At 63.1% G+C, this 57,671-nt stretch carries 49 protein-coding genes and 2 pseudogenes (2 of these 51 only partly in view); 30 read left to right on the top strand and 21 right to left on the bottom strand.

Annotated elements, in window-relative coordinates; all coding sequences use genetic code 11:
• The 6 genes from FM101_RS04695 to FM101_RS15830 all read left to right on the top strand — a co-directional run.
• On the top strand, positions 1-447 hold the 3' portion of the coding sequence (locus FM101_RS04695) for a hypothetical protein (protein WP_086996183.1). It extends 1,629 nt beyond the left edge of the window; the window shows 447 of its 2,076 coding nt (coding positions 1,630-2,076); its start codon lies beyond the left edge, outside the window; it ends in the stop codon at positions 445-447.
• The gene (locus FM101_RS04690; protein ID WP_086996180.1) at positions 447-2,060 is read left to right on the top strand and encodes a type I restriction-modification system subunit M; all 1,614 of its coding nucleotides are present in this window, start codon (positions 447-449) and stop codon (positions 2,058-2,060) included. Before FM101_RS04695 ends, FM101_RS04690 begins: the two co-directional genes overlap by 1 nt.
• Positions 2,057-3,217, top strand: a complete 1,161-nt coding sequence (locus FM101_RS04685) for a restriction endonuclease subunit S (RefSeq protein WP_086996176.1) — start codon at positions 2,057-2,059, stop codon at positions 3,215-3,217. Before FM101_RS04690 ends, FM101_RS04685 begins: the two co-directional genes overlap by 4 nt.
• Positions 3,218-3,433: 216 nt before the next feature.
• Entirely contained in the window at positions 3,434-6,652 is a 3,219-nt protein-coding gene (locus tag FM101_RS04680; RefSeq protein ID WP_086996172.1) for a type I restriction endonuclease subunit R, read from the top strand.
• The gene (locus FM101_RS04675; RefSeq protein ID WP_158225938.1) at positions 6,649-8,967 is read left to right on the top strand and encodes an AAA family ATPase; all 2,319 of its coding nucleotides are present in this window, start codon (positions 6,649-6,651) and stop codon (positions 8,965-8,967) included. The genes FM101_RS04680 and FM101_RS04675 overlap by 4 nt, the downstream gene beginning before the upstream one ends.
• A gap of 1,042 nt (positions 8,968-10,009) precedes the next feature.
• Positions 10,010-10,360 carry a hypothetical protein gene (locus FM101_RS15830; protein ID WP_198962425.1) on the top strand — a complete coding sequence of 117 codons (351 nt, stop codon included), beginning with the start codon at positions 10,010-10,012 and terminating at the stop codon, positions 10,358-10,360.
• 70 nt (positions 10,361-10,430) lie between these two features.
• Here the strand turns inward: FM101_RS15830 and FM101_RS15535 are convergent, their stop codons facing one another.
• Complete coding sequence (locus tag FM101_RS15535; protein ID WP_143269208.1) at positions 10,431-11,339, bottom strand: HIRAN domain-containing protein; 909 nt, start codon at positions 11,337-11,339, stop codon at positions 10,431-10,433.
• Between the two features lie 217 nt (positions 11,340-11,556).
• Here FM101_RS15535 and FM101_RS04660 point away from each other — a divergent pair, with 217 nt between their 5' ends.
• Entirely contained in the window at positions 11,557-12,933 is a 1,377-nt protein-coding gene (locus FM101_RS04660) for a D-arabinono-1,4-lactone oxidase (protein WP_342744362.1), read from the top strand.
• Between the two features lie 133 nt (positions 12,934-13,066).
• Here the strand turns inward: FM101_RS04660 and FM101_RS04655 are convergent, their stop codons facing one another.
• Genes FM101_RS04655 through FM101_RS04645 form a run of 3 tightly spaced genes read right to left on the bottom strand, consistent with a single transcriptional unit; the run spans position 13,067 to position 16,125 of the window.
• Positions 13,067-14,581 carry a tripartite tricarboxylate transporter permease gene (locus tag FM101_RS04655; RefSeq protein WP_086996160.1) on the bottom strand — a complete coding sequence of 505 codons (1,515 nt, stop codon included), beginning with the start codon at positions 14,579-14,581 and terminating at the stop codon, positions 13,067-13,069.
• 6 nt (positions 14,582-14,587) lie between these two features.
• Positions 14,588-15,100: a tripartite tricarboxylate transporter TctB family protein gene (locus FM101_RS04650; protein ID WP_086996157.1), complete on the bottom strand. Its 513-nt coding sequence runs from the start codon at positions 15,098-15,100 to the stop codon at positions 14,588-14,590.
• Entirely contained in the window at positions 15,097-16,125 is a 1,029-nt protein-coding gene (locus FM101_RS04645; protein ID WP_086996154.1) for a Bug family tripartite tricarboxylate transporter substrate binding protein, read from the bottom strand. Before FM101_RS04645 ends, FM101_RS04650 begins: the two co-directional genes overlap by 4 nt.
• Positions 16,126-16,310: 185 nt before the next feature.
• Here FM101_RS04645 and FM101_RS04640 point away from each other — a divergent pair, with 185 nt between their 5' ends.
• The 9 genes from FM101_RS04640 (at position 16,311) to FM101_RS04600 (ending at position 26,210) form a co-directional block, all read left to right on the top strand.
• Entirely contained in the window at positions 16,311-18,137 is a 1,827-nt protein-coding gene (locus FM101_RS04640; RefSeq protein ID WP_086996151.1) for a sensor histidine kinase, read from the top strand.
• A complete protein-coding gene (locus FM101_RS04635; RefSeq protein ID WP_086996147.1) occupies positions 18,103-18,771 on the top strand; it encodes a response regulator in 669 nt (222 codons plus the stop codon). The genes FM101_RS04640 and FM101_RS04635 overlap by 35 nt, the downstream gene beginning before the upstream one ends.
• Positions 18,772-19,038: 267 nt before the next feature.
• Positions 19,039-20,019 (top strand): nuclease-related domain-containing protein, encoded by a 981-nt coding sequence (locus tag FM101_RS04630; protein ID WP_158225937.1) that lies wholly within the window; start codon positions 19,039-19,041, stop codon positions 20,017-20,019.
• A 313-nt stretch (positions 20,020-20,332) separates the two neighbouring features.
• Positions 20,333-20,569 (top strand): heavy-metal-associated domain-containing protein, encoded by a 237-nt coding sequence (locus FM101_RS04625; protein WP_086996142.1) that lies wholly within the window; start codon positions 20,333-20,335, stop codon positions 20,567-20,569.
• Positions 20,570-20,604: 35 nt separating this feature from the next.
• Positions 20,605-22,611 (top strand): heavy metal translocating P-type ATPase, encoded by a 2,007-nt coding sequence (locus FM101_RS04620; RefSeq protein ID WP_086996139.1) that lies wholly within the window; start codon positions 20,605-20,607, stop codon positions 22,609-22,611.
• A gap of 98 nt (positions 22,612-22,709) precedes the next feature.
• Positions 22,710-22,922 carry a hypothetical protein gene (locus tag FM101_RS04615; protein WP_096224026.1) on the top strand — a complete coding sequence of 71 codons (213 nt, stop codon included), beginning with the start codon at positions 22,710-22,712 and terminating at the stop codon, positions 22,920-22,922.
• Between the two features lie 10 nt (positions 22,923-22,932).
• Complete coding sequence (locus FM101_RS04610) at positions 22,933-25,011, top strand: heavy metal translocating P-type ATPase (RefSeq protein ID WP_086996133.1); 2,079 nt, start codon at positions 22,933-22,935, stop codon at positions 25,009-25,011.
• A 127-nt stretch (positions 25,012-25,138) separates the two neighbouring features.
• Positions 25,139-25,360, top strand: a complete 222-nt coding sequence (locus FM101_RS04605; protein ID WP_179204230.1) for a heavy-metal-associated domain-containing protein — start codon at positions 25,139-25,141, stop codon at positions 25,358-25,360.
• 166 nt (positions 25,361-25,526) lie between these two features.
• Complete coding sequence (locus FM101_RS04600) at positions 25,527-26,210, top strand: Crp/Fnr family transcriptional regulator (protein WP_179204229.1); 684 nt, start codon at positions 25,527-25,529, stop codon at positions 26,208-26,210.
• A 27-nt stretch (positions 26,211-26,237) separates the two neighbouring features.
• Here FM101_RS04600 and FM101_RS04595 read toward each other — a convergent pair whose 3' ends face one another.
• Genes FM101_RS04595 through FM101_RS04580 form a run of 4 tightly spaced genes read right to left on the bottom strand, consistent with a single transcriptional unit; the run spans position 26,238 to position 31,631 of the window.
• Entirely contained in the window at positions 26,238-27,269 is a 1,032-nt protein-coding gene (locus FM101_RS04595; RefSeq protein WP_086996124.1) for an LLM class flavin-dependent oxidoreductase, read from the bottom strand.
• The gene (locus FM101_RS04590) at positions 27,266-29,302 is read right to left on the bottom strand and encodes an ABC transporter ATP-binding protein (protein WP_086996121.1); all 2,037 of its coding nucleotides are present in this window, start codon (positions 29,300-29,302) and stop codon (positions 27,266-27,268) included. The genes FM101_RS04595 and FM101_RS04590 overlap by 4 nt, the downstream gene beginning before the upstream one ends.
• A complete protein-coding gene (locus tag FM101_RS04585; protein WP_086996118.1) occupies positions 29,299-31,032 on the bottom strand; it encodes an ABC transporter ATP-binding protein in 1,734 nt (577 codons plus the stop codon). The genes FM101_RS04590 and FM101_RS04585 overlap by 4 nt, the downstream gene beginning before the upstream one ends.
• A 2-nt stretch (positions 31,033-31,034) precedes the next feature.
• Positions 31,035-31,631, bottom strand: coding sequence for a TetR/AcrR family transcriptional regulator (locus FM101_RS04580; protein ID WP_086996114.1), 597 nt, complete (start codon positions 31,629-31,631; stop codon positions 31,035-31,037).
• A gap of 104 nt (positions 31,632-31,735) precedes the next feature.
• On the opposite strand from FM101_RS04580, the gene FM101_RS04575 reads away from it, so the two are divergent.
• The gene (locus FM101_RS04575) at positions 31,736-32,758 is read left to right on the top strand and encodes an LLM class flavin-dependent oxidoreductase (RefSeq protein WP_086996111.1); all 1,023 of its coding nucleotides are present in this window, start codon (positions 31,736-31,738) and stop codon (positions 32,756-32,758) included.
• Between the two features lie 49 nt (positions 32,759-32,807).
• Here FM101_RS04575 and FM101_RS04570 read toward each other — a convergent pair whose 3' ends face one another.
• Positions 32,808-34,367: an LTA synthase family protein gene (locus FM101_RS04570; RefSeq protein WP_086996108.1), complete on the bottom strand. Its 1,560-nt coding sequence runs from the start codon at positions 34,365-34,367 to the stop codon at positions 32,808-32,810.
• A 337-nt stretch (positions 34,368-34,704) separates the two neighbouring features.
• Between FM101_RS04570 and FM101_RS04565 the strand changes: the two genes are divergently transcribed.
• Together FM101_RS04565 and FM101_RS04560 are read left to right on the top strand one after the other, a co-directional pair.
• Positions 34,705-36,600 carry an FAD-binding monooxygenase gene (locus FM101_RS04565; RefSeq protein ID WP_086996105.1) on the top strand — a complete coding sequence of 632 codons (1,896 nt, stop codon included), beginning with the start codon at positions 34,705-34,707 and terminating at the stop codon, positions 36,598-36,600.
• 183 nt (positions 36,601-36,783) lie between these two features.
• Positions 36,784-36,984, top strand: a complete 201-nt coding sequence (locus tag FM101_RS04560) for a hypothetical protein (RefSeq protein WP_086996102.1) — start codon at positions 36,784-36,786, stop codon at positions 36,982-36,984.
• A 61-nt stretch (positions 36,985-37,045) separates the two neighbouring features.
• On the opposite strand, the gene FM101_RS04555 is transcribed toward FM101_RS04560, so the two are convergent.
• Together FM101_RS04555 and FM101_RS04550 are read right to left on the bottom strand one after the other, a co-directional pair.
• A complete protein-coding gene (locus FM101_RS04555; protein WP_086996099.1) occupies positions 37,046-37,438 on the bottom strand; it encodes a VOC family protein in 393 nt (130 codons plus the stop codon).
• 71 nt (positions 37,439-37,509) lie between these two features.
• A complete protein-coding gene (locus tag FM101_RS04550; RefSeq protein WP_086996096.1) occupies positions 37,510-38,685 on the bottom strand; it encodes a CaiB/BaiF CoA transferase family protein in 1,176 nt (391 codons plus the stop codon).
• 254 nt (positions 38,686-38,939) lie between these two features.
• On the opposite strand from FM101_RS04550, the gene FM101_RS04545 reads away from it, so the two are divergent.
• From FM101_RS04545 to FM101_RS04530, 4 genes are all read left to right on the top strand, one after another.
• On the top strand, positions 38,940-40,064 hold the full coding sequence (locus FM101_RS04545; protein ID WP_086996094.1) for a YkvI family membrane protein: 1,125 nt from the start codon (positions 38,940-38,942) through the stop codon (positions 40,062-40,064).
• A gap of 122 nt (positions 40,065-40,186) precedes the next feature.
• Complete coding sequence (locus tag FM101_RS04540; protein WP_086996091.1) at positions 40,187-40,573, top strand: hypothetical protein; 387 nt, start codon at positions 40,187-40,189, stop codon at positions 40,571-40,573.
• Positions 40,570-42,531: a hypothetical protein gene (locus FM101_RS04535; protein ID WP_086996088.1), complete on the top strand. Its 1,962-nt coding sequence runs from the start codon at positions 40,570-40,572 to the stop codon at positions 42,529-42,531. The genes FM101_RS04540 and FM101_RS04535 overlap by 4 nt, the downstream gene beginning before the upstream one ends.
• A gap of 83 nt (positions 42,532-42,614) precedes the next feature.
• Positions 42,615-43,124 carry a hypothetical protein gene (locus tag FM101_RS04530; protein WP_086996085.1) on the top strand — a complete coding sequence of 170 codons (510 nt, stop codon included), beginning with the start codon at positions 42,615-42,617 and terminating at the stop codon, positions 43,122-43,124.
• A gap of 131 nt (positions 43,125-43,255) precedes the next feature.
• Here the strand turns inward: FM101_RS04530 and FM101_RS04525 are convergent, their stop codons facing one another.
• Together FM101_RS04525 and FM101_RS15530 are read right to left on the bottom strand one after the other, a co-directional pair.
• Complete coding sequence (locus FM101_RS04525; RefSeq protein ID WP_245806619.1) at positions 43,256-43,897, bottom strand: DNA alkylation repair protein; 642 nt, start codon at positions 43,895-43,897, stop codon at positions 43,256-43,258.
• Between the two features lie 173 nt (positions 43,898-44,070).
• Positions 44,071-44,355, bottom strand: a pseudogene (locus tag FM101_RS15530) (SDR family NAD(P)-dependent oxidoreductase); the annotation flags it as partial.
• A gap of 15 nt (positions 44,356-44,370) precedes the next feature.
• Here FM101_RS15530 and FM101_RS04515 point away from each other — a divergent pair.
• Positions 44,371-44,853 (top strand): amidohydrolase family protein, encoded by a 483-nt coding sequence (locus FM101_RS04515; RefSeq protein ID WP_158225936.1) that lies wholly within the window; start codon positions 44,371-44,373, stop codon positions 44,851-44,853.
• On the opposite strand, the pseudogene FM101_RS04510 reads toward FM101_RS04515, so the two are convergent.
• Positions 44,766-45,420, bottom strand: a pseudogene (locus tag FM101_RS04510) (FadR/GntR family transcriptional regulator). The gene FM101_RS04515 and the pseudogene FM101_RS04510 sit on opposite strands and share 88 nt — an antisense overlap.
• A 167-nt stretch (positions 45,421-45,587) precedes the next feature.
• Here FM101_RS04510 and FM101_RS04505 point away from each other — a divergent pair.
• The 3 genes from FM101_RS04505 (at position 45,588) to FM101_RS04495 (ending at position 47,369) form a co-directional block, all read left to right on the top strand.
• The gene (locus FM101_RS04505; protein WP_086996080.1) at positions 45,588-46,067 is read left to right on the top strand and encodes a carboxymuconolactone decarboxylase family protein; all 480 of its coding nucleotides are present in this window, start codon (positions 45,588-45,590) and stop codon (positions 46,065-46,067) included.
• Complete coding sequence (locus FM101_RS04500; protein WP_086996077.1) at positions 46,064-46,537, top strand: hemerythrin domain-containing protein; 474 nt, start codon at positions 46,064-46,066, stop codon at positions 46,535-46,537. Before FM101_RS04505 ends, FM101_RS04500 begins: the two co-directional genes overlap by 4 nt.
• A gap of 127 nt (positions 46,538-46,664) precedes the next feature.
• Positions 46,665-47,369 carry a hypothetical protein gene (locus FM101_RS04495; protein WP_086996075.1) on the top strand — a complete coding sequence of 235 codons (705 nt, stop codon included), beginning with the start codon at positions 46,665-46,667 and terminating at the stop codon, positions 47,367-47,369.
• Between the two features lie 133 nt (positions 47,370-47,502).
• On the opposite strand, the gene FM101_RS04490 is transcribed toward FM101_RS04495, so the two are convergent.
• Both FM101_RS04490 and FM101_RS04485 read right to left on the bottom strand, forming a co-directional pair.
• Positions 47,503-48,531, bottom strand: coding sequence for an MIP/aquaporin family protein (locus tag FM101_RS04490; protein ID WP_218778258.1), 1,029 nt, complete (start codon positions 48,529-48,531; stop codon positions 47,503-47,505).
• Between the two features lie 226 nt (positions 48,532-48,757).
• The gene (locus FM101_RS04485; RefSeq protein ID WP_086996071.1) at positions 48,758-49,051 is read right to left on the bottom strand and encodes an antibiotic biosynthesis monooxygenase family protein; all 294 of its coding nucleotides are present in this window, start codon (positions 49,049-49,051) and stop codon (positions 48,758-48,760) included.
• A 166-nt stretch (positions 49,052-49,217) separates the two neighbouring features.
• On the opposite strand from FM101_RS04485, the gene argE reads away from it, so the two are divergent.
• Positions 49,218-50,396, top strand: coding sequence for an acetylornithine deacetylase (gene argE, locus FM101_RS04480; protein WP_086996068.1), 1,179 nt, complete (start codon positions 49,218-49,220; stop codon positions 50,394-50,396).
• Complete coding sequence (locus FM101_RS04475) at positions 50,393-51,715, top strand: MFS transporter (protein WP_086996066.1); 1,323 nt, start codon at positions 50,393-50,395, stop codon at positions 51,713-51,715. The genes argE and FM101_RS04475 overlap by 4 nt, the downstream gene beginning before the upstream one ends.
• Positions 51,716-51,771: 56 nt before the next feature.
• Here the strand turns inward: FM101_RS04475 and FM101_RS04470 are convergent, their stop codons facing one another.
• The 5 genes from FM101_RS04470 to FM101_RS04450 all read right to left on the bottom strand — a co-directional run bounded on the left by FM101_RS04470 (position 51,772) and on the right by FM101_RS04450 (position 56,441).
• Complete coding sequence (locus FM101_RS04470) at positions 51,772-52,581, bottom strand: SDR family NAD(P)-dependent oxidoreductase (protein ID WP_086996064.1); 810 nt, start codon at positions 52,579-52,581, stop codon at positions 51,772-51,774.
• Positions 52,582-52,671: 90 nt separating this feature from the next.
• Complete coding sequence (locus FM101_RS04465) at positions 52,672-53,703, bottom strand: glycine betaine ABC transporter substrate-binding protein (RefSeq protein ID WP_342744360.1); 1,032 nt, start codon at positions 53,701-53,703, stop codon at positions 52,672-52,674.
• A gap of 2 nt (positions 53,704-53,705) precedes the next feature.
• The gene (locus FM101_RS04460; RefSeq protein ID WP_086996059.1) at positions 53,706-54,497 is read right to left on the bottom strand and encodes an ABC transporter permease; all 792 of its coding nucleotides are present in this window, start codon (positions 54,495-54,497) and stop codon (positions 53,706-53,708) included.
• Positions 54,494-55,798 (bottom strand): ABC transporter ATP-binding protein, encoded by a 1,305-nt coding sequence (locus tag FM101_RS04455; RefSeq protein WP_179204233.1) that lies wholly within the window; start codon positions 55,796-55,798, stop codon positions 54,494-54,496. Before FM101_RS04455 ends, FM101_RS04460 begins: the two co-directional genes overlap by 4 nt.
• A gap of 1 nt (position 55,799) precedes the next feature.
• Complete coding sequence (locus FM101_RS04450) at positions 55,800-56,441, bottom strand: ABC transporter permease (protein ID WP_086996053.1); 642 nt, start codon at positions 56,439-56,441, stop codon at positions 55,800-55,802.
• A 421-nt stretch (positions 56,442-56,862) separates the two neighbouring features.
• Here FM101_RS04450 and FM101_RS04445 point away from each other — a divergent pair, with 421 nt between their 5' ends.
• On the top strand, positions 56,863-57,671 hold the 5' end (the start) of the coding sequence (locus FM101_RS04445) for a glycerol-3-phosphate dehydrogenase/oxidase (RefSeq protein WP_086996050.1). 1,009 nt of this gene lie beyond the right edge of the window; the window shows 809 of its 1,818 coding nt (coding positions 1-809); it begins with the start codon at positions 56,863-56,865; its stop codon lies off the right edge, out of view.

Raw genomic sequence — 57,671 nt, 5'->3', positions numbered from 1 at the left:
AGCCGACCCGACGGCCGCCACATCAACGCAATGGTCCTCGCCGCGGAATATCCGCGAGCCACCCTGACCGAACCCGGCGACATCATCTTCCGCACCGGCCCAAGACCGCGGGCGGTGGTCGACCGCGTCGGCTCCGCCGTCGTACGGTATCCGGCGCGGATCCTGCGGGTAAGCGACGGTCAGCAGACACTCGTCCCCGACGTCCTTGCGGCGGACATCAACGCCGCACCGGGAGGCCCCTGGCGTCAGTGGCCTGTGCGAAGCTTGACCCCGGAGGCGGCTTCCGGGCTGGGTGCCGTGCTGGCCCGGGTCGAGGCCACACGGGACGAACTACTGGACCGGCTGCAACGGGTCGATGACCTGACCGCTCTCCTGCTCGACGGCGCCGCCGCCGGCGTGATAGCTACTCTTGATGAAGAACCACCCACCAGGGAAGGAAGGCCGTAGTGCCCCCGAAGAAGAAACAGGCCACCACGGCACCGTCCACCATGAAGGAACTCAAGGACACTCTCTGGAAGGCCGCCGACAAACTGCGTGGTTCCATGGATGCCTCGCAGTACAAGGACGTGATCCTGGGGCTGGTGTTCCTGAAGTACGTATCCGATGCCTTCTCCGAACGGCGCGCCCAGCTCGCCGAGGAGCTGGCCGCCGACGGGATGAGTGAGGGCCAGATCGCCCAGCTGATCGACGACACCGACGAATACACCGGCAACGGCGTTTTCTGGGTTCCGGCCAATGCACGCTGGGAATACCTGGCCGAGAACGCCAAGGGCCTGCCGGCCGTCGACGGGGCTCCGCCACGGAACATCGGCGAACTCATCGACGCGGCGATGGATGCGGTCATGGCCGCGAACCCCTCATTGGCGGCAACCCTGCCGAAGATCTTCAACCGGGACAGCGTCGACCAGCGTCGGCTGGGCGAACTGATCGACCTGTTCAATTCCGCCCGCTTCACCGGCCAAGGGGCCGGCCGGGCCCGCGATCTGCTCGGGGAAGTGTATGAGTACTTCCTGGAGAAGTTCGCCCGGGCCGAGGGTAAGCGCGGTGGTGAGTTCTATACCCCTGCCGGCGTGGTCCGTGTGCTAGTCGAACTCCTGCAACCGACCCACGGGCGGGTCTACGATCCCTGCTGTGGCTCCGGTGGCATGTTCGTCCAAACCGAGAAGTTCCTCGACGCGCACAACGAGGACCGCACCGCGATCTCGGTCTACGGGCAAGAGCTGAACGAGCGCACCTGGCGGATGGCGAAGATGAACCTGGCCATCCACGGGCTCAACGCCAACCTGGCCCCACGCTGGGGCGACACGTTCGCAAGAGACCAGCATCCGGAGATGCAGGCCGACTTCGTGATGGCGAACCCGCCGTTCAACATCAAGGACTGGGCCCGCAACGAATCTGACCCGCGCTGGCGCTACGGCGTCCCCCCGGTGAACAACGCCAACTATGCGTGGATCCAGCACATCATCTCCAAATTGGCCCCGGGCGGCTCAGCCGGAGTGGTCATGGCGAACGGTTCCATGTCCTCAAACTCGGGCGGGGAGGGACAGATCCGCGCCCAGCTGGTCGAGTCCGATCTCGTCTCCTGCATGGTCGCCTTGCCCACCCAGCTGTTCCGTTCCACCGGGATCCCGGTGTGTACGTGGTTCTTTTCCAAGGACAAGGCTGCCGGCGAGCACGGTTCGGTGGACCGCAGTGGGCAGGTGCTCTTCATCGATGCCCGGCAGCTCGGGCACATGGTCGACCGCGCTGAGCGCGCACTCTCCGACGAAGACATCGCCAAGATCGCCGGCACCTTCCACGCCTGGCGCGGCTCGACTTCCGCCGCTGGCACCGAGTTCAACGACGAAGCTGGCTTCTGCTATTCGGCCACCCTGGAAGAGATCAAGACCGCGGACTATGCGCTCACGCCGGGTCGTTACGTGGGCGCCGCGGAGATTGAGGACGACGGCGAACCAAGTGAAGAGAAGATCGCCCGGCTGAAGAAAGAGCTGTTCGAACAGTTCGATGAGTCCGAGCGGTTGGCCCAGGTCGTGCGCGAGCAGTTGGGGAGGGTTTCGTGAATGATTGGAAGGAGGTCTCCCTCCAAGATCTGGCCACAGAAGTTACCGTCGGTCACGTCGGGCCAATGGCGCAACACTACAGAGAGGAGGGTATCCCGTTTCTTCGATCGCTTAACGTTGATGCCCATACCCTTGACCTTGAGAACGTCAAGTACATATCTGCCGAGTTCCATGCCAAGCTAAAGAAATCCATGCTGATGCCCGGTGACGTGGTGACGGTCAGAACTGGAAAGCCAGGGACAACGAGCGTGATTCCAGAAGACCTACCGATAGCCAATTGTTCGGACCTCGTGATCACGCGGCCAGGTCCCAAGCTCGACGCTCGATGGTTCAGTTATTACATGAACAGTGCAGGTTCCAACTTCGTCGACGCGCAGCTAGTCGGAGCAGTCCAGCAGCACTTCAACGTTGGTTCAGCGAAGAACATGCGGATTCGCTTGCCTCCTTTACCACAGCAAATGGCGATGGCCGAAGTCCTCGGTTCCCTCGACGACAAGATCGCCACCAACACGAAACTGCTAGCCACGATTGACGCTTTGGTGCAAGCACAGTTCCGTGCCACGCTTGCGGATGCACATTTGCAGCCACTCTCCGATTGTGCCGAGTTCGTAAACGGCAAAGCATTCACTAAGGGCGCAAGTGGTACTGGCCGAGTGGTTGTCAGGATTGCTGAGCTAAATTCGGGTCTTGGCGGTTCAACGGTCTTTAGCGATGCTGAAGTCGAGAATAAACATGTGGCCAGCCCGGGAGACATCTTATTCGCCTGGTCCGGTTCGCTGACACTTCATCGCTGGTTCCGCGACGATGCCATCGTGAATCAGCACATTTTCAAAGTGATTCCTCGCGATGGGTACCCTCACTGGCTGGTCTACGAGCTTCTGCGCAACAAAATTGAGGATTTCAAATTAATCGCGGCAGATAAGGCCACGACAATGGGTCACATTCAGCGCAAGCACCTTGATGAGCCGGTGCTGGTGCCCGGTAACCTCTTACGCCAAGAAATTTCTCCCCTAATGGAGACACTCTGGCAAGCATCCCTCAACGTCGAACGAGAGAGACTGACGCTCGCCACCATCCGCGACACGTTGCTTCCTCAATTGATGTCGGGCAGTCTCAAAGTCACGGACTCTGAGACTATGGTCGCATCAGTGGTATGACCTGTACTTGGCGCGTACCCGGCGCCGGATAGATACAGTAAATGACTGGAAGGCACAGGACTGACCCACAGCTCTGGCGGTCAGACGAAAAGTAACTTTCTGGCTGGCGACATCGGTACCCTGCTAGCGGTCAAGCAAGACGGCGTCCAGCCATACGCCGACGAAGACGGCATCGAGTCCAACAACACCAACATCTAGTCTCCGGGGGCAAACGGGATGACACTGCAAATCAGCTTCACCGAGGCGGATTGGGAAGACCTCGTCCTCGAGCAACTCGGCGACCAGAACTGGCGGCCCACCCACGGGGACCAGATCGCCCCCGGCTCGGGCGAAAGGGAAACCTGGGACGACCTGCTGATACGGCCTCGTCTGCTTGCCGCTTTGCGCCGGCTGAACCCCGGCGTCCCGGAGCAGTACCTGCAGCAGGCTCTCGCCGCGATCGCCGCCCCGACCTCGCAGGACGCGATCACCGAAAACCACCGGATGCACAGGATGTTCGTCGAGGGCCACCGGATCTCCTACCTGGATCCGGACGGCACCGAGCAGAACCCGACCCTGCGGATCCTGGGCACCGAAGAGACCGACAACGACTGGCTCGCCGTCAACCAGGTCACCCTGGTCCAAGGCGACTACCGGCGACGCTTCGACGTCGTACTGTATTGCAATGGGATGCCTGTAAGCATTCTGGAACTGAAGAAAGCCGGCTCCCGAGCCGCAGACGTCGCCGCCGCGCATGCCCAGCTGCAAACCTACCTACGTGAGTTCCCGCTCGCGTTCAGATTCTGCGTCTTCACGTTCGCCTCCGACGGGATCGACGCCAAATACGGGACCCCGTTCACCCCGCTGAACCACTTCTCCCCCTGGAACGTGGACGACGACGGCGAGCCAATCCCGCCCGGACACACCGTGGACGGGGATGCGGTGCTTCCCATCGAAACCGCGCTGGCCGGACTCTACAACCCCACCCGTTTCCTGCAGCTGCTGCACTCCTTCACCGCCTTCGACGGCGGCGCCGAGGGGCTGCTCAAGCGCATCGCCAAACCGCACCAGTACTTCGCCGTCACCAAAGCGGTGGGCTCCACCATCGACGCGGTCCGCACCAATGGCAAGGCTGGCGTCGTCTGGCACACCCAGGGCTCGGGAAAGTCCATGGAGATGGAGCTCTACACCAACCGGGTGATGCGCCACCCGACATTGAAGAACCCCACCGTCGTGGTGATCACCGACCGCAACGAACTCGACGGGCAGCTCTTCTCCGGGTTCGCCCGCTCCCAGCTGCTACCCGATACGCCGAAGCAGATCCGCCGTCGTACCGAATTACGCACCGAGCTCTCCGGCCGGGTCACCGGCGGCATCTACTTCACCACCTTGCAGAAGTTCAGCCGCACCACCGAGGAAAAGGAATCCGGGACGGTGCACCCACTGCTCTCGGACCGGAAGAACATCATCGTCATCGTCGACGAGGCCCACCGTAGCCACTACGACGACCTCGATGGCTACGCCCGGCACCTGCGCGATGCCTTGCCCAACGCCACGCTGATCGCCTTCACCGGCACCCCGATCTCCTTCGAGGACCGCAACACCCGGGACGTGTTCGGCGAATACATCGACGTCTACGATCTCTCGAGGGCAGTGGAGGACGGCGCCACCGTCCCGGTCTACTTCGAACCGCGGTTGATCAAGGTGCAGCTGGCCGCCGATCTGACCCAGGATGACCTGGACTCGGCCGCCGACGAGGCGACCACCGGGCTGGACGACACCGAACGGGCGCGGATTGAACAGTCCGTGGCCGTGGTCAATGCCGTCTACGGGGCTCCCGAACGGCTCGAGGAGCTTGCCCGGGATCTGGTCACGCACTGGGGGACCCGCCGGGACACCATGGCCCCGTTCATCGCCGACACCGGCGGCTCGCCGACGCATGGCAAGGCCATGATCGTGGGCGGGACTCGCGAAATCTGCGCGAATCTGTACGACCAGATCATCAAGCTGCGCCCCGACTGGCACTCCGACGAACTCGAAAAGGGCCGGATCAAGGTCGTGTACTCCGGCAACGCCTCCGATGTCCCCCCGGTCTCCAACCACGTGCGGCGAGACTCGTTGAACAACACCATCAAGGAACGGCTCAAGGATCCGGACGACGAGCTGGAACTGGTGATCGTCAAGGACATGATGCTCACCGGCTTCGATGCCCCGCCGCTGCACACCCTCTATCTGGACCGTCCACTCAAGGGGGCCCTGCTGATGCAGACCCTCGCCCGGGTCAACCGGACCTTCCGCGGCAAGGAGGACGGCCTGCTCGTCGCCTACGCCCCGCTGGCCGAGAACCTGGCCAAGTCCCTGGCCGAATACTCCAGCACCGACCAGGAGGCGAAGCCGGTCGGGAAGAACGTGGACGAGGCCGCCGGCCTTGCCGTCGAGCTGGTGGAGCAGATCAAGACGCTTCTTGCTGGCTATGACTGGCGGGCGGTGCTGGCCAAGCCGGGGCCGAAGTCCTTCCTGAACGCCATCACCGGGGCCGTGAACTACCTCCGCGACCCGACGACCGAGGGCAACTCCCCCGCGGACGACGCCCCGACGCTGGCGGTGTTGTACCGGCAAACGGCCGGCCAACTCGCCCGCGCATGGGCCCTGTGCACGGGCTCAGGCAGGTTGGAGGACCTTCGCGCTGACATTCAGGTGTATGAGGAGATTCGCGTCTGGATGGGCAAGTATGACGCCCAGGACCGCCAGTCCCGCGGCGAACCGGTACCCGAGGAGATCCAGCGGATGCTCGGGCAACTCATCGCCTCCGCGACGGACGCCACCGGGGAGGTGCTGGACATCTATGAAGCGGCCGGCATGTCCAAGCCATCGCTGAGTGATCTCACCCCGGAGTTCATCGCCAAGACACAGAAGGCCCGCAACCCGCAGCTGGCCATCGAGGCATTGCGCAAACTCGTGGCCGACGAGTCGGCGAAATCGACCAAGCACAACACCATCCGGCAGCGGGCGTTCTCGGAGCGGATCACCGAACTGATGAATAAGTACACCAACCAGCAATTGACGTCGGCCGAAGTCATCGCCGAGCTGGTCGAACTGGCGAAGGAAGTTGCCCAGGAATCCCAGCGCGGTCAGCGTTTCACTCCCCCTCTGAACGAAGACGAACTGGCGTTCTACGACGCCGTGGCACTCAATGAATCAGCCGTCGAAATCCAGGGCGAAGGAGTCCTGGCGGAGATCGCCCGCCAGCTGGTGGCGATCATGCGCCGCGATGTGCGCACGGACTGGACCGTCCGCGAGGATGTGCGGGCCAAGCTCCGCTCCTCGATCAAGCGGCTCCTCGTGATCAACGGTTACCCACCGGATAAGCAACCCGAAGCGATAAAGCTCGTCATTGAACAAATGGAGACTCAGAGCCTGCACTGCACGGAATTCATCGAAGGGGAAAATCAGTGATCCAACACATAGCCCATGTCGAGAATTTTCGGACTCTCGCCCAATCTCCGCATGTAGGAGGCGACCAATCGTATTTCGGCGCCTATACGCTCATATTCGGTGCGAATGGATCTGGAAAGTCCACTATTTCCGAATTGCTTCGACAGCTTGGAACTGTTGGAGCCCCTTCAAAAACAACATTGGTAACGGATACCGACACGCAAAGGTTGACTCAAGGAGCGCCTTTTGAGAGTCACCGTGTTTGGGTTTTCAATTCTGATTTTGTTCACGAGAATCTTCGAGAGTTCGTCTCGGGCAGCGGCCCGACAGCCCCGATCATCAAACTCGGCAAAGTTGCGGTCGACGATGAAGCAGAGAGCCGGCTCCTTGCCAAATTGGTGGCACGAAACGACATCTGGAAAGCGGGGCTAGAAAGCGATCAACTCGCCGGTATCGCCAATCGCAAAAAGGCCATAAGCGCTACCAAAGAGCTCGTTATCGAATTTCTAGGCACCTACGACGGCGCAAGATTCAATTCGAACAGTTTTACAACGACTAAGGCACGCGCCCTTTTGGACAACCCACGGGCGGTCCGTCTCTCGAGAGAGACAGCCCGTCAACATATGAGAACGCTCTCACAGGCCGCGCTGGAGGCCATCTCGCCTCCAAGCATGCCGCTCGTGGATGTCCGTGACTTCACAAATCGAGCCCGCCTGATCATTGCCCGTAGGCAGAGCGAAAGCGAGTTCCCTGAACTCGACGGCGATCTAGCGTTGGCTGCATGGGTCCAAAGTGGAATTGCACACCACGAAAACAACGACGATTGCAAATTCTGCGGTTCCGACATGCCTGAATCATTGCTGGTTCGATTAACTACCTACTTCAAGAATGGCAACGCACAGATCCGGGCTGATGCCGAAGCGCTGGCCAGCAGTTGCGCTGACGCCAGCCATGCGCTCGATCAATGGATAAGAGAGCTTTCAGCCCCCTCCGGCATCATTGCTGCTGAAAGTGAGAAATGGGCATCGGCTGTCGACTCGGCGAAAGCCTTCGTTGTGGAAACAACGGCGTCTCTCAGGGAAATCCAAAGTGCTTGCGAAACCAAGGCCACGAACCTGTCTTATGACGAATCACTCGCGAGCCCAAATATGCGAAGCCAAGACTTTCTAGCGGAACTCGCTGCATGTGTCGAACGACACGAAACTGAACGAACGGACTATTCGGCCGTGCAAAATAAGGCTGTAGATGAATTGGCCCTCCACGCCGCAGCCTTTCATCAAAGCGACTTGACGGCCGCTGAGAATCGACTGGCTAGGGTCGCTAGCGCTTTGGAACTGGTGAACGCGCAGTCCGAATCTTGCGCTAGCAAGCTGAAGGCAATCGAGGCGCGCCGCCTAAATACCTCGGAGATGGCAGCGCAGCTGACCGACGATCTCCATACGATCTTTGGAAAAACGACCCTCACGATTCAACCGACAAGTGACGGCTCGGGATATCAAGCCGTCAGGGAAGATGGACCAGCAAAGTTCCTTTCCGAAGGCGAGCAGCGCATTTTGGCGCTTGTTTACTTTATTCGGACTCTTGACGATGACAACTTCGACCGGAAAAATGCCACTGTCGTAATTGACGACCCCTCCACTAGCCTCGATAGAGAGAATGTTTTCGCGACTTCAGCGTGGTTGGATCAACAACTTGATGGAGTGCGTCAGCGAATTCTCCTCACCCACAGTTTCGACTTCTTCCAGCTTCAACTACGAGCGCAAAATTCGAATGAAAACGACGAACCTGATGCACCTGATGGCGCTGGAACGGTGCCAGCCCATCGAGTCCTAGAGATCCGAAGTTCTCAAATCGTCGGAGCGGATTCCAACGAAATTACTATAAGAGCGTTCCCAGAAAAGATACTAAGCGCGCCTTCAGAATACGTTTACCTATTCCGCAGGGTTGCGGAAGCCTGTGCAGGGCTCGACGACGAGAACCTACCCGTGGTTGGCAATGCCGCGCGGCGGCTCATAGAGGGGTTCCTCGCATTCAAAGCACCGCAGGCATCGAACTTCGGCAGTCGATTTGCACTATGTATTCCGACCGGGATTAGCAGCGGCGTAGCCAATCAAGTAAAGACCTTCCTCCACAATCAGTCTCACCGCTCAGCACCAGACCCGTCATCAACCGGTGTGGAGATGGCCTTACTCCCTTCGGTTAAGGGCGTTATGGCATTTATGCGGGCTTGCGACGAAACCCACTTCACTGGCCTGGCCAAAGCTGTCGGCATCGATCCGAAAGATATCCTCACAGGTCGTGATCTAGCAGCCGCTCGTGGGCAAATCAAAACGTAGCACTGGGGCCCAATACCTTCGCGAATACGGATCACGGAGCTAGTTGGCACATATGCCGGAAGACAAACAGGACAACCTCGACCCGGATCAAGCAGACAAGACCGTACCCATGAAGGCAAGAACGTCATAAATCATGTTATCCAAAACGGCGTCGCAGGCGCGCCCCGTTTTCAGCTGTACCTACGCGCCCTCACTGAGGCTGGGCTCGGTACCCGCACCGTAGCGCTGCTGGACTTGGACGATTTCCATGCCGACGCCGCGGCAATGTCTGTCCGTGCCGCCGGGACGACGATCCGTATAGCATCCAAGTCGCTTCGTATTCCCGGTGCCCTCGAGGCGGCCTTGACCAAGCCGTGGTATTCCGGTGTTCTGGCATTCTCGCTCCCGGAAACCCTATGGCTGGCCGCGCGAACGGGATTCAATACATCGTCGTTGCTTATCCGACAGCTGATCGCGGAGCGCTGAGGCAACTTCTGCGATCGGAGGTCAGTGAACATGTCACGGTCATGCTCGACTCCACCGAGCAACTGGAGATCCTCCGCAACGTCGCTCGGTCCTGCAACATCCCAACTAGAGCGCGGCCCCGAGTCTGCCTCGAGATCGACGTCTCCTATGCCCCGGTGCGTCATCGCACCGGGACGCTATCCACCAAGCTCAAGGTCGGGCCGGCCCACTCCTCCCATCACCACGGTCGAACAAACCGTCGCCATGGTTCGCGCTTGCGAACGTGCAGGCGTGAGCCTGGTGGGAGTCACTATGTATGAATGGCTAGTTGCCGGGGTCGCCAACGGCGCCTGCACACCCCGAGGGCTCGCTGTCCGTGCGCTGCAGGCCCTATCGAAACGGGACATCGCCCAGTGGCGGGGCGAAGTCGTCTCGGCGCTGCGCGAACTGGGCGGACTTGGAATTCGTCAACGGTGGCGGCACCGGCTCCATCGAATCCACCAGCGCCGAGGCCACGGTCACCGAGGTTGCTGCGGGCAGCGGATTCTACGGGCCCGAACTCTTCCAGCACTAGCGCAGTTTCCGCCCGGCCCCGGCGTTGCACCTGCTCCTCGATGTCGTCCGCCGTTCCACCACCGACACTGTCACCGTTCTCGGCGGTGGCTGGGTCGCTTCCGGACCTCCCGGTAAAGACCGCCTGCCGGTCCCCATCTGGCCCGAAGGCCTGCGCTACGCCCCACCCGAGGGACCGAGCGAAGTCCGGCCACCACTCACCGGTCCCGCAGCCGCCGGACTGAGCGTCGGCGATCCCGTCTCCTTCTGCCATGCCAAGGCAGGCGAACCCTGCGAGCGCCTTAACTCCGTCCTCGTCTACAGCAACGGCGAGATCATCGATGAATGGCCCACCTACCGCTGCGAGGGAATGGCCTTCCTTCAGAGTTCTTCGTAGAGACTCTTTGGAATACGGCCCAAGGCTCGAGTCCATCAGCGAAGTTGTGCAACCCCTAATCTGCCGAACGCTATCCAGAAGTGACAAACCGCTCTGGGCGCTGCAGTTCATCGAAACTCTTCACTAAATGCGGCTCCTGTGGGTATTGGCTTGATCGAGAGGCATATTTGACGGGCTCTGCATCCGAGAAAGCCAGCCCATTGAACGATACATAGACACCTGCTCCGGTGACGCTGCCGTCGAACTGTGCCTGGATTGCAACCCGGCTTCCTTCACCAAGATACGGCTCAAGCTCGCTAGTGGCCTGTATTGTCAGGATTCCTATATCCTCATCGCCAATAGTGGCTCTAAGGCACCTATCCCGCTTTAGCGGCCCTCCTAGTCCGGGGAACAACTCGGTGAATAGAGTGCATCTTCTTCCAAACTTAGTTGTAAATTTCCGAAGTTGCACTTCGTCACGTCCGAACTTCGCCAACGATTGGCCGCGCCCACCAGGAATGAGTAAACATGGCCCTGGAAGATCATTGGCCGGCACAGTTTCTTCTCCGTATCCAGGAACCCCTATTCGAACGTTCGATACGGTTCTTGAGGGCGACAGTGCCTTTCCGCGAGCGTCACCAGTGTCAGTGCGAAGCGCACCCCATAAACCAACGGAGATAGTCGGGGCCCAGCCGAGTCTCCTAAGCTCGCGGACGGTTTCAGCATGATCACGCGCCACGATACGCGGCAAATAACCGACAATAAGACCTTCGCAAAATATGGCGACCGCGTGTTTGTCGTGAGGATTAAAGGGCTCATCAACCAAGATTCCTTCAACGTCGGCCGCAATTCCTTCTTTTGTGAAGGGACGATTCAATATCATCCGGACGTGATCTGGGTAGGCCCAGCCGCCAGCAGCATCGTAGGAGTCACCCCAAGTTTGTCCCAATAACGGATATGACCACCTGTGCCCACTGACCGGGGCTGGAGCTTGTTCCATGCTCAAAGTATCTGCCGCTCTCCCCAATTTCGTCCAGAGCGCGTCCAATCACCCCGATAGTCCGGTCGTGCCATCTCCAAGAACAGCTCTTCCCACAGCTTTCGGTTCCTCTCGACTATACGTTTCCTGATTTCGCCGACAACAAGAGTTTTCGAGTCCGCAATAGATATGGACCGACTTCGTCAAATAGTAAGTCCGTTCCATTTCCGACTAAGGAATAGCCATCCGCGCGAAACGGCCCCTACGCCACAGAGAACATGGCCTTCCAGAGGGTGTATACGTTCGGTCTGAACGGTGGAAATGGCGGAACTGGTCAGCCAGCGCGGTCAGCCAGCCCTCCGCCGTCGTACTCCCCCGCACAGAATTCGATGTCGCCACCGTGTTGGCCCGGGCCACGGCCCAGGGACGACAGGTGAAGGTCGTGGGAGGGGCGCACTCGTTCACCGACATCGCAGCGACCAACGGAGTCCTGGTCGGTCTGGACCGGATGCAAGGGCTTGAGCATGTGGACCCGGCCACCGGCGAGGCGACCCTGCTCGGAGGGACCCGGCTGTTCAATGTCGCGGAGCTACTCGCCCCGCATGGCTTGGCGTTGCCCAATATGGGCGATATCGACCACCAGTCGCTGGCCGGCTCGCTGGCCACCTCGACCCATGGCACCGGGTTGGCGTTCACCGGGTTCTCCGGCCTGGTGACGTGGCTGCGGCTCGCTCTGCCCGATGGGTCGATCGTCGAATGTTCGGCGACCGAACGACCCGAGCTGTTCCAAGCGGCACGGGTCGGGCTCGGGGCCATCGGCGTCGTGCTGGCAGCCACGCTGCGTTGCCTGCCGGCATTCCAACTGCGGGCCGTCGAGAAGCCCGAACCGTTGGTGGGAATGATCGAGTCCTTCCTCGAACGCTCCGCGACCGAAGACCACCTCGAGTTCTATTGGTTCCCCCATACCGAGACCGCGTTGGCCAAGACCAACACCCGGCTGCCGGTCGACGCTCCGCGACACCCGGTTAGCCCCATCTCCCGCCTGCTCGACGATGAACTACTGGGCAACGGGGCCTACGGGCTGATGTGCGCGGCAGGATCCCGTGTCCCGGCATTGGTCCCGCCGTTGAACCGCCTTGCCGCGAAGACCCTGGCGGCCCGTGATTACACGGATGTGCCCCATAAGGTGTTTGTCACTCCGCGACGGGTGAGGTTCCGCGAGATGGAGTACTCGCTGCCGCTGGAGGCGTTCGGCGAGGTCTTCGCCGAGCTCAAGTCGGCGATCGAAGGGTACCGGGAACCGATCAGCTTCCCCATTGAGGTGCGCACGTCGGCGGCGGACGACACCTGGATGGGAACCTCGGCCGGACGTCAGTCGGTCTACTTCGCGGTCCACCGCTACGCCCGGGAACCGCACCAGGAATTCCTGCAGCACGTCGAGCAGGTGTTCATCGCCCACGGTGGCAGGCCGCACTGGGGGAAGCTCCACTCCCGCGATGCCGGGTATCTTTCGGGTGTCTACCCGGAATTCGAACGATTCACTGCGGTGCGGGACGAAACCGACCCGACGGGGACGCTGTTGAATCCTTATTTACGGCGCGTGCTCGGAGCCTAACTGGCCTCCATTCCTATTTGCCCGGTGCTTCCATCGAAATAGCGAGCACTCAACGACGGACCGCACTGCCCACATCTGGAGTTTGGCCAGGTGTGGGCAGTGCGGTCGTGGGTATCGGTCAATGCCCTCCTCCTTACTCGGCACCCACCTTGTCGGCGTCGCTCCGCTTCGGAAGGACTTTTGCCAGCACTGATGGCAGGACCAGCACGGCGACGGCGATCAGCAGCAGCACGACGGTGAGTGGACGGGTGGCGAAGACCGAGAAGTCACCATGGCTGATCGAGAGTGCACGTCGCATCTGGGTTTCCATCATGGGGCCGAGGATGGCCCCCAGAATGGCGGGAGCCACCGGGAAGTCGTAGACCCGCATGAAGAAGCCCGCGATGCCGATCGCGCAGACGATCAACACGTCGATCAGGCTGCTGGAGATGGAATACACCCCCAGGACGCCGAACACCAGGATGCCCGAGAAGAGCAGTTCCTTCGGTATTTCGAGGATCTTGATCCACACCTTGACCAGCGGCAGGTTGATGACCAGCAGCATGATGTTGCCGATGAATAACGAGGCGATCAGCGTCCAGACCAGGTCGGGCGAGGTCTCGAACAGCTGTGGTCCGGGTTGGATGTTGTAGATCTGGAAGGCCGACAGGATGATCGCTGCCGTCGCCGAGGTGGGGATGCCCAGCGTCAGCAGTGGCACCAGAACACCGGAGAAGGATGCGTTGTTGGCTGCTTCCGGCCCGGCGATGCCTTCGATGGCGCCCTTGCCGAACTCGTCCTTGTGCTTGGAGAGCCGCTTTTCCAGGTTATAGGACAGAAAGGTCGGCACCTCGGAGCCGCCAGTGGGCATGGAGCCGAAGATGAAACCGAGGAAGCCCCCGCGGATCCAGGGCTTCCACACCCGCTTGCGTTCGGCTTTGTTCAGCCAGATCCGACCCGAGAACTCAACCTTTTCCTCCTTCGCCACCTGGAGCCGCGCCAGCCCGTAGAGTGCCTCCCCGATCGCGAAGAGCCCAATCACCACGACGACGATGTCGACGCCCCCGAGCAGCTCCGGGGCGCCGAAGGTGAATCGCTGTTGCCCGGTCAGGAAGTCCAGCCCGATCAGTCCGACGAAAAGTCCCGCGAAGAGACTGATCATGCCCCGGATGATGGAGGTTCCCACCAGGGCGGTCACGGAGACGAAGGCGAGCACCATCAAGGCGAAGTAGTCGGTGGCTTGGAACGATTTGGCGAGGTTGGCCACCACTGGTGCCAGGAAGGTCAGACCCAGGGTGGAGATGATGCCGGCGAAGAAGGAGCCCATCACGGCCGTGGCCAGGGCGGGACCGGCACGTCCGGCCTTGGCCATCGGGTATCCGTCGATCGCCGTCGCCACCGACCCTGCCTCACCGGGGGTGTTGAGCAGAATGGACGTGATGGCCCCGCCATACAGGGACCCGTAGTAGATTCCCGCGAAAATGATCAGGGCGCCGGTGGGGTCGAAGCCATAGGTCAGTGGCAGCAGCAGGGACAGGGCCAGCGCGGGGCCGATTCCCGGTAGGACACCGACCAGGGTGCCGATGGTGACGCCGACGGCGGCAAAGAGCAGGTACTGCAGTTGAAAAGCATTGGCGAAGCCGTTCGCCAGTTCGGAGAAAGCATCCATGAGTGCTTAGCCCACCCCTTCCAATAGTCCGGCTGGCAGCCGCACGCCGAGCAATTCCGTGAAGCCGAGGTAGATGATGACGGAAAACAGGACGGCGACGATGATGTCGCGGATCCACTGGCGGCTTCCACCAATCCACGCAACCGCGAAGAAGAAGAGGACGGTCGCCAGGATGTAGCCCACGGGCTTGAGGATGACGGCGTAGATGACCAGACAGACGATGACGGTCCAGAGGGTTCGCCAGCGCGTCTCTGCGTGCCCTTCGTCGGCTTGCTCGCGCAGCGAATAGTCTGGTTTCACCGTCGTCCTGACCAGGAATGCCAAGCCGAAAACCACCAGACCGACACCCACGATGATGGGGAAGAAGCCTGGTTTCTGTGGTCCGAATCCGCCTCTGGAACCGATCTGGAAAGCCGTGACCAGGACCACCGAGGCGCCGATAACTATCACCGCGGCGGCGATCCTGGTTCCGAACTTCCCACGCGAGAGAAGCGCGGAGTCGGTGCTGCCCTGGGTCACTCGACGATCCCCAGATCCTTCAGGGTCTTGGAGATGTCCTGGTCTTCCTGCTCAAGGTAGTCCCCGAATTCGTCGCCGGTCATCAGGTAGTCCTCCCAGTTATTGGTTTCGAGGGTCTCCTGCCATTCGTCGGTATCCCGCATGTCCTCGATGGAGGAGACGACGGCGTCGCGTTGCTCATCGGAGATTTCCGGAGGCGCAACAACACCGCGCCAGTTGGCGATGGACACGTCGTACCCGGCATCGATGACGGTCGGGGCATCAACGCCATCGATGGGTTCCTCGCTGGAAACCGCCAGCAAACGCATTTCACCGGCATCCACCTGATCCGAGAACTCGGCCAGGCCGGAGGCCGCAACGGTGACATCTCCGGAAAGAATCGCCGGAGTCAGCTCGCCGCCCCCGGAGTAGGGGATGTAGTTGATCTTGTCCGGGTCGATATCGGCTGCTTCGGCCAACTGGGCCACCATGATCTGGTCCACACCGCCCACGGAGCCGCCACCCCAAGCGATACTGCCCGGATCGGCCTTGAAGTCCTTCATCAGCTGTTCAAAGGTCTCATACTTCGAATCAGCCGATACCGCAATGGCTTCATATTCGGCCGTCAGGCGGGCAATCGGCGTCGTGTTCCCCAGGTCCACCTGCGAATCGGTCTGCTCGATGGCGCCGACCAGGATCTTGCCGATGACCATCAGCTGGTGCGGGTCGCCGGCATTTTCGCCGACGAACTGTGTCAGGCCGATCGTCCCTGAACCGCCCGGGACGTTGTAGACGTCGCTGCCGTTGTCGGTCACGCCGCCTTCGGTCAGGGCCCGTCCGATCGAGCGGGCCGTCATGTCATAGCCGCCGCCCGGGTCGGCAGGGGCCATGATTTCGATGGCTTCCGTGGGGTAGTCGTCAGCAGCCTCGCCGCTACCACTTCCGCTGTTTCCGCTGCAGCTGGTCAGTGCCAACAACCCCACGGCGAATGGTGCGCCCCACTGGGCCAGCCGGCGTTTTCTGGAGACGTTCTTCGGTGTCTTCATGATGTTCGTCCTCTTCGATGCGGGTGCGATGTGTTGGCACGGCAGCCACTACTGCTGACGTGTCGAAGCCAACGCTATAGTGGTCCAGATCACTGTGGAGGCTTGTTCGACATACGGCGCATACTGCTCGTTGAATGGCTTCTGCTCATTCTGTTCACGCCATCCAAGCCCAAGGAGGGAGTGCGATGAGCCCGCGCACGGAACCCGTGGACCAGACCTGCCGCCCTGCCGCGCCCCTCCGGGATGAGCCTGCGCGGCCACGGCGGAAACCCTGGCGGGTCCACCTTCCGGGACGGAACTTTGCTGCCCAGACCCTGTTCCTGCAGCTCACCGTCGTTTTCCTCGTCGTCGTGGTCACCGCCTCGGTGCATGGGTGGCTGACCTATCAGCATTTGGGCCAAGAAGCTGAGCACCGGGCCCTCTCGGTCGCCCGGACCGTTGCGGCCTTCAGCGACGTCCGCGCCGAAGTCGCCGAGCTCACTGCCGCCAACATTGCCCAGGTGCCACATAGCAGGCTGTCCAACGGGCCCCTGGTCCCGCTGGCGAAGGATCTCCGCGCCCGCACCGGTGCCCTGTTCGTGGTGATCACCGATGATGAAGGCATCCGGCTCACCCACCCCAACCCCGAACAACTGGGACAGAAGGTCAGCACCGATCCGACGGAGGCGCTCAGCGGATACGAAGTCACCAATCAAGAGCGCGGAACCCTGGGTTTATCAGCCCGCGCGAAGGTCCCCATCTATGCCCCGGATTCGCAGACCACGGTGGTGGGTGAAGTCAGCGTGGGGTTCGCCATGGACGACATCCTGGCCAACCTCCGCAGCGATATTCTCCCGGTGGCGCTCACGGCCATCAGCGCCCTGGGAATCGGCGTCCTCGGATCCTGGCTGCTGGGACGGCGGTTGCGGCGACTCACGCTGGGGTTGGAACCCGAGGAAATCACGGCCCTCGTCCAGGACCAGGAAGCGGTCCTTCGGGGAGTGGACGAAGGGGTCATTGGTGTTTCCGCGGAGGGCCGGATCACCGTACTCAACGCGGAGGCCCATAGTCTTCTCGGGCTCGGTGCCGACGAGGATCCCGTCGGCAGCCTGCTGGACGAAGCAGGGTTGCCGGGCTCTCTCTCGCGGCTGGTGCAGGAAGCCGCCCCCACGTCCCCCTCCGTTGAACAAATGATCGATTCGCGGGTGTTGATCCTCAGCGCACGGGCCGTTCGGCGCCAGGGGCATGGCCAGGACCTCGGGACGGTCATCATGTTGCGTGACCGAACTCAGCTGCAGTCCCTCACGCGTCAGCTGCAGGCGGTCAGTGCCATGACAACGGCGCTGCGCGCACAACGGCACGAATTCGCCAATCGACTCCACACGGTCTCCGGACTGCTGGGCATTGGCGAACACCGGCAGGCGGAAGAGTATGTCGGCGGGATTCTCGCGACCGGACCGCTGAAATTCCCCATGGAACAGGCGGAACTGCTCACGGACCAATATCTGCGGGCCTTCATCGGCGCGAAAAGCGTTGAAGCCGCCGAACGTGGCATTCACCTGCGCATCGGACCGGAGACGAACGTGCGCGGCCGGGTGACGGCGGCCCATGACGTCACGACGGTCATTGGCAACCTCATCGACAATGCCATCCATGCTGCCGTGCACGGCAGCAACGCGGAACGCTGGGTCGAAGTGGAGGTCCTTGACGAGCTGACGGACGACGGCGGGACACTCCATTTGGTGGTGGCGGACTCCGGCGACGGCACGGCAGAGGCAGAACGTATTTTCGAGGGGGACTTCACGACGGCGGCGTCCACTCCCCTGGCGACGCATGGGCAGGGGGTCGGGCTCCCCTTATGCCGGCAGATCGCCCGCGACCGCGGCGGAGAAGTCTGGCTTGCCGAGGAGGGTAGCCCGGGCGGCCCGGGAGCCGTGTTCTGTGCTCGGCTTCCCGGTACCGTGGAGCATAAGAAGACCCCACCGTTGGAAGGATGGCATGAGCAAGGATCTGCGCGTACTCATCGTCGATGATGACTTCCATGTGGCCAAGCTCCACGCCACCTACGTGAATACGGTTCCCGGGTTCACCGCTTTGGACCCCGTCGGAACCGCGGATCAGGCACGGCTGGCTGTAGCCGCCCAACATCCCGATCTCGTGTTGCTGGACGTCTACCTTCCGGATGCTCTGGGCCTGGACCTCCTACAGACGCTGGACACCGATGTCTTCATCCTCAGCGCCGCAGCGGAGGCATCCTCCGTGCGGCAGGCGATACGTCGCGGTGCCATCGGGTATTTGATCAAGCCCTTTGCCGCCGAGCAGTTGAGTCAACGGCTCCGCGGCTACGCGCGCTATCGGCGCCTCCTGACAGGAAATCAGGGTGTTGATCAGGACACGATTGAACGCGCCATCCGTTCCTTGAGCCCCACCATGGGAGCAGGGCCCAGCCACGCACGGAGTGCAACGGAGGCTGCCGTGCTGGAGGCGTTGGAACCCGGCCGGCAATGTTCCACCATCGCCGTGGCCCAACAAGTCGGCGTATCCCGGGCCACCGCCCAGCGGTACCTCTCCGCGCTGGTGGAAGACGGAACAGTCGAGATCCATTTGCAGTATGGCAACACCGGGCGTCCCGAACACCGCTACGCCCGCACTGAATTCGGCGTGTGAGGATACCCACTTCGTGTTGATCCGACTCTCCCCGGAGTTCGAACGGCTCACGGGGGTCAGTTACGAAACTGGTTCAAGGGGGACGCTTCTAAATCCGTATCTGCGGCTCGCGCTGCGAACGGAGTAGCGGCCAAACCGTGGGTGTCCTCGTGTTGTACTGTTCCCATGCTGTCAACGTTGATCTGGTTCCTCGTCCTAGCCGTCATTGTCTTAGTCGGCCTATTCATTTTAACTGCTCGGCGGCATAAACGGGACTTGGCGAGTGCCATGGCGCAACGGACCCAGGAACATCTCGTCCATGCGAACGAGCGGGATCGTCTGGGTCAGTCCCTTCAGACAACGCGGAAGCAGTCTGCGGCTGAGCGCGATCGGCTAGAACGGTCACTTGCCTCAAGCCACGAGAACGATGTGATGCGGCTGAATGAGCTTCACAACGCCAAGATCACCGAGAGCGAATCCAGCAACGAACTTCTGAAGCGACAGCTGGATGACGCGCGAGAGTTCTTCCGAAAAGGCATGAAATGGGACCTGGCTTCCCGAAATGCCATCGTCAGTATTTGCCGGTCCCTGTCCGTCAGCGGATTCCTTGCAACCAACGTGGTCTTTGACCCGTCGGCGACTAGCAAGACCGAACACTTTGCGGCACAAATCGACCATGTTCTTGTCACCGACTCATTCGTCCTGATCATCGAGAACAAGCGCTGGAAAGGCCTCGTTTTTGCCGATAAGCACCCCAGCGCGGTGAGCCCCCACTTCCAGCATCTGGTTGATGAATCCGACCTCCAAGATCACTTCGCCGTGCAAATCGTGCCAGACAGCAGCGCGAGAACTCTCCTGACCGTGCGGACTCATCCACAGCCTGACGCCCCGTGCCGCCAAGTTCGAAAACAGGCCATGCGGCTTCGCGATTTCTTCATGTCGAAGCTAGAAGACAGTCCATGGATCGAGACCTCGGTTTTCTACTCGCATCCAGACTTCCATTTCGAAGGAGGGCGAACATGCGCCGCCAACGGTCGCACCCCAACAAGAATCGCTGCTGGATCACAGGAGCTGCATTCTGTCATCGGCAGCATTTTGCAGGACCGCCACTCCCAGAAAGTTCCCGTCCAGACCAGTCGAATCGGAACCGTATTGAAGGAGTACGGAGCCGACATCGTCGGTTTTGGGCAGTATAAGGAACGTTGGGGTAAGCCTCTCCTGCCGACACAGCAGTTGAACGCCCAACGTTCACAACAGCGGTCCGACTAAATCAAGCCGGGGTGTTCTATTCGCTTCTGATCGCTGGCGTACTGCCTTGATGAACACAGCCGTCACCGGCACGTCTGTCGGGGTGGCCTCTTCAAGAGCACCAACCATTTGGACAGCGTTGACAGCCTCGACGTCTGCGGACTGCGGACGGTAAGTGCCCGTTCACAAGCCCACTTAGCGGAATTGACCCACGTCAAGGAACCGCGAACCGTCGCTGGATAGTCTCAAAGCATCAACACAGACTTCGGCGCCCCCCACCGGCGCCGGGCACTGGCAGATCGCCAGCGCATCACAGACGAAGGGAGTCACCAAAATGACCACCGCCGGAACCACCACCCACACCCTCCTCCGCGCAGAGGGCTTCTCCTGCCCCTCCTGCGTCAGCAAGATCGAAAAGCAGGTCGGCAAGCTCACCGGCGTGGAGAACGTGAAGGTCCACTTCGCCTCAGCCCGCATCGAGGTTGACCACGATGAGAGCAAGACCAGCGTCGACGACATCGTCGCCGTGATCGCCAAGGCCGGCTACCAGGCCGCCCCCTCGGCCTTCTAGCCAGACTCCCCCTCGAGCAGAAAGGTTGTGCCACGGTGAACAGGTTCCAGAAATGGCTTCACGGTAGCTGGTCCATCCCGGTCGCCTCCGGCATCCTCATCCTCATGTCCTTCGCCCTGCAGTACCTCGGCGCCGGAATGTGGAATCGTGCGGTGAGCCCGCAATGGTGGATCGACGCCGGTGAACATGCCACCAGCACCGCAGAGGTCTTCACCCTGGCAGACACCTTCATGCTCGCCGCCGCAGTGGTGGCCGGCTACAACATCGTCATCAAGGGCGTCCGGGCGCTGACCGCCAAGCTCATCGGCATCGACCTGCTCGTCTCGATCGCCGCGATCGGCGCCGTCATCATCGGCAACTTCTGGGAAGCCGCCGCCGTCACCTTCCTGTTCGCCATCGGCCACGCCCTCGAGGCGGCCACCATGAACAAGACCCGTTCGGCGCTGGCCGAACTGGTCGCCGTCGCCCCCGACGTCGCCATCGTGTTGCGCGATGGTGAACAGCAGGAGGTTCCCGCCCACCAGGTCCGGATGGGCGAGATCGTGCTGGTGAAGAACGGCGCGAAGATCCCCGTGGACGGCCAGGTCGTCTCGGGTACCGGTGCCATCGACGAAGCCTCCATCACCGGGGAATCGCTCCCGGTGGAGAAGACCACATCGGATCATGTCTTCGCCGGAACCGTCTCCCGCGGCGGATTCCTGCAGGTTCTGGCCACGGGCATCGGCGCGGACACCACCCTGGCCCGCATCATCCACCGCGTGGAGGAGGCCCAGGACGCCAAGGCCAAGACCCAGGCCTTCATGGACCGCTTCTCCTCCTGGTACACCCCCGGCGTCATGGTCCTGGCCCTGGTGGCAGGCCTCATCAGCGGCGACGTGGTCCTGGCCCTGACCCTTTTGGTCATCGGCTGCCCCGGCGCCCTGGTCATCTCCATCCCCGTCGCGATCGTCGCCGGCATCGGCCGCGCCGCCCGCAACGGCATCCTCATCAAGGGTGGCGAATATCTGGAGACCTCCGCGAAGATCTCGGCGGTTGCCGTGGACAAGACCGGTACCCTCACCGAGGGTCGTCCGCAGCTGACCGACGTCGTCGTCCTGGATCCGGGGCTGGATCGCACCGAGGTGCTGCGGTGGGCCGCTGCCGCCGAGGCCGGTTCCGAGCACCCGCTGGCCCGCACCATCATGGATTCCGCCCGCGACGAAGGCGTGGGCCCCGAGGGCATCCCCGGAGAGGTGACGCCGGTCCCTGGCAAGGGCATCGTGTCCGACGTGGACGGCCAGCGGGTACTGATCGGCAACCCGGCGTTGCTGGAGCAATACGGCATCACCAACGACGCCGGATCCTCCGATGCGGCCGAGCAACTCGCCGCGGCGGGCAAGACCCCGATGATCGTCGCCGTCGATGGCCGGGTGATCGGTATCGTCGCCGTCGCCGACCAGATCCGCGAGGACTCCGCCGAGATGGTTGCCCGGTTGCATGCGGCCGGCGTGAAGAAGGTCGTCATGCTCACCGGTGACACGCGGTTGGTGGCCGAATCCATCGGCCAGGCCACCGGCATCGACGAGATCCATGCGTCCATGCTGCCCGAGGACAAGCTCGACGCGGTGGCGAAGCTGCAGCGCGAGGGGCATACGGTGGCCATGGTCGGTGACGGGGTGAATGACGCCCCGGCCTTGGCGATCGCCGACATCGGCGTGGCCATGGGCGCCGCCGGTTCGGCGGTGGCCGTGGAGACGGCGGATATCGCCCTGATGGGTGACAACCTGCTCAAGCTGCCCGAATCCATCAGTCTGGCCAAGCGGACGGTGAACGTGATGAAGCAGAACATAGCGATCTCGCTGATCACCGTGGTGCTGCTGGTGGCCGGCGTCTTCGCCGGCGGGGTCACCATGTCCCTCGGCATGCTCGTCCACGAGGGGTCCGTGCTGGTGGTCATCCTCAACGCGATGCGCTTGATGCGCAACGCCCCAGGGGCCACGTCGATGTCGAAGTCGCTGCGCACCCCGGCCAAGCGCGGGGCCTCCGAAGTCGTGGACGCCTAGGCACGGCAGCAACGCCAGGGAGGCGCCGATCGCGGGTACGCGCGGTCGGCGCCTGAACACGGTCCATCAATTTTCATGAGCCAACAGGAGGAATGCAGATGTCCACGGCACTGGTTGTCAACGACGACGGCGGACCCGAAACCCAGGAGCTCGGTGGAGCGGGAATACAACGGACCCCCGAGGCGCTGGAGAAGATCACCGACGTGATCAAATACGGACTCGTCGACCCGCACGTTCGCGCACGCTTTAGTCTGGCTGATGCGCAGAACGCAGTGGCCGCCGTCGAAGCTGTCATCTGGCAGGAAAGGTAGTGGTGGAACCATGACCGAACCGCACGAGGAACACCAGGACCACGCCGGGCACGGAGACCATGGGGGTCACGAGGGCCATGCCGGGCATGGCCCCGGCATGTTCCGGACGCCTTTCTGGGTCACCCTCGTGTTGTCCATCCCGGTGGTCTGGCTCAGCCCGCTGGTCGCGTCGCTACTGGGTTACCAGGTCCCCGAGTTTCCGCTCTCGCAGTGGGTCGCCCCGGTCTTGGGGACGTTCATCTACTTCTACGGTGGTGCCCCGTTCCTGAAGGGCGGCGTCCAGGAAATCCGCTCACGCCAACCGGGCATGATGCTGCTGATCGCGATGGCCATCACGGTGGCCTTCCTGGCCTCCTGGATCACTTTCCTGGGCATCGGCGGCTTCAGCCTCGACTTCTGGTGGGAATTGGCCCTGCTGGTGGTCGTGATGCTGTTGGGGCACTGGATGGAGATGCGCGCCCTGGGCTCGGCCTCCTCGGCCCTGGATGCCCTGGCCGAACTGCTCCCCGACGAGGCGGAGCGGATTCCCGAGGACGGCGGGGACCCCGTCATGGTGTCCATCTCGGAGCTGACGGTCGGGGATATCGTCCTGGTGCGCTCCGGTGCCCGGGTGCCGGCCGACGGCGTCATCACCGACGGCAGCGCCGGCTTCGACGAGTCGATGATCACCGGCGAATCACGCACCGTGAGCCGCGGATCGGGTGAGACCGTCGTTGCCGGAACGGTCGCCACCGATAATTCCGTGCGCCTGCGCGTCGAGGCCCTCGGCGAGGATACGACCCTCTCGGGGATCCAACGGATGGTTGCGGAGGCCCAGGAGTCCAGCTCCCGCGCCCAGGCCCTGGCTGACCGTGCGGCGGCGTTGCTGTTCTGGTTCGCACTGGGGGCCGCGATCATCACCGCGCTCGTCTGGGTGGCCATCGGGCAACCCTCCGATGCGGTCACCCGCACCGTCACCGTCCTGGTCATTGCCTGCCCGCATGCCCTGGGCTTGGCGATCCCGCTGGTCATCGCCATCTCCACCGAGCGGGCCGCCACGGCAGGGGTGTTGATCAAGAACCGGCTGGCGTTGGAGAAGATGCGCACCGTCGACGTCGTCCTCTTCGACAAGACCGGCACCCTCACCGAGGGCGCCCATGCCGTCACCGGCACCGCAACCACCGGGGACGTCTCAGCGGATGAACTGCTCCGGTGGGCTGCCGCGGCGGAGTCCGAATCCGAGCATCCCGTGGCCCGCGCCATCACCGCAGCTTCCCAGGAGGAGGGGCCCGGAAACCAACCACCGCTGACAGCGACCAGCTTCCAGTCGGCTGCCGGACGCGGGGTGAAGGCAGAGGTCGACGGCGTCGAGGTGCAGGTCGGTGGGCCGAACATGCTGCGTGAGCTGGGGTTGGACCCCACCGCCCAGCTCAGTGAGGACGTTGCCGGATGGATCGACCGGGGAGCTTCCATCCTGCATGTGGTCCGTGCCGGGGAGATCTTGGGCGCCATCGCGCTGGAAGACCGGGTGCGGCAGGAATCGCGCGAGGCGGTCGAGGCGCTGCGCTCGCGGGGTGTGAAGGTCGCCCTGATCACCGGTGATGCCCAGCAGGTGGCCGATGCTGTGGCCCGGGATCTGGGTATCGACGAGGTCTTCGCCGAAGTCCTGCCGAGGGATAAGGACGCGAAGGTCACCGAGCTGCAGCAGCGGGGCCTCAGCGTGGCCATGGTCGGCGACGGAGTCAATGACGCCCCGGCCTTGGCGCGCGCCGAGGTGGGCATCGCGATCGGCGCCGGGACCGATATCGCCGTGGAATCCGCCGGCGTGGTTCTGGCGGGCAACGACCCGCGCTCGGTGGTGTCCCTGCTGGTCCTCTCACGGGCCAGCTACCGCAAGATGCTGCAGAACCTGTGGTGGGCGGGCGGCTATAACGTCATCGCCGTCCCCCTGGCAGCCGGTGTCCTGGCGCCCATCGGGTTCGTCCTCTCCCCGGCGGTCGGCGCGGTCCTGATGTCCCTGTCCACGATCATCGTGGCGCTGAACGCCCAGTTACTCCGCCGCGTGGAACTGACCCCAGAAAAAGTTGCCGTCACCGACTCCGACCGGTGACGGCCAGAGGAGCGTGGCACCGCCTCGTCGGCTCGGACCGCCTTGACCCATATCAAGGCGGTCCGAGCCGATCTGAGGTGCAATGGAAGGACCCACGGAGGGAACCATCTTTCAGGAGGCAGCCATCATGTATACCGCATCTTTCCGTACCCAACCCTTCGCTTCCCCGACGGCCATCCAGGACATCGAAAGCGCCCTGTCCGAGCAGGACGGAATCATCTCGGCCGGGGTCGAATTCAACGACCATAAGGTCAATGTCGAGTACGACAGCATGAAGACCGACGTCGAAAAGATCGCCAATCTGATCACCAAGCTGGGCTACCCGGTGCTCTCCACCAAGGTCAGCTAGCTACTCCCAGCACCGAGCCCCACGAACGGGTTGTTGACCGTCCGACTTGTCCGCTTCGAGAGACCTAGACTGGATCCAACAGCGCCGGCAGCAGATCTTGCCGTCGCAGACGAAGACGTCGAAGGAGTCAGTACACGATGATCAGGCAACGGTGGGTGGCCCCCTGGTGACCACGACACCTGCAGGTCACGACCATCGGGACCAATGCGTGGCACTGGTTCCCATTTTTGCGCATCTGGATCCCGAGGAACAGCATGAGATCGCCTCCCGGGCCCGGCAGCGGAAGTACCGCCGGGGTGAGCTGCTCTACTCCCCCGGAGATGAGGATCGCTCCCTGCTGATCGTGCACCGCGGGAAGATCAAGACCTACCGCGGCAGCGAATCAGGCCACGAACAGATCCTGCGCGTTCTGGAACCGGGCAGCTTCATCGGCGAAACCGCCTTCCTGCACGCCGGCCAATCCGACCACTACGCCTTGGCCCTGGAGGACGCGGAAATCTGCAGCCTGCACCACGAGGACATCCGTGGGTTCCTGGTCAGCTATCCGACGATCGCGTTGAAGATGCTCGAAACCGTCACCGAACGGCTCGAGCAGACCGAACGAACGCTCAGTTCTTATACGGGGGAGGATGCCGGATCGCGGATCGCCGGATACCTGTTGGAAAAGGCCGACCCAGCCACCGGCGTATTGACCCTGCCGATGTCCAAACGGGATCTCTCTTCGCTGCTGGGCACCACTCCTGAGACGCTCAGCCGGCGGCTGGCCGCCTTCACCGAGGCCGGCTGGATCGACCAGTCCTCCGGCGGACGGATCCACGTCCTGGACCGGGAGGCCCTGGCCCGGGCCTGAATCGGCCGCGGGTCGCCGGGCTTCCCGCTAGGCCTTCAGGTCGAAGGCCTCGGCGAGCAGGGCATGCGACGTCATCTGGGCTTGGTGGTCGGTGATCATATTCATCGTCATCAGTTCATCAACCTGCCCCGCCTCGGCCAGTTGCATCAGCCGGTCCTTCACCCGCTGGGGGCTGCCGACGATGAAGCGGCCCTCCGAGCCAGCACGTGCCTGCTCTTCGGCTGCGGTGTAGCGGTGGGTCGCTGCCTCATCCAACGTCGGCGGAGCGTGGTGGATCTGTCCGGTCCCCCACCGCGCCCACTGCAATTCGGCGGGCCCTGCGAGGTACTGTGCTTCCTCGTCGGTCTCGGCACACACCACGATGGTCGACAGGATGGAATAGGGCTGAGCCAGATGCTTCGACGGCTGGAAAGCCTCCCGGTAGGCGCGCAGCACCGGAATCGCCATCTCCGGGTTGATCTGCCCGGCGAAGGCGAAACCCATGCCCAGTTGCGAAGCGATCCGCATGCCCCCATCGCTGGACCCGAGCATGTACAGGTCCGGGCGCAGGGAGGGTGCCGGGGACGGGGTGATGTCCTGATACGGGTGGTCGTCGGGGAAATCCCGGTCAAAGAACGCCAGCACCTCGAGCAGCAGGTTCATCAGCCCCTGGCCGGTCAGTGGCTCCTGGCTGTTGCGGAGTGCGGCGTTGGTCATCGCACTGGTCCCCGAGGCCCGGCCCATCCCCAGGTCGATCCGACCTGGGTGCAGCGCCTCGAGGATCGAGAAGTTCTCCACCACGCGCAACGGGCTGTGGTTGGGCAACATGACCCCACCGGAACCGACCCGGATGTTCTTCGTCAGCGCCGCGGCATGGGCAATCAACAGGTCAGGCGAGGTGGACATCTGGTGTTTGCTGCTGTGGTGCTCGGTGAACCACAACCGCGTGAAGCCCAGCTCATCAGCCTGTTGGGCCGCCTCGGTCGCATGCCGCAAGGCCTGTTCGGCCGATTCGCCGTTATACAGTCCGACGCCCTCCAGGATGGAGAGCTTCATTTTGGGGGTGGGTGTCTGGTTCATTCCGGACCTCCTGGTGTGGTGGCGGCATCCGCTGGGTCCTCCAGCGTCTCATCGTCCATGGGGGCGTCGACTTCGGCGTTGGTCAGCCGCCAGTAGGCGCTGCGGGCGGCCAGCAGTTCGTGGTGGTTGCCCTGTTCGACGATGGCCCCGTCCTTCATGACCAGGATCAGGTCAGCATCGCGGATGGTGGAGAGCCGGTGGGCGATCACGAACGCCGTCCGGTCTTCACGCAGCTTGAGCATGGCCCGCTGGATGAGTAGCTCGGTGCGGGTATCCACCGAAGAGGTCGCCTCATCGAGGATCAGCAGCCGCGGATCGGCCAGGAACGCCCGGGCGATGGTCACCAGTTGGCGTTCGCCCACGCTGAGGTTGGTGGCCTCGTCGTCGAGCACCGTCTCATAACCATCGGGGAGCGCGTGCACGAAGCGGTCCACATAGGCTGCCGAGGCCGCCTGAACCATGTCCTCCTCGCTCGCGTCGGGCCGACCATACATGATGTTCTCGCGGATGGTTCCGGCGAATAGCCACGTATCCTGCAGCACCATCCCGGTCCGGGCTCGCAGATCGTGCCGGGTCATCGACCGCGTTTCGACGGCGTCGGATCCGTCCTCGGCGCAGCCCAGGCTGATCGACCCGGAGTCGATATCGTAGAACCGCATGATGAGGTTGACCAGCGTGGTTTTCCCGGCGCCGGTGGGCCCGACGATGGCCACGGTGCTGCCGGGGCTGGCCGTGAGGTTCAGCCCCTCGATCAGCGGGGTGTCGGCGTCGTAGCGGAAGGACACGTCCGTGAACTCCAGGTGGCTGGCCTGTTCGGGCACGGTATCCGCGGGATCGGCTTCGGGGCTCTGCTCTTCCTCGTCGAGCAGCTCGAACACCCTCTCGGCGCTGGCCACCCCCGATTGGAGCAGGTTCGCCATCGAGCCGAGCTGGCTCAGCGGCTGGGTGAACTGCCGGGCGTACTGGGTGAAGGCCTGCACGTCACCGATGGACAGCTGCCCGGAGGCCACCCGCAGGCCGCCGACGACGGCGATGGCCACATAGACGAGGTTTCCGATGAAGGTCATGCTGGGCATGATGATTCCGGAGACGAACTGGGCTCCGAAGCTGGCCCGGTAGACCTTCGCATTCTCCTCACGGAAGGCCTGCTCGACCTCCTGCTGGTGGCCGAACACCTTGACGATGGCGTGCCCGGAGTAGGTTTCCTCGACCCGGGCGTTCAGGATGCCCGTCTGCTTCCACTGTTCGGCGAACATCCGCTGCGACCTTCTGGCCACCAGCACGGTGATCAGGATGGTCAGCGGGATCGTCACCAGGGCGATGAAGGCCAGGGTCGGCGAAATCAGGAACATCATCAGCAGCACGCCGATCACCGTCAGCAGGGAGGTGATGACCTGGCTCAGGGTCTGCTGCAGCGATTGGCCGATATTATCGACGTCGTTCGTGACCCGAGAGAGTAGTTCACCGCGCTGGACGCGATCGAAGTAGCGCAGCGGCAGCCGATGGAGCTTGTCTTCGACTTGGACCCGCAGCCGGTGGGCCGCCCGCTGGACGACGACGTTGAGGATGCGGGCTTGCACCAGCCGGAAGGCGCTGCCGAAAAGGTAAACCGCCAGGACCACCGCCAGGATCATGCCCAGCTGGGTGAAGTCGATCCCTGCTCCGGGGACGAAGTCCATCGACCGGAGCATGTCGGCCTGCGTGGTCTGTCCGTTGGCCACGAGTTGGTTCACGACGTCGGCCTTGCTGGTGCCTGCGGGGAAGCGCAGGGAAATGAACCCGGCGAAGACGACATTGGTGCCCTCGCCCAACAGTTTGGGGCCGATGACGGTCAGCCCGACGCTGATGACCCCGAGGATGATGACCCACACGATCCTGGACATGTCCTGCCGCAGGGTGCCCAGCAGTCGTTTCGCCGAGGGAAAGAAGTTCAGCGCCTTCGCTGTGGGGGCCCCGCCGCCGGCCGGTCCCCGCCCCATGGGTCCGCGCCGGGGTGCCGGTGCCGGCTGGGCCGCCGCCTGGTGCCCGCTCATGATGCCGCCTCCACGCTCTGCTGGGATTCGACGATCTCGCGGTAGGTTTCGCAGCTGTCCAGCAGCTGCTCGTGCGGCCCTGTCCCGACGACCTCGCCGTGGTCGAGCACGATGATCTGGTCGGCGTCGCGGATGGTACTGACCCGTTGGGCGACCACGATGCGGGTCGCCTCAGGCAGGTCGGCGTCCAGCGCCCGGCGCAGTGCGGCGTCGGTGGCCACATCCAGGGCTGAGAAGGAGTCGTCGAAGATGTAGATCTCGGGGCGTTTAACCAGGGCCCGGGCGATCGCCAGACGCTGGCGTTGCCCGCCGGAGACGTTCGTGCCTCCCTGCGCGATCTCCGTGTCCAAGCCCAGCGGTTTGGCTTCGACGAAGTCGCGGGCCTGGGCGATCTCCAGGGCCTGCCAGAGCTCCTCGTCGGTGGCCTGCCGGTTGCCGTAGCGCAGGTTCGAGGCGATGGTCCCGGAAAACAGGAAGGCCCGTTGCGGGATCAGCCCGATCCGTTCCCACAGCTCATCCGGGTCGAGGCCGCGCACATCGGCGTCGTCCACGGACACGGTGCCGCCGGTGACGTCGAAGAGCCGTGGCACCAGACCGATGAGGGTTGATTTGCCGGCACCGGTGGAGCCGATGATCGCCGTCGTCGTTCCCGGGGCCACGGTGAAGGAGATGTCCTTCAGCACCGGTTGGTCTGCTCCGGGGTAGGTGAATTCCACATGCTCGAAGGCGACCGTGCCGGTGCGCCGGCCCGGGCTGACCGGTTCGGCGGGGGCGAGCACTGAGGTGTCGGTGTCCAGCACGTCGGCGATGCGGGTGGCGCTGACGGCCGCGCGAGGGATCATCACGAACATGAGGGCGGCCATCATCACGCCCATGAGGATCTGCATCATGTATTGGAGGAAGGCGAAGAGGGTGCCGATCTGGGCGTTGCCGTCTTGCACCTCGGAGGCACCGAACCAGATGACCGCGACGCTGGAGACGTTCATGACCAGCATGATCGCCGGCATCATCAGGGCCATCAGGTTGCCTGCGCGGATGCCGACCTCGGCCACGCCCTCGCTGGCCGTCCCGAAGCGGGCACGCTCCTCCTTTTCGCGGACGAAGGCGCGGATCACCCGGATGCCGGTGAGTTGTTCGCGCATGATCTGGTTCAACCGGTCGATCCGCTGCTGCATCAGTTGGAAGGCAGGCACCATGCGCACGATGACCAGGCCCACGATGAGCAGCAGGACCGGGATGCTCACGATCATCAGCCAGGACAGCCCGACGTCCTGCCGCACGGCCATGATGACCCCGCCGATGGCGAGCATGGGGGCGGAGACCATCAGCGTGGAGGTCATCTGCACCATCCGCTGGACCTGTTGGACGTCATTGGTGTTGCGGGTGATCAGCGACGGCGCCCCGAAGTGTCCGACCTCGCGTTGGGAGAAGCCGACCACGCGGTGGAAGAGCCCATCGCGGAGGTCCCGGCCCATCCCCATCGCGAGTTTTGAGCCGAAGTACACGGCGACGATGGCGCAGACGACCTGGACCAGGGTGACGGCGAGCATCATCGCGCCGGTGGACCAGATATAGCCGATATCGCCGGTGACCACCCCCTCGTCGATGATGTCGGCGTTCATGGTGGGGAGCAGCAGCGAGGCGAAGGACTGCGCCAGTTGGAAGACCAGTACCCCGACCAGAAGCGGCCAGACGGGTTTGATGTAGCGGACCATGAGTTTCCAGAGCATGCTCAATCCTTCCCGGCCTGCCCGATGATTCCGTGCAGTGCGAAGTCCACCAGTTCATCGTCGCTCAGCGGGTCTCCTCCGCCCATGCGCGGCGCGGAGGCGGCGATCACGAGCAGGCGGATCAGTGCGCCGAGCTTCTGTGGGGGAATGTTCAGCTGCGCTGCGTCGGCGGCGAAGGCTGCGGCGGCGGTTTGTTCGAAATGGCCTTCGCGGCGGTGTTTCATGTATTCGTGGGCTTCACCGGGTTCCAGGAGCGAGATCATCGTGAAAACGCCGCGGGCGCGGGCCCGCGCATTACGGATGAGTACTCGCAGTTTTTGCTCCACGTCCAGGTCCGGATCCTCCAGTTCCGGGCCCAGCCCCTGGTGGGTCTGGTCGAAGAAGGCATCGACGACGCTGCGGACCAGCGCCGCCTTATCTCCGAAGACCCGGAAGATGGTCCCCTCGGCGATGCCCAGGTGGTCGGCCAGCTGGCGGGAGGTCACCGAGGCCCCCTGCTCCAGGTAGAGGGGGATCGCCGAGGTGGCGATCATCGTCCGCCGTTCTTCAGCAGACATGGGCCGGGCACGGGCAGGTTTGGGAACATCGGTTGCATCCACCCTTTCAGGTTAGTGAGTGAGCGCTCACTCCGCAATGTCGCCGAAGGGTTTCCGTTCTCCGATCCAGCAGGAATAGGACACTCCGCCATCGGGTTGATACCACCGTGAAGAACATTGGATTCCTGTCCTTCGGTCATTGGACCGACCACCCCCAGTCCGCCACCCGCAACGCCTCCGATGCTCTCCTGCAGGGCATCGACCTCGCGGTCGCGGCGGAGGAGCTCGGTGCCGACGGCGCCTACTTCCGCGTCCACCATTTTGCCCAGCAATACGCTTCCCCGTTCCCGCTGCTCGCCGCCATCGGCGCGAAAACCAGCCGGATCGAGATCGGGACCGGGGTGATCGACATGAGGTATGAGAACCCCCTCTACATGGCAGAGGATGCCGGAGCGGCCGATCTGATCTCCCAGGGACGACTGCAGCTGGGTATCAGCCGGGGCTCCCCCGAGCAGGTCATCGACGGGTGGAGGCACTTCGGCTTCTCACCGCTGGAGAACGAAACGAACGCCGAGATGGGCCGCCGCCATACCGAGCGCCTGCTCGAGGTACTCACCGGTGAGGGTTTCGCGGAGCCCAGCCCGCATCCGATGTTCCCCAATCCTCCCGGGTTGCTCCGGGTGGAACCGCATTCCCCGGGCTTGCGCGAGCGCATCTGGTGGGGGTCGGGTTCGAACGCCACCGCCGTCTGGGCGGGAAAGTTGGGCATGAACCTGCAAAGCTCGACCCTCAAGGACGACGAGTCGGGCAAACCCTTCCACGTCCAGCAGGCCGAGCAGATCGAGCTCTACCGACAGGCGTTCAAGGAGTCGGGGCACCAACGGGAGCCCCGCGTCTCGGTCAGCCGCAGCATCTTCGCGCTGACGGAGGAGCGAGATTGGCAGTACTTTGGCCACGACCGCCACAGCTCAGACCAGGTCGGCAATATCGATGAGAAAACGCGTGCCATTTTCGGCCGTTCCTACGCCGGCTCCCCCGAGGAACTCATCGAGAAGCTGACGCAGGACGAGGCGGTGACCGCCGCGGACACCTTGCTCCTGACGGTCCCGAACCAGTTGGGCGTCGATTACAACGCGCACGTCTTCGAGTCTATTTTGAAGCATGTCGCCCCACAATTGGGCTGGCGCTAAGACGGAGCAGCCCCCGGGTCCGGCCAGTGGCCGGCCCCGGGTCCGCGTGTTACTCCTTCGGGATATCCGCTCCGGCCCAGGCCTTAGCGAAGAACCGTGCCGAACGTGAGCGCAACAGGTCGATATACGCATCGGGGTCCATGGCCTGCGCCGAGTCCTCCGGGATAGCGCTGGTGAAGGCCGAGACACCCAGTCCGGCTTCGTGCTTCTTCACCTTCAGGCCGGCGGCCTCCAGCAGCGTGGGGTACATATTCAGCTGGTCCACGCGGGGGCGCAGCTTGGTCTTCTTATCATCGCCCGGAATCCAGAACCGGTTGAAGATGGTGCGGTTCGGGTGGTTGTCCAGCTCCTCGTGGAAGGCATCGCCACCGCCCATGTGCTTGAGGTGGTCGCCCATGATCACCACTGCGGTGTCCTCGAGGTAACCCTTCTCCTCCATATAGTCCACGAATCCAGCCACCTGCGTCATGGAGCAGAAGAACATCGAGGTCACTTCACTCTCCGTGTCCTGATCGCAGTAGTCGTAGATATGGGCCGGCTCATGGGTATCCAGGGTCAGCATGGAGAGGTTGAACGGCTGGCCGGACTTCTTCGACTCGGCGTGGAGTTCGTCGATCTCGTTCTTGGCGTGGCCCATGAGGCTCTTATCGCTCAGGCCCCAGTCGCTGCGGAAGTGGCTCTGCGGTTCGCCGGCGGCACGCCAGTCGGTCAGACCCTTGACGTCGGAGTAGCCGTGGCCCTCCAGGAAGGTGTCCTTGGCGGAGAATTTGCCGTTGGCACCGCCGAGGAAGACGTTCTTATATCCGTGCTCGTCCAACACGTCACCCAGGCAGGTGATTCCTCCGAGGTAGGACTCCACGTCGCTGCCCAGCTTATTGAGGGCGCCGCTGCCGACAGCGGAGTCCATGCCCTTCAGCGGGATGCCGCACTGTGTCGAGGTGATGCCCGACATGGTCCAGCCACCGCCGTCGTACTGCTGGAAGTCCTTCACGGACTGCCAGCCGTCCTTGGCTTGGGTGACATCCTCCAAGGGCTCGAAGGCGTTCTTCTCGAAGAGCTGGTCATCGGCGAGGGTGGCCTCACCGGATTCGAGGTAGATCACCACCAGGTTGCGCTGGTCCTTATCGCTGGTGATGGTCGGCGCGGCGTAGTAGTCATCGATGTCGTACTGGGAGTTGCCGGACTTGATGTAGTCGGCCATGCCGACGGTGGTGGAGAAGGCAGTGGTTCCGCCCACGACCAATCCGGCCACCGCGACGGTGGAGACGGTCCGGACGATCCACGGCGAGCGCTGCTGACGCGGCTCGGAGGGGTTGCGGAAGCGTTTGCGCAACCGGGTGAAGTGCCAGAAGGCGATCCCGACCGTGATGAGCAGGGGCAGGACAACGACCAACAGGATGCCGATCCACACCAGGGATCCGCCGCCTCCGTCGGTCTCCACGGAAACGAGGTTCAGCAGCATCTGCCCCACGGAGATCTTCCCGAAGAACACCCGAATGCCGATGGCGGCGAAGAGCAATGAGAGTCCGGCGAAGATCAGGGCATAGATCAGGATCCGTCCGGCGACCACACCGGCCCGGCGGGTCACGTGAACAATCGGAGAAGACATAGCTGCACACCTCGCATTCCAGATGCCCGCGCGTTGGCCGATCACCCTAGACATCCAACCCATTTTCGGGCAAAAAGTAGCCTAGTGATGCCAGGCCATCCGTTCAAGGATACTTCACCTGCCGTCCACCCGTCATTTACCACAACACGCTCGGGTGTACCGAACGTCAGCGAGGCACAGGTCAGCGCGGCCTTCCGAGACAAAAGAGTGGCCAACACTTGTTAGCCACGTCATACTCCCCGTATAGTGTCCAGCAGATTGCGTGTTCAACTATCGAATATGAAGTTCAAATATAGAACACGCTCAGACGATCAGCACAACGAAGTGAGGACATCCCGTGCAGTTCCATCACCACGGCTACGTTTCCGGCGACCCGCGTATCGAGGCCGCCGCAGGCGTTGGCGTCGACCGCCCAGAGGAGCTGCCCGAGCAGGTCGATGTGCTCATCGTCGGCTCCGGCCCCGCCGGCATGCTTGCCGCAGCCCAGTTGGCCGAATTCCCGAACATCAACACCCGCATCATCGAGCGCCGCGGAGGCCGCCTGGAGATCGGGCAGGCGGATGGCATCCAGGCCCGCAGCGTCGAAACCTTCCAGGCCTTCGGCTTCGCCGAGCGGATCACCTCCGAGGCCTACCAGATCACCGAGATGGCCTTCTGGCGCCCCGACGAAACGAACCCCACCCATATCAACCGGGGCGGCCGCGCCGTGGACGACGCCACGGGCGTCAGCGAGTTCCCGCACCTGATCGTCAACCAGGCCCGGGTGCTGGACTACTTCGCCGAGGTCGCAGCCCACGCCCCCGCCCGACTGACGCCCGATTTCGGCTGGGAGTTCGAGGACCTCGAGGTCACCGGGGACGGCGACTACCCGGTCAAGGTTTCCCTGGTGCGCAGCGCCGGTGAGGACGAAGGCTCCCAGAAGATCGTCCACGCCAAATACGTCATCGGTTGCGACGGCGCCCGCTCCAAGGTCCGTTCGGCGATCGGCTGCACCATGGCCGGGGACAAGGCCAACCACGCCTGGGGCGTCATGGACGTCCTGGCCAAAACCGATTTCCCCGATATCCGCACCAAATGCGCCATCCAATCGCACGACGGCGGATCAATCCTGTTGATCCCGCGCGAAGGCGGGCACCTGTTCCGGATGTATGTCGACCTGGGCGTGGTGCCCGAGGATGACCATGGCAAGGTCCGCACCACCTCCATCGAGGAGGTCATCTCCAAGGCGAACGACATCCTGCACCCCTATACCCTCGATGTCCGCCACGTCGCCTGGAACAGCGTGTACGAGGTCGGACACCGACTCACCGACCGGTTCGACGACGTGGCCCCCGAGCGGATCGGCATCGACACCCCCCGCGTGTTCATCACCGGCGACGCCTGCCACACCCACTCGGCCAAGGCCGGACAGGGTATGAACGTCTCAATGCAGGACGGCTTCAACATTGCCTGGAAGCTCGCCCACGTGTTGGAGGGCCGCAGCCCCGAGGCCCTGCTCTCCACCTACTCGGCAGAACGCCAGGTCGTGGCCAAGAACCTCATCGATTTCGATAAGGAATGGTCCACCATGATGGCGAAGAAGCCGGAGGAATTCGACAGCCCTTCGGACCTCGAGGACTTCTACGTCGCCACCGCCGAATTCCCCGCAGGCTTCATGACCGAATATGCCCCCTCGGTGGTCACCGGCGAGGCCACGCACCAGGACTTGGCCACCGGCTACCCGGTGGGCAAGCGCTTCAAATCGGCCATGGCCTCGCGGGTCTGCGATACCAACCCGCTCCACCTGGGTCATCAGGCCACCGCGGATGGCCGCTGGCGCATCTACGTCTTCGCCGACGAGGCCGTCGCAGGGGCCGACTCCCCCACCACTGAGCTGGCCGAGTGGCTGGCCACCTCATCCGACTCCCCGCTGGCCGCGACCCCCGAGGGGATGGACCTCGACGCTTGGTTCGATGTGCGTGTCATCTACCAGCAGCGCCATGAGGACATCGACATCAATGCCGTGCCGACGGTCTTCAAGCCCGAGGTCGGCCCGTTCAAGCTCGACTACTTGGAGAAGGTCTTCGGCGTCGTGCCCGAGGATGACATTTTCGTCGAGCGCGGAGTGTCCCGCGACGGAGCCATCGTCGTCGTTCGGCCTGACCAGTATGTGGCCAACGTGCTGCCGCTGACCGCCACCGACGAGCTCGCAGCGTTCTTCGCACCCCTGCGGACGGTCGACGCAAAGAAGTAGGCGCGGCAGCCCACCACAATTCAGAGCACGACGCCGGAACCAAGACAGGGTTGCGGCGTCGTGCTGCATTTGAGTCCAGACGATCCATGGACCCACTCCGAAACCGGGCGTAGCGTGGATGTCAGGCCACCCGTGGCATCCCGCCCTCCGCGAGAGGCCATGGCAGGGGACAAGGGGAAGACCATGGCGAAGAAACCAGTACGATCACCGCTACTCCCACTCTCCATCCTCGCGATTCTTCTCGCCTGCGGATTCACCGTGGTCGACGGGAACGTGAGTTGGTACTGGGGCCAGAGCCCGTGGGTGGCCGGCCTATTGGTCGTTGCGGGCCTGTCCTTGGGTGGCTGGCATGTCGTCCAGCGCTCCCGTCGCATCCGTTCCTAGCCCGCTGAAAGAGCTTCCTCGTCTCCAGGATCGGCCCGGGAGGACCGAAGCCGGCGTCGTTCTACAGGCCGCGCTGATCACGCCGGATCGGGTGGTCCTGCGGAATCTGGACCAGCACAATCCGCGTTCCATCGGGGTCCTCGACCCACGCCTCGATGAGTCCCCACGGTTCCTGACGCGCCTCCCGCACCGCTTGGACGCCGCGGGCAGCGATCCGCTCCAGCTCGACATCGACATCGCGCACTTGCAGCCACAGGACCAAGGACGACGGCGCACCCGACTCCCTGACACCGGAGACCTCCAGCAGTCCGTTGCCTAGGAAAAACACGATGCCCGCCTGCTCTCCGGTACCGAATTCCCGGGCGATCCCCAGGTCGAGGACGTCTCGATAAAACGCCTGGGTTTGCTGCAGGTTCACTGGGCGCAGGAGCACGCGGCTCGAAAGGATATCCATGACCCGAGTCTGCCGCGCTCGCCCCGTCGAAGGCCAGCCGTCCTGCTGCGGCGAGTCCCTCATGGTGGTCCTCAGGTGACGCCAGCCGAGTGGTCAGTGAACGTGACTGCTTGGTGTTCGCCCAGGGCCGGCGGGACCATCCGGTAGCTCGCCGGAGTGGCCGAAAGGCGGATGGGGCTGCTCAGCTGGTCATAACGGCGCCCGGAGGCCGAGTCCTCCACCGAGACAACGGGTTCCAGGCCGAGGTTCTGGGCCAGTTCGATGGCTTCGGCGATGTTGTTCACCTTCCCCGCCGGGACTCCAGCGCGCATCAACCGGTCCTGCCAGACGGCTGCGGAGTCGGCGTCCAGGGCGTTCTCGAGTTCGCGCTTGAGTTCGCCCTGGTGCTCCACCCGTAGGGCGTTCGTGGAGAATCGTGGATCATTGCCCAGTTCCGGTAACCCCAGCTCCGTGACCAAGGCCAGGAATTGCCGATCGTTTCCGGCACCGATGGCTAGTTTCCCGTTCCGCGTACTGAAGGTGTCGTAGGGGGCGATGCTGGCATGGGCGTTGCCGAGCCGTTCCGGCGAGGTGCCGGTGGCGAGGGTGCTGCTGGCCTGGTTGGACAGCCCCGCCAGCAGGGATGAGAGCAACGAAACTGTGACCGTCTGTCCTTCTCCGGTCTGATCACGTTGGCGCAGGGCCAGCAGGATTCCCGCCAGAGCGTTCTGGCCCGTGAGTACGTCAACGAGCGCAACACCGACCTTGGAGGGCTCGCCCTCGGGTTGGCCGGTGATGCTCATCAGTCCACCCAACGCCTGCACGAGCAGGTCGTAGCCGGGCAGGTCAGCTCCGGCGCCGTCGCCGAATCCGGAGATGGAACAGTAGACCAGGCCGGGCCGTTGGGCCCGTAGCGTGGCATCGTCCAGACCGTGACGGGCCATGACTCCCGGGCGGAAGTTCTCCACCACGACGTCGCATCCCTCAACGATTTCCCGGGCATGGGCCAACCCTTCCTCTGACTTCAGGTCGCAGCAGACCGAGTACTTATTCCGGTTCACGGTGGCGTAATAGGTGCCCAGTCCGTCAGAAGTGGTCGGCGGAGTCCACGCCCGAGTCTCATCGCCGGCAGGGCTCTCGATCTTGATGACCTCGGCCCCATAGTCGGCCAGCGACATGGTGCACAGCGGCCCTGCCAGGACGCGGGTGAAGTCGGCGACGCGGATACCGGATAAGGGCCCGGTTCCACGATGCTCTGCTGATGACATCGGTTTCAACGGTGAACACCTCCCATGGCATGTTGCCTGCAACCCTATCCGGGCGGCCCCTGCAGTACTGATCACCGGTCGCCACCACGTCATATGTTGACTGGCTCACACCAATGATCCTAGTGTTTCGACTGACCTGATATATCACTTGTCGGCAATCGCGTGTCGTGACAGCTATAGATGACATCGTCGTCATCCGCTCCCCCGAAACACTAGCCACAACGAATGCGCCCCACCTGCGCGAAGGAGCCACCATGGCCGAAACACAGCTCACCCGGAACCAGATGGGAACCGTCGAAAAGACGAGTATCCTCCGGATACTTACCTATGCCGGGGCGATTCTCGCCTTCCTCATCGGTTCCGGCTTTGCGACCGGCCAGGAGATCCTGCAGTACTTCACGTCCTACGGCTACTGGGGAATCTTCGGAACGGGCCTGCTGGTCTTGGTCCTCATGACCTATGTCGCCGTCGAATTCTTCACGGTCGGGCAGGCCAAGAAGTTCGACCGTCCGTCCAGAATCTTCCATTACTATTGCGGCAAACATCTGGGCACATTCTTCGACTTCTTCTCGATCCTCTTCGTGTTCCTCAGCTTCTCGGTCATGATTTCCGGCGCCGGCGCCGTCTTCCAGGAGCACTACGGGCTGTCCAAGTACATCGGTGGCATCGGGCTGGCCGTCGCCGTGGGAGTCACCGTATGGTTCGGCCTGAACAACCTGGTGGATGTCATTGGAAAAATCGGACCGTTGATCGTGCTGATCGCCGTAGCGCTGGGCATCCTAGGCATTGTGCGCAACCCCGGCGGCATCTCCGAGGGCAACGCCCTGTTGCAAGGCCTTGATCTGACCCAAGCCTCCACCAACTGGTTCATGTCAGGTTTGTCCTACGTCGGCTTCTGCATGCTCTGGTTGGCCGCCTTCCTGACCGCTCTGGGCAAGACCGCGCGCAGCCGGAAAGAGGCCGCGGCCGGCGGCGTACTCGGCGCCACGGCATTCTCAATAGCCTGCATCATCGTGGGCTTGGGACTGCTGGCGAATATCGTGCAGGTCAACGGCACGGAGATCCCCATGCTGGTGCTGGCCACCGACGTGAACACGGTCTTGGGTGCGGGAATCTCAGGCATGATCATCGCCGGGATCTACACCACGGCGACCCCGCTGCTGTGGACGGTTTCCTCACGGTTCTTCGCGGACAGGACACCGCGCTTCAGGTACCTCACCCTGATCTTGGCCGCCGTCGGAACACTCGTCGGACTGGTGCTGCCCTTCTCTCAAATGGTCAACATCGTCTACGTGATCAACGGCTACGTCGGCATCCTGCTGTTGGTTCTCATGCTCGTCAAGACCGGTACGCGCTTCTCTCGGCGCCGGCCTGTATAACTCCGGGTGCCGAGGTCCATGGGGAGTTCTCCCCATGGACCTCGGCGCGGTGCGCCTGAGACGGTGATGAAGACCAGACGGGCCACGCCTGTCCGCACAGCAACGACTTTCCGGAGAAAGCCATGGCCTACAAAATCGATCCTGGGCAATTGCATGCCATCCTCGTTGATGTTGCTGCTGACGGGGAATCGCTTCGTTTAGTAGCACAGGACACCAAGACATCAGGTGACGAGGCCAGTGGAGACTTCGGGACCGCCACCACCGTCTCGGCAGCGTTCGCCCGTTTCTGGACCCCCCGCGATGACATCGGCCAACGGGCGGCCAGCTTGGTGTTCCGTAAAACCACCTCCGTTTCCGACGCAGCACTGGCCTTGATCGACGCCGACGGGAAGATGTCCGGCGAAGCATCATCGGCTTTGGACCGCGTACCGGTCGAATATCATGCACCGCCGATCTGGGAAGCTGGCCGGCCGGTGCCTCAGTTCAGCTTCTCCTGGTCGGGCCGATGACAACGCTCGGGACCTTTCCCCATATCGACGTCCCCTGGGACAACCTCGAAGACTCCGCGATGGATATGGGTACCCGAGCGGGCACCACGCCAAGCTATCTGAAGGACGCGCAAACGGCGTGGAAGCGTCTTTCCGGCGCTTATGAGCATGATGAAACCCAGGCCACGGTGTATACCGCCCTCGATGACCTGACGACGCCGGTGGAAAACTGGAGTGATGCCCTAGGCACAGCAAAAACTGCTATCGGCGATTTCGTCGACACCGGCCGAAAGCTGCAGAAGGAGTCCGAATCCCTGAGCGCTGCCTTGCCGGGCCTGAAAGCCAAGGTCGAGGCCGATCCGGACGGAGAAGACTCCGAAACCAGTGCAGCGGTGAACGACTTCAACGAACGTGCGCGGCAGTTGCGAGGCGACTGGAAAGTGGCGCAATCAACGGCGGCGGACACGTTGGATGGTATTACCGCGGGGACAGGCAGCACCCTGCCGATGTCAGAGACGCTCGGTGGGCCCTCCCTGCCGAAGGTGTCCTGGGCCGATTTCACCTCCGGACTCGATGAGGACTTCGGAGAGGTCAGACCCGAGGACTTGCTGGCTTCCTTGCGGGGCTTGTCGACCGAGGAGTTGCGGACATGGGCTGTTGCCAACCCCGAAGCCGCCGCAGTCCTGGCCAACAATGAACTCACCGCCGGATCCACCCCCGGTTCCGCGGAAGCCATCATGTGGGAGGTAGTGCAAAACAACGACGAGCTCACGCCTGAGGGCATCGATGGCATCCGGAACGCCTGGCTGGGCTTGGACTCCACAGACCAGGAGAGGCTGCTCATGCTCTACCCGGGACAATTCGGGAGCCTTAACGGGGTACCGATGGCCGCACGGGCCAGCGCGAACATCATCACCGTCGCCGGATTCCGCGAAATCGTGCGAATCAAGCGCCAAAAACTTGGTGATAAGCCGGTTCGCGACGACTACAGCCGGGATAGACCAAGTGGACGCGGGAGCATCCTCGGTGATCAAGGCACCGGCGAGTTCATCAATGACGTGGCCGCCTGGAACGCCGAGAGCAAGCGACTGGACTCTATGACCCAGGGACTCGACTTCGCCACAGAAAATGACTCACAAGTTGTCCTCCTCTCCTTGGAAGGCGACGGTCGCGTCGTCTCCATGCAGGGGACTCCCACCTCCTCCACCAGCAACGTTTCCACCCTGGTCCCGGGCACGGGCGCCGACCTCAGCCAATTGGATAGCTACACCGAGCGGCTGGACGCCATCAACGGTGTCGCCGATCCGGAGGCCGTCTCCTTCTACTGGCAGGGTGCCGATCTCCCCGACGAGATCCTCGACAACGCCACGAGCAAATACAACGAGGACGGCGGAGAACGTCTGGCTGCCTTTGATTATGCTGTCGACGCCGAGGTTCCCCGCAGTGCCCGCAGCACCTATGTGGGATACAGTGCCGGCGGCTCGATGCTGGGCACTGCCGAACGCGAGGGCCTGACGTCATCCAACATCGTCTATGTGGCCCCTGCCGGGACGGGCCACGACGTCGGCAGCCCCGAAGACACCGCCAATAACTCAGAGGCGAATCGCTACTGGATCCAAACCCGGGACGACCCGATCCACCACGCCCAGGACTGGGGCGGCGGCTACCACGGGTCGTCCTTCTGGTCCGGCAGCCAGCCAGATCACCAGATGGGTGCCATCCGCTTGGAATCGGGGTTCGAAAACCCAAAAAATCCGGACTCGATCATGAATGGCCATACGGACTACTTCGGGAAGAAGTCGACGGCCGCAGCGAATATCCGTTCCGTCATCGAAGGTGGAGACGTCAGCTTATACGTGGAGGACCAACGGGGGGCCGGTCCCGGCGGGCACCCGTACTCCCCCTTGGAGGAACATCCCGAAGACTATGCCTATGGCAAGCTGGAGACCGTGAGCACCGAGAGCCTGGAAGCACCATGAGCCGAAATCCGGCGGGTCGCCCGCGACCATCCTTGGCGCTGCTTGCCGCAGCCCTCATCACATCAGTATTGGGAGGTTGTTCCATGAACACAACGCCGGACCCTCAAGATGCCTCCGGTGCCTCCTCGGCACTGGGACAGAAGATCTCTTCCCTTTTGCCCCAGCTCATCAAGGTCGCCGGGGACGAACCGGGATTGGCGATCCACACCGCCAAGGAGGAGACCTGCCTGCGTCCGGAAAACGACGCCCCGCAGACGAATACCCGTTGGGTCGGTCTGGCCACCACTCCGGTGAAGGGAAATGAGCGGGGTAAGGCCCACGCCGCCCTCGATCGCCTCGACGCCCATCTGCAAGCCGATGGCTGGGAGAAACTCAACGAGGTCACACACCGACAGGGAGAAACCCGCAGCCTATACTTCGACAACGGTGATCTGGGCATCACCGCCGAATTGGTGGGCGGATCCACCAGACAGTCGCTGGAGATCATGATCGACACCCCGTGCTCCGACCACCCGGCCGAGCATCGGATGCAACGCTCGGAACTTGACCCCGGCTACGGCAAGAGCAGTCAGTACTACGACGACGGGAAATAGGGCGGCGACCACGGCTTCCACAACCCGCCGACGGCGGTGTCGCGGGCAGGAGGCTCTGTGGCTGCCCGAAGAGACCGGCCGATGGAGGCAGTCCGGACGCCCTTCTATGTCTTCCGGTTCCCGTTGCTCATTCAGTTCTTTTGCCGGCGGACCATCTCGTTGATCCAGATCGGGGCATAGGGGGACGTGCAGTTGGGCGGAGTCGGGTAATCCTTGAGGACTTCAAACCGTTCACCGATCTCCAGTGCCCGGGCCCGAAGTTCTTCATGATGGATGCCGATCATCGCTAGGCACGTGTTCATCGCCCACTGCAACCGATCGGGGGCCTCCCGTATTTTGGCCTCGATGTCAGCCAATAGACCGGGCAAGTCCAACCCGTCAGGTGATTTGGCGACACGATCCGAGGTCAGCGCCCAGCCCGCACTGGCAGCCTCCTGATCGGGATCCATCATCCAGTTCAGCCGCAGCAGCTCGGCGTATGGGCTCTTCTTGACTACGTAGTTCACCAACCAGTCATGGACCTTCGGAGCCCGCGACTCGCGCACCATCGTGTCCAACTCTTGGCGAGTGAACTCTTGGGGCTTGCAGATCAGCAGGGCCAGCAGGCGTGCAGCTGTATCGTCGGTGGCCCATAGTTCGCGGGCCATATCCTGCTGCCGCTTCAGCCGTTTGGCGATGGCGCGCAGCGCGGAAAGTTTGACCCCATGATCATCCCCGTGACGTTCGTTGACCTCCCGCATCCTGGGGTTTTCAAGGTCGGCCAGTTCGGCCATTACTGCGGGCAGGTTGTTCTCCGACACGTCGTCCTCCATCCATCTGCACTCGAGGGATTCAGACTACGTTGACGCATGGGTATCAACCAGCGGTCGAGGCTCTGGCCATTATGCATGCGGGGCGCCGGTGGAGAAGATACCGCCAACGCCCCGAACAGCTAAAAACAACCAACTTACTCCTGGCGGAGGCGCAGCTCCTGCATCCCGCTATCGACGACCATGGACGTCCCGGCCACCGAGTCGGAGAGCGGGCTCGCGAGGTAGGCCACGGCGCCCTTCGACGCCGAATACAGCGCACGCTGCGGTAGCCCGGCAGTGGCGGCAATCGAGCAGGTGTTGACGATGGCCGCCGAGTCCGACGTGCGCAGGTGGGGAAGTGCGGCGCGGCTGACCCGAGCGATACCGATCACGTTGATGTTGAGCACCCGGGCCCATTCGGCGTCCTCCTTGGCCTCAATATCGACTCCCTGACTGTGGTTCTGGACCATCTGGGCAAGCCACCACGCTCCGACGAAGAGGCGATGCCTCGTTGGCGACAGGAGGTCAGGGCCTTGGCCGAGCTTCCCCAAACCGTCGCGAAGGTTTCCGGACTGTTCGTTCCGGGGCTGCCCTATACGGCGGATGCTCTCCGCCAGGCGTGGGATGAGGCCTTCGGGCCAGAGCGGCTCATGTTCGGCGGTGACTGGCCCATCAGCCGGCTGGGTGGTTCCTACGTTCAGACCGCTGGACCGCTGTTCGAATTGATCTCCACGCTCTCCGTGAACGAGCAAGAGTCCGTGCTGCGCGGCACGGCGGCCAGGGTTTACCGGCTGGACGGGAAGTGCCAGAGCTTCGCCCGGCCGGGGGCCGGCTACATGGCCTCGCGCAATCAGGCTTCCACGCCGCTGATGCGTACGGTCAACAACGCCCGCGTCGATTCGGCATCCCCTAGCTCTGGGGCGTCGGCGATGGCCTGATGTTCGGCCAGCGTGCGCGCCACCGCGTGGTCTTGGGTCAGCCCCCGCCAGATCCTGGCCCGCACCGTGCCTCCCGAAAGGGCTTCGACGAGGCTGCCCAAATATTCGTTGCCGGCCGCCTGGCCGATAACGCGGTGAAAGTTCAGGTCGAGGGCCACGAGGTCTTCAATACCCGTGGTTTCGTCGATGCCCTCCATCGTGGCGCGGAGGGATTCGAGTTCTTCGGCCAAAATTCTCGACGCTGCCATGAAGCCGCTGGCCGGTTCACGGATGCGCCGGACCTCAAAGAGTTCAAGCGCCGACCTATCCTGGTGCAGTTCCACGATGAAAGCCACCGCCCCGTTGAACAGGTTCGTATCGAGAGAGGTCACGTACGTGCCGTCGCCGCGGCGGACGTCCAGCACCCGGATCAGTTCCAGTGCCTTGACCGCTTCTCGCAGTGAATTGCGCGACAGTCCCAGTCGTTCGGCGAGTTCCTTCTCCGGGGGAAGCCGGTCCCCTCGCCTTGAGCTCCTCACGCAGCAACATGCCCTTGATCTTGTCAATCGCCTCATCAGTCACGGCCACGAGTCCCTCCTACGGTGAATCATCGGACCTCTGCCGGTGATCTGCTTCCGGCAAGTCCGCTTTCCACAGCACCTCGGAGGCTGATTGACAACCCTCGGGAGCGGCGGGACAGTGGAAATGACGACGGATTACCGCCGGCACCGTTCCAGTCAGAAGGACCCAGTGAAATGCCCGCAGCTCAACGTCTAGATATCCACGGCATCGATGCGGCCGCCTACCAGCCGCTGTTCGCGCTGGAGAAGTACATCCACGCGGGAAGCCTCGGGGAGGACCTGCTCTCGCTGGTCAAGATCCGGGCGTCCCAGCTCAACGGCTGCGCCTTCTGCCTGGAAATGCACGGCCGTGAAGCCCGCGCCGCCGGCGTGGATGACCGCCGCCTCGACGTCCTCGCCGGATGGCGTGAAGCCCCTGGCCTGTTTTCCGCCCGCGAAGAGGCGGCGCTCGGTCTGACCGAGGAGGTCACCCTGATCGGTCAGGCCGGTGTCTCCGATCAGACATGGGAACGTGTCAGGGCCGAATTCACGGAGCAGGACACCGTCACCTTGATCATGGCCATCTGCGCGATCAACACCTGGAACCGGATGGCCATCAGCACCCGCCAACCGTTGCCCGAGCGCAGTGAACCCACCGCAGGATCAGCATCGTGAGCGAGGGGATCCTGAGCACGGCGCTCGAACGCGAACACCGCGAGATCGACGGCGGCATCGAAGCCTTCACCGCCGGGTCTACGACGGGGGATTACGACGACGCGGCGTTGCTGCGCGCGCTCTCGGCCCTGCGCCGGCATATCTATCTGGAGGAAGTCTTCCTCTTCCCACCCCTTCGCGAGGCTGGGTTGATGATGCCGATCATGGTGATGGAACGCGAACACGGAGAACTCTGGCAGCTGATGGACACCGTGCAGGCAGCCCACGACGGCGGGACCGCACCCGCCGAACTGGTCTCGACTTGCCAGGAGCTGCTCTCCCTGCTGGATCGGCATAATTCCAAGGAGGAACCGATCATCTACCCCCAGGCCGATGCCGCGTTGGAGGAGCAGGCCAACGTCCAGCTCCAGGAGTTCATCGCCTCCGGCACCATGCCCGACGGGTGGGTCTGCAACCGCGCCGGAACCTGATTCCACAAACTCTTGACATCCTAGAAGGTGACGCTAATATTCTTTTAGCTGCCCCCTTCGGGCCGCCTCGCACGGCAGGCTTCATGCGGCACAGCGATCGTCTCGCTTCACACTTTCTGGGGGAACCATGCGTTCATCAACGCGCAAGAAAACAAGCCTGCTCTCTGCGGGAGCAGTCATCTCACTCGCAGCGGGCCTGATCGCGGCACCGGCAGCCACGGCCGCCCCACGACCGGTGGACGTCACCGGCTTCACCGTCAAGGACATGGTGTTCTCCAAACCGGGCTGCAAGTCCAATACCGTGACCGCCAGAATCAAGACGTCCAAGACCGTCGAGGACTTTGATGCCGACGCCATCGTGACCAGAAATGGCTACTGGGAGGATCTCCTCTTCTTCGACAAGAGCTCCACGAGCGAACGCATGCTCCTCTGCGATGGGCAGGGACTTGGCGCCTATAAAGTCGGCCCCACCGACGTGTACGGCGAGACCACCACCAGCTGGTTCGATTTCACGGACCGCACCACCAAGACCTTCTCTGTTCGTGGCAAGGCCAAGGCAGGGATCTCCACGTCCCGCAAGGCCAAATACGTCACGGTGAAGGTCTCGGCCAAGTACTACAACCCCAACGCCTACGGCTACTCCTCCTTCAGCCCGAAGTCCGTGAAGATCCAGCGCAAGACCACCGGCGGCTGGAAGACGATCAAAACCGTGAACCTGAAAAAGGGCAAGGCCAGCTACAGGTCCTACCGCAGTTCCAAGGCCAGCTACCGTGCGGTGGTTCCGCAGTATTCGAAGACCACCTCGGCCGTCAGCGCCACGTCTAGGCGCTGATGGGTGGCCTCACGCAGTTTGAGCGCGAAAGGTCGTTCTGAACAACGAAATCGGACGCTTCTCGAGCCTTGGCGAAATCATCGTCGGCACGTCGGGACCTCCCGCACCTGGCTGAGGCCGTGTTGGCGATTCCCTACTCTTCGTCTGACGGGCTCGGCGGGTCTGACGCCGTCTGCGTGTCCGTCGTGCCGCCTGATGTTTTCGGTTCAGCTTCCTCGGTTGCTGGCCCGGCCTCCCCCTCCAATTCATGCAGTCGGAAACGGGCGTGCAGGATGTCGCCGACAAACAAGTCGTAGAGCAAGATACCGACGAGACCGCCCACGAGTGGCCCGACTATGGGAACCCAGAAGTACCAACTGAACGACCCGTCGATCGTGCCCGGTAGCGCAGTGTCTCCCCAACCCGCCATCCAGGCGAAGAGCCGGGGGCCGAAGTCGCGGGCGGGGTTGATCGCGTATCCGGCGTTGGCACCAAACGAGATGCCGATCGCCCCGACGCTGAACCCGATGATGAGGGGCCCGAGGTTTGCTTTCACACCGCCATTGCGCATGTCGATGACGCCGGCTATCAGCATCAAAAGAAGCGCAGTACCGACAATCTGATCCACTAATGGCCCGAAGTTGTCGCCGTTGTAATACGGCGCCGGGAAGGTGGCGAAGATCGAATACGTGGCCAGGCCACCGGCCGCATCGCGGGTGGTTTTCGCTGCCTCGTTGAAAGCATCGATTGCTTGCCAGTACACCGCGTAGACCACGGCAGCAGCAGCAAATGCGCCGACCACTTGGGCGACGATGTACGGGATGACCTTCTTCCACGCGAATTTGCGGCGTACCGCGAAGGCCAGTGTCACGGCCGGGTTGAGATGGGCCCCACTGACACCGCCGGCGATGTACACGCCGAATGCCACGGCAAAGGCCCAGCCCCAAGCGATCAGCATCCAGTCGCCGGAACCCTGGAAGAAAATATTGGCTCCTGCGGTGCGCCCCGACCCCGGCAGTGCTGCCACCGCCATGGCTACGGAGCCGTCCCCCAGGAGGATGAGAACAAACGTCCCCAGAAACTCTGCGAGGGCTTCCCCCCACGTCCCGCCAAGTCGTTTGAGCCCGCTACCATTGCGAACTGCGCCTCGGAGAGCCTTCCGAATTGGGGTGATGTCGCTCACGTCAGACCTCCGTTGGCCGCCCGTTTCGGTGCACCGTTTGTGCCACCGTAGACGGGCATGCACGAAGAATAGCTCTCACGGGCCCGCTTAGCTAGGGAACGATGCTCCGGGTCCGGAGCTTTCCAACGTCTTGCATCGACTGCGAGGAAGCCTCGGCCGAACATCGGTTCGTTGGCCAGTCCCCCCCCATACCTACCGGTCAGTGGCGGCGAGCCCTCCGGTGGTCTCAATCGCTAAGGTCGACAACCTCGAACTCGAGCAACTCCATGCCGGTGGCGACCGGGGCTCCCTTGGAGTGGTCGTGGCCGGGGCGCTGGTCGCGCCAATTCTCGAAATCCTCGCGAGTGGCCCACTGCGTGTAGACAAAGTACCGGTCGTCGCCGGCGACGGGGCGCAGCAGCTGGAAGCCCTCGAAGCCCGGTGAACCGTCGACCGAATGCTTGCGGGCGGCAAAACGCTTTTCGAGTTCGGATCCGGCCTCGACTGGGACCTTCAGGGCGTTGATGACGACGATAGACACAGGTACTCCTTCCAGGTCCGGCACGTCCGGACCGCTCCCCTCCCACGCTACCCCCACACCGTCGTGACGAGCCGTGAGGACCATCTCATCCGGGGGCACGAACGGTCGGTTCACCCGCCTCAACATTGCTATGTTCCTGCCGGATCCCCGGAGTAGAGTCCTGCACATGACTTCACCTGTGGACTGGCTCACACGCCTGGTAGCTTTCGATACGACCTCTCATCGTTCGAACCTCGAACTGATTGACTGCGTAGCCGCTGAACTGCTTCGGCACGGCGTTGAGCCCCTGCTACTGCCCCATGACCAAGAGGACGGGGTGCGCAAGGTGAACCTCTTCGCGACCTTCCCCGCCCAGGACGGATCCACCGAGGGAGGAGTGGTCCTCTCCGGTCACACCGACGTCGTCCCGGTGGAAGGGCAGAACTGGGATGGCGACCCCTTCACCGTCACCGAGCGGGACGGCCGGCTCTACGGGCGCGGCACCGCCGATATGAAGGGCTACCTGGCGGTCATCATGTCCCGGTTGGAGGCCATCAGCGCCGCACAACTGACCCAGCCGTTGCATCTGGCCTTCTCCTATGACGAAGAAGTGGGACTGTTGGGCGCCCAACGGATGATTGGACAATTCGCCGAGCATGGCATCAAACCCGCGTCCTGCATCGTCGGCGAGCCTTCGGGAATGCGGGTGGTCCGCGGACATAAATCAATCAACCTATTCACCGTCTCCTTCCGCGGCGTCGCGGCACACTCCTCGCTAACCCCGCAGGGGGTCAACGCCATCCACTATGCGGGTCGTTTCATCGAGTTCTACCGGCAGCTAACCGAGCAATGGCGTAGTGAGGGGCCCTTCGATACGGCCTACCCGGTGTCCTTCACCACCGGCGGGGTCAACCTGATATCCGGTGGCATCGCCGGGAACACGGTCCCCGACGCCTGCGAAATCGAGTTCGAGTTCCGCGCCCTGGGCACCGTGGACACCGCGCCGGTGGTCGCACAGATCCGCGAATTCCTCTTCCAAACCCTCGAACCGCAGATGAAAGCCGAACACGAGGCCGCCGGCATCGAACTGGTGATCAAGGCCCAGGGCCCGGGACTGGAGATCGGCGTCGACGCCGATATCGTGGCCCTCGCCCACGACTGCGGTGGTCATCCGACGGACGAGAAGGTCACCTACGGGACCGAGGCCGGATTATTCCATGGCGCAGGGATCGAGACGGTGGTGTGCGGGCCCGGAGAAATCGCCGTAGCCCATGCAGCCAACGAATACGTCGAGCTCGAACAGCTCGCCGCCTGCGAGGCATTCCTGGACAACCTCATCACCGAGCTCGAGCAGGACCGGTCATGAGCGGGACCTCCGCGGGCCCCGGCACGTCCCCGGCGCCACACACCATCACCGATGCCGACCGTTCCCGGGCCCGCCGTGCCGTCATCGCTTCCTCCATCGGCAATGCCTTGGAGTGGTTCGACATCATCGTCTACTCCTCCTTCGCCGTCGTCATCTCAGCCCTGTTCTTCGAACCGGCAGGCGAGGCGGGAGGCCAGACCACGGGAATCCTGCTGACCTTCGGGGCCTTCGCCGTCTCCTACTTGATCCGTCCCCTGGGTGCCATGGTGCTGGGTTCCTATGCCGACCGGCATGGGCGCAAGGGCGCACTGACCCTGACGATCATGCTGATGATGCTCGGCACCCTGATCATGGCCGTGGCCCCCACCACGGAGATGATCGGCCCGGCAGCGGCGTTGGTGATCCTGCTCTCCCGGCTCATCCAGGGCTTCTCGGCGGGCGGCGAATTCGGGACCGCCACGGCGTTCCTGATCGAGAACGCCCCGGACAAGAAGGCCTTCTATGGCAGCTGGCAAGTGGCTACGCAGGGCGTTTCGATGTTCCTGGCCTCGGCGTTCGGCTTCTCCCTGTTCACGTTCATGGACCACGACACCCTGTATAGCTGGGGGTGGCGGATCCCGTTCTTCTTCGGGCTGCTGATCGGCCCTGTAGGCCTCTACATCCGGTTGAAGATGGATGAGACTCCCGATTTCGAACGAGCCCGCGGGAACCTCACCAAATCCCCTCTGGCCGCCACGTTGATCGGTGCGGCACCGCGCTGGTTGACCTCCGCGGCCATTGTGGGGCTGGCCAGTGTGTCGGTCTACCTGATCCTGTTCATGCCCACCTATGCGGTGCAGAACCTCGAACTGCCCTCCTATGCGGGCTACCTGGGCGGAATCATCTCGGGGATCGTCACCCTGATCGGGGCGCCGATAGCGGGCAAACTGGCCGACAGGATCGGCTGTGTGAAGGTCATGCTCTCCGCGGCGGTGGTGGCCGTGGTGGTTGCGTTCCCGCTGTTCCTGATCCTCGTCGGGGCCCCCAGTGTCGCGATGCTCACCGCCGTCCAGGTGGTCCTGGGCATTCTGATGGCCGCCTACTTCGGTCCGCTGCCGGCCCTGCTGGCGGATATGTTCCCCACGAACATCAGGACCACCGGCATGTCCATCTCCTATAACGTCGGGGTCACCCTCTTTGGCGGCTTCGCCCCACTGATCCTGGCCTGGCTGGTCAGCACGACCGGTTCATTATTGGCCCCGAGTTTCTACTACATCGTGATCGGCCTGATCTCACTCGCCGGGCTGGTGGCTGCGCGCCGGGTATTCGGGAAGGCGTAGGCCGCCGGGTCCACCAGGCCCCCGCCCGAGGGACGATGCCGCGGGCGGGGTGCTGGCTACTGCCCCGGGGTATCGGGCAGCAGGGAGCGGCGGTCCTCGGCGATCGAGGAATGGCTGGACATGCCGCCGTCGACCACCAGGCACTGCCCGGTGACGTAGCGGGACTCCTCGGAGGCCAGGTACAGCATGGCCTGGGCGATATCTTCGGCGGCGCCGATGTAGGGCAGCGCGTTGTGTCCGCGGATGGACTCGATGGCCTCCTCCGGCAGGTTATCCCGCAGTGCGGGGGTCATGATGGCGCCCGGGGCAATGGAGTTGCAGCGCACGTTCTGTGCCCCGTATTGGGTGGCCATGTATTCGGTCAGCCGGATCACCGCGGCCTTCGCCGTGCCGTAGGAGACCTGCAGGAAGTCCCCGGAGAGCCCGCCAACGGACGCAGTGTTGATGATCGACCCGCCTCCTGCGGCGATGATATGCGGAAGGGCGGCCCGCGAACCGACCACGGTGCTGCGCACGTTCAGCTTCATCGTCCGGTCGAATTCGTCCATGTCCAGGCGCAGCAGATCCAGGTCCTTGCGCGGGTTGCTGCCACCGACGTGGTTACACATGATGTGCAGGGCGCCGAACGTCGAGACTGCGGCATCAACCAGCCCGGTCAGCGAGGCCTCGTCCATCGCGTCGACCGCCAACCCGATGGCAGTACCACCGTCGGCGGTGATCTCCGCCGCCGCCGCTTCTGCCTGCTCGGGCTTCAGGTCCCCGATGACGACCTTGGCTCCTTCGGCGGCGAACAACTTCGCTGCCGCCAGCCCGATGCCGCTGGCTCCTCCGGTGATCACTGCTACCTTGCCCTGGATCCGACCCATGGTTCGCTCCTTGCACTCGAGAGTTTGGTCCACCCACCCTAGTCCTCATCCCACGGTCGCTGCCGAGCTTGCCCGGCGGCCGAAACAGGGCTACTGAGGTTCGGTGATCAGTCCTTCCGAGACCATCCAGTCGTAGGCCACATCTGCAGGTTCCTCGCCGTTGACGTCGACCTTGAGGTTCAGCCCACGCATGACCTCGTCATTGAGCCGGGAGGAGACCTCCTCGAAGACGTCCGCCAGCTGCGGGTATTCCTCGAGGGTCTCGGTGCTGATGACCGGGGCGAGGTTGTAGGCCGGGAAGAACTTGCGGTCGTCCTCCAAGACCACCAGGTCCAACGCGTCGATTCGCCCGTCGGTCGTGAAGACCTCGCCGAAGTTGCAATCCCCGTTGGCGGTGGCCGAGTAGACGGCTCCGGTGTCGTAGATGCCGATGTTGTCATCGGGCACCCCGTTGGCGGCCCCACGCTTCATCCCGTAGGCCTTCAGCCACGGGTTGAAGCCGTCGGACCGCGAATTGAACTCGGACTCCACGCAGAACGTACGGTCCTTCACCGGCAGCTTGGCGATCTGGGACATCTTGCTGATCCCGCCGAGCTTCTTCACCGCGTCCTTGCGCACCGCGAACGAGTAGGTGTTGTTCTCGGGTGAGGGCTCGCCCCAGGTCAGTCCGTTACCCAGGTCCTCGTCATGGACCGCCTGCCACTGCTTCCCCTTATCGGGAATGCCCTCCTCGTGGCCCATATAGATGATCCATCCGGTGCCGGTGTAGTCCCAGCCCATATCGGCCTTTCCGGAGACCAGAAGATCACGGAACGGCTGGCTGCCCGGGACATTGGACAGGTCGGTGACCTTGAACCCCGCCGCGGTGGCGGCCAGGACGGCCATCTTGCCCAGCGTCAGCGCCTCGGTATAGTTCTTCGCGGTCACCACCAGCGACGCATCGTCGGGCAGCCCCTCGGCCGGTTTGATGATTCCCGGCTCGGCTTTGGGGACGTAGGACGCCGCCGGTTGCAGCCCGCAACCGGCCAGCAGGGAACCCACGGCGAGGGCGGCGGCGGCCATATGGACGCGCCGCCTGGCCGCGGGGCGCCGCGGACCCGGGGAAGGGGAATGAACAGCCATTTCTAGAGTCCCTTCGGGCGGGCAACATGCTCGACGAGCCGTCCCAGCCAGTCAATGACCAGCGCCAGCAGTGCCACCAGCAGCGAGCCGGCCACCAGCACGGTGCTGAGGTTGAGGTTGACACCGGTGACGATCAGGATCCCCAGTCCGCCACCGTTGATGAAGGCGGCCAGCGTCGCGGTCCCGACCAGGAGGACCAGTGCGGTGCGAATGCCGGCGAGCATCACCGGCACGGCCAACGGCAGTTCCACCTTGAACAGCACGGCACTGGAGCTCATGCCCATGCCGCGTCCTGCCTCGATGAGTCGCTCGTCGACCTGACTGAGTCCGACCATCGTGTTGCGCAGCACCGGAAGGATCGCGTAGGCGACCAATGAGACCACGGCAGCGTTGAAGCCGAATCCCAGCCAGAAGGCCAGCAGCACGACGAGACCGATGGCCGGTGCCGCCTGACCGATGTTGGCCACCGCCATCACCGGTCCGCTGAATTTGCGCAACGGCCCCCGGGTGAGCAGCACACCCAGCGGGAGGGCGATGACCAGCACGATGACGGCCGCCACGACGGTGAGTTTGAGGTGCTCGAGGGTGTACCCCCACAGCTCGCCTGGATCGAGGGTCGCCTTTTCCGTCGAGCTCAAATCGCTCAGTCCCAGCCATCCGATGAGCAGCAAGAAGGCGATGGCGATGCCGCCCAGCTGCCACCAAAGCGCCTTGGCCGAGCCTCCGTCCACCGCCCGGGACGCCTCGCCGACGGCGCCGACGCCCGCGCCCGTGGTGGTCTCGATGGAACTCATGGCCGGTCACCATCCTGAGGCTCACCGGGCGCCTCGTCGTCCATCCGCGACCCGTTGCCCCGTCCGGACGCAGCAACCGCTGCGTCCACCGATGTGGTCGGGATGGCGCCGCTGTTCAGCCCCACCGGCGAATCGGCGTCATTCCGGGCCGATTGCTGCGCCGCATGGATGGAATCCATCACCGTGTCGACGGTGACCATCCCCTTGAAGACGTCGCGCCGACCGGTGACCAAGGCCGCGCTGGTACTGGCTACCAGCATCGCGTCCAGGGCGTCGTTGAGCGTGGACAGGTCGCTGACCAGCGCCAGATCCGTATCGACGGCATCGGAGACCACGTCCATCCGGGAGAGTTGGCGGCGCGAAAGCCATTGGATGGGCCGGTTGCGCCGATCGACGACGACGGCGTTGTCCAGGCCTGCGCCCTGCAGCCGCGAGAGGACGTCCGTGGTGGCATCGCCGGGAGAGGCGGTGATGGCCTCCTTCAGCGTGACGTCACGGACGCGGTTGAGCGTCAGCTGCTTGAGTCCGGCGCCGCTGCCGATGAAGTTCTCCACGAATTCGTTGGCCGGGTTGGCCAGAATACGCTCCGGGGAGTCATATTGGACGAGTTGTGCGCCCTCGTTGAACACGGCGATCCAGTCCCCGAGTTTCACCGCCTCGTCGAAGTCATGGGTGACGCAAACAATGGTCTTCTGCAGTTCGGACTGGATGTTGATCAGTTCGTCCTGCAGTCGCTGCCGGGTGATCGGGTCCACGGCGCCGAAGGGCTCGTCCATCAAGAGGATGGGAGGGTCCGCGGCCAAGGCCCGGGCCACGCCGATCCGCTGCTGCTGCCCACCGGAAAGCTCCTTGGGGTAGCGGTCACGGTAGATCTCCGGATCCAGGGAGACCAGTTCCAGCAGTTCGTCCACCCGGTCGGCGATGCGCTGTTTATTCCAGCCCAGCATCTTGGGCACCAAGCCGATATTGGTGGCCACCGTCATATGCGGGAAGAGGCCGCCAGCCTGGATGACATAGCCAATCTGTCGACGCAGCTTGTCCCCGTTCATCGCCGTGACGTCCTCGTCGTTGATGACGATGCCGCCGCCGCTGGGTTCGATGAGCCGGTTGATCATCTTCAGGGTCGTGGTCTTGCCGCAACCCGAGGGACCGACGAACATGACGATCGATCCGGCAGGAATCTCCAGGGTCAGGCCGCCCACGGCCGGTGTGGCTTGGCCGGGAAAGCGTTTGGTGACTTCCTTGAGCAGGATGGCTGCGCCGGTGACCCCGTCGCCGGGGCCCTCGGTGGTGGGTTTCAAATCAGACACGGATACCTCGCGGTGTGGTGAGCCGACCAATGCCAACAAGCAATAGGTCGAGGATGAGGGCCAACAGGATGACGCCGACGACGCCGACGACGACCGATTCGAGCGCGTTGGCGCCCCCGAGTCGGGACAGACCGGAAAAGATGAAACCGCCCAGGCCCGGGCCCAGGGAGTAGGCGGCGATGGCCGCGATGCCCATGACCATCTGTGCCGAGACGCGCACGCCGGCCAGGATGACGGGCCAGGCCATCGGGATCTCCACGGTGGCCAGGGTGCGGAAACGGCTCATGCCGATCCCCCGCGCTGATTCAACGACGGACGGCGGGATGCCGGCCAGGCCGACCACCGAGTTGCGCAGGATCGGTAGGGCAGCGAAGAAGGTCACGACCACGACCGCGGGCGGGACGCCGAATCCCATGGGGGCGATGAGCAGGCCGATCATGGCAAACGACGGAATGGTCAGGCCGATGGCGGAAACGCTGTTGGCGACACCGCTGGCTGCCTTGCTGCGGTAGACCAAGGCAGCCAGGACGACGGCGATGATGCTCGCCAGAATCAGGCACTGGACCACCAGGCTGAAGTGCTGCCAGGAGTCATAGAGTATTTGGCGGTATCTATCGCCAATGAATTCCCACACGTTCTGACCCTCTTCACCATGGTTGCGAATGACTTCCGACGCGGCCCGGAAGCTGCCTCGTCCTGCCCCACCGTAGCCGCGTATTTTCGAGCGGGGGGACTTTCCGGCCGAATAACAGCTTCCCGTTATCGACTCGTGACTAGGATTCACCGTCGCTTACCCGGTTGGCGCGGGGGCCCTAAACCGAAAATTCGTGGGTCGGAAAAATCGTGTTTTGCTACCCTGCCCGCAGTCACCTGCCGAGCGATGGATCGCGATCGTCATGAAACCTCCAGGCCCTCCCATCCCGAACTCCATTCCTGTCCGACGCGCCCGGGCATCCATGAAACCTCTTGTCAGAGTCGGTTAAAACAGATCCCCTCTTGTGCCAATCCGCTATTGGTGTGACGCTTCACACATAAGCTTTGAAGGAAAGGCAGCAATGATCTCTCCCGTCTCCCGACTGACCCCACAGTCGCGGACCAACGCCTTGGAGGCCATGCGTGCCTCAACGGCAAACACACCCCTGGATATCCTGGTGATCGGCGGCGGTGTGACGGGGGCCGGGACAGCTCTTGATGCCGTGACGCGGGGGCTGACGACGGCTGTTGTCGAGGCCCAAGATTGGGCGTCGGGGACTTCAAGTCGTTCTAGCAAACTGGTTCACGGTGGCTTGCGCTACCTGCAGATGCTCGACTTCCACCTGGTCCATGAGGCGCTCACCGAACGTGACCAGCTGATCTCCAAGCTCGCGCCCCACTTGGTGCGTCCAGTTTCCTTCCTCTACCCGCTAGAACACCGGATTTGGGAACGCGTCTTCGTCGGAGCAGGCATCGCCCTTTACGACACCCTGGCCAGCATCACTCCCGGAAAGCGCCCGCTGCCACTCCACCAGCACCTCAGCCGACGAGGCATGAACAAACTCTTTCCCGATCTGCGCCACGATGCCGCCGTGGGCGCCCTGCGCTACTGGGATGCCTCAGTGGACGACGCGAGGCTGGTCTCCACCCTCATCCGGACCGCCGCTTCGCACGGCGCCCATGCCACCAGTCGGACACAGGTCATCGGCCTCACCCGTGACGGAACCGGGCGCGTCGACGGCGCGTTGCTGCGCGATCTGGAAACCGGTGAGGAGCTGCGCGTCCACGCCCGCAACGTCATCAACGCCACCGGCGTATGGACAGAGGAGACCGAGGCGCTGGCGGGCGGAACCGGAGGCCTGAAGGTCCTGGCTTCCAAAGGCGTGCATAT

It is taken from the genome of Arthrobacter rhombi (assembly GCF_900163545.1).
Classification (GTDB): domain Bacteria; phylum Actinomycetota; class Actinomycetes; order Actinomycetales; family Micrococcaceae; genus Arthrobacter_H; species Arthrobacter_H rhombi_A.
Note: the sequence above shows the minus strand (reverse complement) of the source record. Positions and strands in the feature narration are given on the sequence as shown.

What these genes read in the sequence shown, in the direction of transcription:
- FM101_RS04505 (WP_086996080.1), top strand. Translation starts at nt 45,588, where the DNA reads ATGCCCGCAGCTCAACGTCTAGATATCCACGGCATCGATGCGGCCGCC.
- FM101_RS04555 (WP_086996099.1), bottom strand. Translation starts at nt 37,438, where the DNA reads ATGGATATCCTTTCGAGCCGCGTGCTCCTGCGCCCAGTGAACCTGCAG.
- FM101_RS04615 (WP_096224026.1), top strand. Translation starts at nt 22,710, where the DNA reads ATGTCCACGGCACTGGTTGTCAACGACGACGGCGGACCCGAAACCCAG.
- FM101_RS04560 (WP_086996102.1), top strand. Translation starts at nt 36,784, where the DNA reads ATGGCGAAGAAACCAGTACGATCACCGCTACTCCCACTCTCCATCCTC.
- FM101_RS04570 (WP_086996108.1), bottom strand. Translation starts at nt 34,367, where the DNA reads ATGTCTTCTCCGATTGTTCACGTGACCCGCCGGGCCGGTGTGGTCGCC.
- FM101_RS04655 (WP_086996160.1), bottom strand. Translation starts at nt 14,581, where the DNA reads ATGGATGCTTTCTCCGAACTGGCGAACGGCTTCGCCAATGCTTTTCAA.
- FM101_RS15535 (WP_143269208.1), bottom strand. Translation starts at nt 11,339, where the DNA reads ATGGAACAAGCTCCAGCCCCGGTCAGTGGGCACAGGTGGTCATATCCG.
- FM101_RS04595 (WP_086996124.1), bottom strand. Translation starts at nt 27,269, where the DNA reads ATGAACCAGACACCCACCCCCAAAATGAAGCTCTCCATCCTGGAGGGC.
- FM101_RS04535 (WP_086996088.1), top strand. Translation starts at nt 40,570, where the DNA reads ATGACAACGCTCGGGACCTTTCCCCATATCGACGTCCCCTGGGACAAC.
- FM101_RS04465 (WP_342744360.1), bottom strand. Translation starts at nt 53,703, where the DNA reads ATGGCTGTTCATTCCCCTTCCCCGGGTCCGCGGCGCCCCGCGGCCAGG.
- FM101_RS04605 (WP_179204230.1), top strand. Translation starts at nt 25,139, where the DNA reads ATGTATACCGCATCTTTCCGTACCCAACCCTTCGCTTCCCCGACGGCC.
- FM101_RS04590 (WP_086996121.1), bottom strand. Translation starts at nt 29,302, where the DNA reads ATGAGCGGGCACCAGGCGGCGGCCCAGCCGGCACCGGCACCCCGGCGC.
- FM101_RS04495 (WP_086996075.1), top strand. Translation starts at nt 46,665, where the DNA reads ATGCGTTCATCAACGCGCAAGAAAACAAGCCTGCTCTCTGCGGGAGCA.
- FM101_RS04585 (WP_086996118.1), bottom strand. Translation starts at nt 31,032, where the DNA reads ATGCTCTGGAAACTCATGGTCCGCTACATCAAACCCGTCTGGCCGCTT.
- FM101_RS04630 (WP_158225937.1), top strand. Translation starts at nt 19,039, where the DNA reads ATGGCGCAACGGACCCAGGAACATCTCGTCCATGCGAACGAGCGGGAT.
- argE (WP_086996068.1), top strand. Translation starts at nt 49,218, where the DNA reads ATGACTTCACCTGTGGACTGGCTCACACGCCTGGTAGCTTTCGATACG.
- FM101_RS04680 (WP_086996172.1), top strand. Translation starts at nt 3,434, where the DNA reads ATGACACTGCAAATCAGCTTCACCGAGGCGGATTGGGAAGACCTCGTC.
- FM101_RS04610 (WP_086996133.1), top strand. Translation starts at nt 22,933, where the DNA reads ATGACCGAACCGCACGAGGAACACCAGGACCACGCCGGGCACGGAGAC.
- FM101_RS04530 (WP_086996085.1), top strand. Translation starts at nt 42,615, where the DNA reads ATGAACACAACGCCGGACCCTCAAGATGCCTCCGGTGCCTCCTCGGCA.
- FM101_RS04625 (WP_086996142.1), top strand. Translation starts at nt 20,333, where the DNA reads ATGACCACCGCCGGAACCACCACCCACACCCTCCTCCGCGCAGAGGGC.
- FM101_RS04540 (WP_086996091.1), top strand. Translation starts at nt 40,187, where the DNA reads ATGGCCTACAAAATCGATCCTGGGCAATTGCATGCCATCCTCGTTGAT.
- FM101_RS04640 (WP_086996151.1), top strand. Translation starts at nt 16,311, where the DNA reads ATGAGCCCGCGCACGGAACCCGTGGACCAGACCTGCCGCCCTGCCGCG.
- FM101_RS04470 (WP_086996064.1), bottom strand. Translation starts at nt 52,581, where the DNA reads ATGGGTCGGATCCAGGGCAAGGTAGCAGTGATCACCGGAGGAGCCAGC.
- FM101_RS04645 (WP_086996154.1), bottom strand. Translation starts at nt 16,125, where the DNA reads ATGAAGACACCGAAGAACGTCTCCAGAAAACGCCGGCTGGCCCAGTGG.
- FM101_RS04550 (WP_086996096.1), bottom strand. Translation starts at nt 38,685, where the DNA reads ATGTCATCAGCAGAGCATCGTGGAACCGGGCCCTTATCCGGTATCCGC.
- FM101_RS04460 (WP_086996059.1), bottom strand. Translation starts at nt 54,497, where the DNA reads ATGAGTTCCATCGAGACCACCACGGGCGCGGGCGTCGGCGCCGTCGGC.
- FM101_RS04545 (WP_086996094.1), top strand. Translation starts at nt 38,940, where the DNA reads ATGGCCGAAACACAGCTCACCCGGAACCAGATGGGAACCGTCGAAAAG.
- FM101_RS04525 (WP_245806619.1), bottom strand. Translation starts at nt 43,897, where the DNA reads ATGGCCGAACTGGCCGACCTTGAAAACCCCAGGATGCGGGAGGTCAAC.
- FM101_RS04475 (WP_086996066.1), top strand. Translation starts at nt 50,393, where the DNA reads ATGAGCGGGACCTCCGCGGGCCCCGGCACGTCCCCGGCGCCACACACC.
- FM101_RS04635 (WP_086996147.1), top strand. Translation starts at nt 18,103, where the DNA reads ATGAGCAAGGATCTGCGCGTACTCATCGTCGATGATGACTTCCATGTG.